The following is a 57,671-nucleotide window of genomic DNA, read 5'->3' on the forward strand; positions in this document are numbered from 1 at the left end:
TTTTCTTCTTTACTTAGTACTCAGCACTCCTCTAGTGCGGCACTTTACGTAAAGTTGCGATCGCTGTCAAAAGACAAGTTGTCAAACTTGACATTCACTATATAAAAAAAGTAAACAAGCCTGCGTGTAAACATTTATAAAATTAATTTTACAAATAAATAAAGTACATCATGCCCAGCTATCCTCAATGTATTGAGTAGAGTAAGAGAAAGTGTGAGTGGGATATTATTTTTACCTCACAAAGTTTAAATCTGCTGTATAAATTATTTTTACAAGCTTAATGGTAGTATAACTGTGAATCTTGTCCAACCTTGAGTACTGGTAAATTCTATTGTGCCTTGGAGATATTCTACAAGCTTCTTAACTAATGCCAAGCCCAATCCTGTGCCGCCATGTTTCCAGAAATCGTTGTCAGGAATCCGGTAAAAGGGATCAAAGATTCGAGATTGATCTTTTTGAGGAATTATTACGCCAGAATTGCTAATTTTAATTTCAAAGAAGGGGACTTGAGAATCGATTTCTATCCCAGATTGAGCATCTTCATTAATGAAATCTTTTGTAAGGTAGATGATCTGAGCAGTTAATTGAATCTCTTCATCGGGAGGGGAATATTTGCAAGCGTTGTTGAGTAACTCTGAGACAATTTTGGACAGAAGAGCTAAGTCGGTAACTATCGGTGGTAAGTTTTGAGGGATGCTAACCTGGAAAATCTGTTGCTGAGTTCGAGCGCATTCTCGAAAATACAAGGCTAAATGCGGAAGCCAGTCTTGAAGTTTAAATGAACTTATTTCTAAGGGATAGACATCTGTATCAATCATTTGCATAGACAGCAGATTGTTCACTAAATCTAGCCCCTCTTCACACTGTTGACGCAGAATAGTTAGGTAGTCAGCTACAGACTCAAATGGAGAAAGTAGCTCTGAATTGAAAATGCCTTCTCGCTGAAGAATATTTTCTAGCACGGAGATTGTCATTTTGATATTCTTTAATGGCATTCTCATTTCATGAGAGGTGGTTGCTAAAAAATCCTCTTTAAACTGGTTTAGCCGTTGCAATTGTGATAATTGCTCCCGTTGATAGCAATTGAGTGCCGTTTGAATGGCAACATAAAGTTGTTGTTCTTTGATAGGTTTGAGAATGTAACCAAAAGCAAATGTCAATTTAGCGCGATCCACCGTGCTTTTGTCAGAATGTCCAGTTATGTAGACAATAGGGATTTGAAAACGATTCCAGATTAATTCCGCCGCATGAATACCGTCCATCTCACCCTGCAACTGGATATCCATCAAAACCAGGTTTGGGAGTAATTCAGAAGTTTTTTCAATTGCTGTTTCTGCGGAATCAGCAATATCTAAAACAGTGTATCCTAGCAATTCTAAAGTTTCTTGTAAATTCATAGCTAAGATATACTCATCCTCAACAACCAGAATTCGAACTGTCTCTATTGTCTGAGTGTTTGATAAAATACTGTTCATGTTCATAAGCTGCTTTTTCTCAAATAAATTTTGAAGTATATAAAAATAATAAAATGCTATGAGCTAGCTTTCGCACTCCGGGCGAAAACGCAAAAATATCGGAGTTTGGTTAAAAATTTTTTGAAACATCTGGGTATTTTATTTTTTCGACATCCCTGAACTTTGTTCGATACTGATAAACAATATGGAGGGAATTCAATAATCGATGTAGGTACTTACTTACCTTCGCACAGGGAATATAAGTTTTAATTATTAAAGATTTTATGTGAGGCTAGGCTTTGTTTATGTAGGGGCAATTTATGAATTGCCTCTATAGCTTGTAGTTTTGCATCAGTCTTATAGGCGTATCTTCAAACAGAAATGATATTAATACAACTTGGATGAGCAAAGGATAAATCACATGAAAAAATGGATTTGGCTAATGCTGTTGCTGCTAGTGACTGTTGCTGTGTTGGGTAGCAGAGGTAACACGCTTTTTAAACAGCGTCCCTCGCCAGGAATTGTTGAAAGCATTCCTGTGGAAACGTCGCAACCACAACTAGAGTTAAAAAAAGTTGATGATACCCTACAAGTGTCTACCGATCAGCTATTAAACCATATCCAAAAGTTAAATTTCCAGCGCTACACCACAAAAGAGCGATCGCTCACTCGCACTTATATCACAACTGAACTGAAAAAATTCGGCTGGAAGCCCAAATTAGAAAAGTTCTCTGAGGGTGTAAATATTTTTGCTGAACGTATAGGAACTAACAAAGGCGCTAAAGCAATTCTCGTCGCAGCGCATTACGATACTGTTGCTTTATCCCCCGGTGCTGATGATAACGCTAGTGGTGTAGCTGTAGTGCTAGAAGTTGCGCGGTTGCTTGGTTCTCGCCCCACACCACGGACATTACAACTAGCTTTTTTTGACCAAGAAGAAGCAGGACTTTTGGGTAGTCAAGCTTTTGTGAGTAAGACAGCACGCTTGCAAAACTTAGACGGAGCGATCGTTATGGATATGGTTGGTTATGCTTGTTACACTGTTGGGTGTCAGAAATACCCGGCGGGTTTGCCCGTTACCCCACCTAGTGACAAGGGCGACTTTTTGGCAGTGGTTGGTGATACAGAACATTTGCCTTTGCTGAATGCCTTTACAAGCTCACAGTTTCTCCCCTCAAGCGCCCTAAATAAACAGGAATCAAATCTGCCACCAGTCCTAATACTACCAATTCCTTTTAAAGGTTTACTGACACCGGACACTTTACGTAGCGATCATGCACCATTTTGGTATCAGGGTGTGGGTGCTGTGCTAGTGACAGATACAGCAAATTTACGGACTCCGCACTATCATCAACCTAGTGATGTTCCAGCGACTATCGAGCGATCGTTTTTTACAGGAGCAGCGCAGATTGTGGTAAATGCTACTAGTAACTTGTTAAATAAGAATAAGGTTTTGCAAAGTCAATCACCAAGCCAAGTGAATAATTCCTAATTAAATAGGACTTACGCAACAGTACAGGCGGTAGGGACAATAAGCTACTTTGCGTCTAAAATCAGGGTTTTGACTATTTAAAGAACAAATCACTAATTAGGCGTAGCGGTAGTAGTATTTGGTTCAGGTAAAGTCAACGTCCAGTTCTGTTTATCATTGATTTGGAAGTACAAACCTTGGAAAATGAGCCGCAAAGCCGTTCGAGTTCTAACAAACTTCTGCACCAAATAAGTTCCTGGTTCAGCAAAGATACCATTAAAGTTTTTTTTATAACCAAATTGTTTTGAACAGTAACTACCAGCACCTTGGACTGTTACTACAAAAAATGGAGCTTGTTTGTATTCATTAGGAATCATAAAGATTCCATATACATGGTGACGACCACGCCACGGCTGAACAATAACCTTAGTAGCATTTACTTGAAATTTTTTAGTTTTTGATACTAAAAGATCCCCGATATTACAATCAGAATCATTCACAGGCCACCACAGTGTAATAATACTCAAGGAGAGTAACAAAATTAAAATATAGCGGAGTCTGCGACGCATAAAGCCAAGAAAAATTGTTGATGCGGCTAGTAGAATTTAATGAGTAATGATAGTGCAGCTACAGCAGTAAGACTATCGACCTGCAACACCTCTGCAACACCTTCTAAAAGGCAAAGACAAAACATTAAGCGGCCGTTTAAAATGTGCTGTCAAAAAGATTGCATTCACTCAATTTTGAACTTTAGTTTCTAGATGACCACATACATGAATCTAGTTGCTCTGTATAAATGATTTTTGATTGTTGCTAACAAAATTTTGACATTACTGAAACTGAGAGAAATGCTGAAACTTTTGTAACTAAGAGAATTTTGTATTTAATAATTCAAAATCCAAAATCTAAAATTTGATGAGGATATCAGCCGACAAAAAGTGCAAATTGGAGATGCGTAGTTTTCCGCCGCAGGCATCGCTTCGCCTGTTCTATAGTTTAGTTACAGTATTAAACCTAGCGGAGAAACAATCAGACTTTTGTGGCTGTTAACACTGATTCATGCCCAAATTTTTAGCTGTGATGAATTCTACAATTCGTTACTTTTGATGAGCTTTGATTGCTTTGAGCAGATTGGGGCTATTTCTATCGAGTTCAGAGAAAAATCTGCTTTGATTTCTGGGCGATTAAAGGGGTAGTCAAATACACAAATATTCGTTATATTCCCCTAAGTAGGAGTTGGTATAAATATTTATGGTAAGAAGTTGGAGAAGTCTTAAGACAGTTGCAGGTTTCTTTAGTGCAATTGTACTTACACAGTTTGGGGTAAATACTTCGGCTATTGCGGCTGAAACCGTTGTTGTGCGTTTGGGTTTATTTACAGAATCCATCTCCCTTACTGAGTTGCAAAACGCTGCCAAAACAGGAGAATTGCCTAGGAGCTTGCAGTCTTACGCTAAAGGATTATCTGAACAACAACGCCGCTTCCTATTAGGGGCACTAGGTATGAATATACCGATGAACGTTGTCACCATTAATAAGTTGCTTAATACTCAGATTGGCACAACTATTCTCAATGACTTCGCTACAGCCTTAGCCCGAAAGGACAATGCTGGGGCACAAGCACTGAGAGGAGGATTGGTATTAGGCTCTACTGCGCCAGGAGGTCTTTCTATATTGAGTTTTATCGCTGCTTATCCGAGTAAACGCTTAGAAATTGATTTACCAAAAGCTTTGATAGTTGCAGGGAATTTGAATACAGCTTTTTGGCGCACGCAGCAATTTATGCTAGCTATTGCTCCCCAACTCGACCCTAAAACACCGCAGATTGCTTTTCCTTTTGATCCCAGCCAACCAGGAACGGCTCAAGTAAAAATACTCAACTTAAGCCTGAATGACCAAAAGCACAATCGCAAAATTCCAGTTGATATTTACTGGTCAAATGATGCAACTGCCAATAAACCCTTAATTGTCTTTTCTCACGGCTTAGGATCAGTCCGCACGGACTTGCGTTACCTGGCAGAACATTTAGCATCACACGGTTATGTAGTAGCTGCTTTAGAACATCCTGGTAGTAATGAGGATAATATTAATTCTGCATTACAGGGCAAAACCAGACCTGTGAAGCCTCAAGAGTTTTTAAATCGCCCTCAAGATGTTAGTTTTATTCTCGACGAATTAGAAAAGCTCAACCAAACAACTAATCATCCCCTACAAGGGAAACTTGCGACCATGAACGCGATGATTGTTGGTTATTCTTTTGGTGGTGGTACAGCTTTAGCACTGGCGGGAGGGGAGTTACAACTAGAACGGCTCAAACAACGCTGCAAAAAGAACTTGGCTATCTTAAGTCTAGGAGAAGCTATGCAGTGCATCGCCCAAGAACTGCCAGAAAATACCTATCAATTACGGGATACGAGAATAAAACAGGCGATCGCTCTCAATCCTACAACTTCTCTGATTTATGGCGAAACTGGGTTAACTAAGGTGCAAATTCCGACTCTAGTGTTAGCAGGTTCCGCAGATAAAACCACCCCAGCTTTAACTGAACAGATTGTGGGTTTTGACAAAATTCCATCCCCCAAATGGCTAGTTGGTATAGTTGGGGGTACTCATCTGAGTGTAAAAGACCCCAGTAAGACTATGGATCAGATCGGACAACCAAATACACCCATTAGTGGCGGTGAAGTTGTAGGCGAACAAGCAGCAGATATTCGCAAGTACCTTAAAGCTATAACTTTAGCGTTTGCTGCACAGATGACCCCAGAAGCTAAAAACTACGCCGTGTTTCTGACACCAGATTATGCTCAGTTTGCTTCGACTAAAGCATTTCCATTTCGCCTAATTACGCAGATTCCTTCTGATGCTATGGCAGTGGTGAAAGAATTTGCTGATAAATAAGGAACTGGCAATTAAACCAATATTTAATTCTGTAAGACAAGGGCCAGTTACTACAACCTTGGCTCCCAAACTTGTAGTAACTGGCCTTGTCTTACTCTTTAATCTCTAGATTTTTACTGAATATTTCTTAAATCCTCTCTTCCTTTGCGTCCTTCTCTGAAAGATGCAGCGCGTTGGCACAAGCCTCTCGTAGAAATGAGGGTTCATTCAAATTAAGCGCATCTTCATGAAGAATAGCAGGACTTACGCATTGACAGGAAAGACCAAATATAGATCAATACGCTTCAGCTATTGTCAAAAAGCATAAACTGTGTATGGGCAATTCATGTAGACACAAAGCAGCTGTTCTATGATTTCTCCAATCGAGTACCCGAAGGATATTGCCCCTACAGCACAAGTCTATTTACCATCAGAAAATGATTAATAAAAATCTGAAATGACATATTTAAGTTGATACAGAACATGATTCTTGTGTACAGTGCGTAAGTACTAATTCTGTATGATATAGCATCAATATAATGCCTTCTTCTAGCGAAGACACCAAGGAGGAACGGCAAAAATAAGTATTTAGACAAAAATTTCTGTGTATAAAAAAGATCAACACGATGTTAGGATGTTCAGTAAAAACTAAACTTTTACAGTAAAAATAACTATTTGGATATAAACTTTATAATATCTTTGTTGAAAATCATGGAAGCTTAAGAGTGTAAAAAAGTAAGAGCATCTACTGGATAATATATGATGTATGTCTTTTGGCTCAAGTACCAAAAAGCAATAAGCACAACTTGCTTTGTGTGAAAATATCTTTGTGTATTGATTAGTGTAATTTTTTGGACTCGCAAAAATGCCTTAGCATTTTTATTTCCTACAAACTATAAATAAACCAAAAATAAAAAAGTCAAGGCTTGTTTTGTTTACTTAGATAATAGTTAGTTTTGGCACATAATTTGGATTCAGATTTCAAAAATTCTTCTATTTCACCTAAGCTGATGCAACTATATACAATTCTTGAAATCGAACAACTCCAGGAATACGAAGACCGTCCTTACTTACTTGAAACTATAGAGTGGGTGAAAAGTTTTTTAGCAAGACCTCATCCTAACTTAGGAAGACCCGGCGCAGTGTGCCCTTTTGTACCTTACTCTCTCAAGTCAAACAGTATTCGTCTAGCAGTTATTCGTACCAAGTATTTGTATCCAGAACAACTAGAAGAGATTGTTGGACGCTATAAAGATATCTTTTTGAAAATGGAAGTTAAAGAGCAGGAATTAGAAATAAACAAAGCTTTTTTACTTATTTTTCCTGATGTTCATATAGAGGACGCTTGTAAATTAATAGATAGTGTCCAACAAAAACTTAAACCTTTGTTTGTTGAGTCAGGACTGATGATAGGAGAATTTCATAAACGTAATGAAACTCCCGGTATGCACAATCCAAACTTTCGTCCACTTCGTAGCCCTATACCCTTATTGGCTATACGGTTTATGGTTGAGGCTGACCTCCCCTTTCTTCTGAATCCGGCTGATCCACGCTTACGTATTAGATATTTGGAAGCTTATTTAAAGTGTTTTGATAGCAAATTTACGGATGAAACAAAGTTTAGAAATGCTCATCAAGCATTGGCTTTAGCGAAAGAGCAACTTAAACAAGAAAATTTGGTGCATTAGTCAAAATTCAGGATTATGAATACCTACCCATGAAGGGATAGAGATTTATAAATGAAAGGTGTGTTGCACTGTTGCTAACACACCCTACTTGTGTAGCAAGGCTAAAATAGTGTATTAGACGTAGGTTGGGTGAAGCGGAGCGCAACTCAACCTAAAATGTTGTATTAGATTTTGTAGTTTAGTTCGAAGTATGAGACCCAACACCCCGATTAATGTTGGGTTTCGTTCCTCAACCCAACCTACATTTAATACCCTATTTTAGATTTGAAATAACCCTTAACTTAATTACCTTCCCCGATCGCTATAAAATTAAAAGACGATTTTTCTTTCTTAACTTCCAGTTGTGCAGAAGTTGAGCCAGACTGTTGTTTAACTTCCAGATCCCATATAGAAACTTGGAATTTGTTGAGGTCTGTATCCTTAACAACAATTTGATTATCTGCTCCCCAACCATTGAGAGTGGTAACTACGACTGGAGTAGTCACAAAAGGTTGTGAAAACGTAATTACATACAATCCTGGTTCAGATGATTGAACTTCAAATCCTTCACCGACCTGTTTTGTTCCATCATCACTAACTGTTCCGTAAATAATTTTTTGTGCCATATTTTTCTCGACTTTTTCATCTGGGAATTTCTCTGTATAGTATACCTGTCATAGGGTACACGTGTGTTGAGACCAGACTAACCCATGCTGTTGTGCTTGTGAATAGTTCAGGATTTGCAGCAATTGGTACATGGAGCGATCGCAGTTTAGCTTGGATTTAGCGAACAAAAATATTCCCGAACCCATACCCCACAAAAAAGAATTAATTATCTCAAAGCCTTATCTAATCAATACTTGGGTTATTGAGTACATGATTAAGACATATTAATAGATGCGCTATTTCAGATGAGATATTCATATATGCAGTATTTATTTAAAGTTAACTGAAAAGCGCATAATAAACTGCTTGCTTGGCGCTGCCTAACTAACTCTGGCTATTTTTAATTTTTCTATTTACGTGTTCTGATAATGCAGTTGAGAGACGGGGACAAAAATCATATTATGAACAAAACATTTGCAACCATTGATGGAAATGAAGCTGTCGCCCGTGTTGCTTACAAACTAAATGAAGTAATTGCCATTTATCCCATTACCCCCTCTTCAGCAATGGGTGAATGGGCAGATGCTTGGTCAGCAGAAGGTCGTCCCAACCTCTGGGGTACTATTCCCAGTGTCGTGCAGATGCAAAGCGAAGGGGGAGCGGCTGGTGCTGTGCATGGGGCATTGCAAACAGGTTCCCTGAGTACTACCTTCACGGCATCTCAGGGATTATTGTTGATGATCCCTAACTTCTACAAAATTGCTGGTGAGTTGACTAGTGCTGTAGTTCATGTTGCTGCGCGTTCCCTGGCTACCCACGCTTTATCAATTTTTGGCGACCATAGCGATGTCATGGCAGCTCGTGCTACTGGTTTTGCCCTACTGTGTTCCGCTTCGGTGCAGGAAAGTCAAGATTTTGCTCTCATTGCCCATGCTGCGACTTTAGAGACGCGAGTCTCGTTTATGCACTTCTTTGACGGCTTCCGTACTTCCCATGAAGTGCAGAAAGTTAAACTGCTTGCAGATGATGATTTGCGATCGCTCATCCCCGATCATCTCATACTTACCCACCGCAGCCGCGCCCTCACTCCAGATCGTCCAGTCTTGCGGGGGACTGCCCAAAACCCCGATGTCTACTTCCAAGGACGGGAAGGTGCTAATCCTTACTACAACGCCTGTCCAGAAATTGTCCAGCGCATCATGGATGAATTTGAAGAACGCACGGGAAGGCATTACAAAATCTATCAATATTACGGCGACAAGGATGCCGAACGGGTCATTGTTCTCATGGGTTCCGGCTGTGAAACCGTCCATGAAACGGTAGATTATCTTAACGCCCGTGGGGAAAAACTTGGTGTGCTAAAAGTCCGGCTTTATCGCCCCTTTGATGTGCAAAGGTTTGTTGCAGCATTGCCAAATAGCGTAAAAGCGATCGCAGTTCTCGACCGCACCAAAGAAGCAGGTAGCGCCGGAGAACCTTTGTATTTGGATGTTGTGGCTGCTATCCATGAGGCGTGGGGAGATAAGAGAGCAGGGGGGGCAGGGGGAGCAGGGGAGGCAGGGGGAGAAAATACTTTCTCATACCCTAAAATTATTGGTGGTCGTTATGGTCTTTCTTCTAAGGAATTTACGCCGGCAATGGTGAAGGGGATTTTTGATAACCTTGCCGAAGCTAAATCGAAGAATCATTTTACTATTGGGATTAATGATGATGTTAGTCATACTTCCTTGAGCTTTGACCCTAAGTTTTCTACAGAATCGGATAATGTTGTTCGGGCAATGTTTTATGGGTTGGGTTCAGATGGGACTGTTGGGGCTAACAAAAACTCTATCAAGATTATTGGTGAAGAAACCGATAATTACGCCCAAGGCTACTTTGTCTTTGATTCCAAGAAATCTGGCTCAATGACAGTTTCTCACCTCCGTTTTGGCAAAGAGCCAATTCGCTCCACCTACTTGATTGACCAAGCCAATTTTATTGGTTGTCATCATTGGGGATTTCTAGAACGCATAGATATTTTGAAAGCTGCTATTCCTGGGGCAACTTTGCTGCTTAACAGTCCATATAATGCAGATACCGTCTGGGAGAATTTGCCGTTGAAGGTACAGCAGCAAATTATCGATAAGCATTTGAAGTTATACGTAATCAATGCTAGCCAGGTTGCCCGTGAAAGTGGCATGGGTGGCAGAATTAACACCATTATGCAGGTCTGTTTCTTTGCCTTAGCGGGAGTCTTGCCGCAAGAAGAAGCGATCACTAAAATCAAACAAGCAATTGAGAAGACTTATGGTAAAAAAGGCCCAGAAGTTGTCCGTATGAACTTGCAAGCTGTAGACAACACTCTAGACAACTTGCATAAAGTAGATGTACCACAGACAATCAACAATCAACAATCAACAATTAACAACCCAAGATTGCTGGACTCCGCTCCCGAATTTGTGCGGGAAGTTCTGGGGAAAATCATGGTGTGGGAAGGTGATGATTTACCTGTTAGCACACTACCTGTTGATGGCACATTCCCTGTAGGTACTGCCAAGTGGGAAAAACGTAACGTTGCCGAAGAAATACCTGTGTGGGAGCCGGATGTCTGCGTTCAATGTGGGAAGTGCGTCATGGTTTGTCCCCACAGTGCCATCCGTGCCAAAGCTTATCAAGCTGATGAGTTAGTCAATGCACCAGAAACCTTTAAGTCAACTGGTGCAAAAGATAAAGACTTTGCCAATCAAAAATTTACCATTCAGGTAGCTCCAGAAGATTGCACAGGATGTACGATTTGTGTAAATATTTGCCCTGCTAAAGATAAATCTGAGCCATTGCGGAAAGCGATTAACATGGCGCAGCAGTTGCCTTTACAAGAGCAAGAGCGGAAAAACTGGGATTTCTTTTTGAGTTTACCTAATCCTGACAGGCGATCGCTAAAATTAAACCAGATTCGCCAACAACAACTGCAAGAACCTTTATTTGAATTCTCTGGTGCTTGTGCAGGTTGTGGTGAAACACCTTATTTAAAATTATTAACACAATTGTTTGGCGATCGCGCCGTCATCGCCAATGCAACAGGTTGTTCCTCAATTTATGGTGGCAATCTCCCCACAACTCCTTGGACAACCAACGCCCAAGGACGCGGCCCCGCATGGTCAAATAATTTATTTGAAGATAACGCCGAATTTGGTTTCGGCTTCCGCCTCTCCCTCGACAAACAAGCTGAGTTTGCAGCGGAATTGTTGCAAAATTTGGGGAGTGAAATAGATGAAAACCTTGTCTATTCCATCCTCAAAGCTGAACAAAAATCTGAGGCTGACATTTGGGAACAGCGCGAAAGAATAGAACTGTTGCAGCAGAAGTTAGATGAAATCGTAACTTTCGATCCTAATCTAAAATCCAAAATCCAAAATCTCAAATCCCTTGCAGATTACTTAGTGAGAAAAAGCGTCTGGATTGTTGGCGGTGATGGTTGGGCTTATGACATTGATTTTGGCGGTATAGATCATGTAATTGCTAGTGGTCGCAATGTCAACATCTTGGTGATGGATACAGAAGTGTATTCTAATACAGGCGGTCAATCTTCTAAAGCTACGCCACGAGCCGCAGTTGCTAAATATGCCGCCAGTGGTAAGCCAGGAGGGAAGAAAGACTTAGGGATGATTGCCATGACCTACGGAAATGTCTACGTAGCGAGTGTAGCCCTTGGTGCTAGAGATGAACATACTCTCAAAGCATTTTTGGAAGCAGAGGCTTATGATGGGCCATCAATAATTATTGCTTACAGCCATTGCATCGCCCACGGCATTAACATGACTACCGGGATGAATCACCAAAAAACTCTGGTAGAATCAGGCCGTTGGTTGCTGTATCGGCATAATCCAGAGTTGCTTAAACAGGGTAAAAATCCTTTGCAACTGGATATGCGATCGCCTACGCAATCTGTAGAACATTCGATGTATCAAGAAAATCGCTTCAAAATGCTCACTAAGAGCAAACCAGACGTAGCCAAGCACTTGTTAGAACAAGCGCAAGCTGAGGTAGATGCACGTTGGCAGATGTACCAATATCTGGCAAAGCGTGATATTCCCACAGCATAAGAGGCAAGGGGGCAGGGAGCAGGGGAGCAGAAGGGAAAGAAGTAATTTTTCATTAGTCCCATTCCCCATTTCCCATTCCCCATTCCCAATTCATTCTGGGATAAAACCAATGTTTACGACGGGCAACTTTACGCACTCACCAGAAAGTATCGATCAATTTCTGCCGTAAGTATTTCAAAGTCCACGGGTTTGGTTAAGTGGCATTTAAAACCAGACTTAAGCGCAAGTTCCTTATCCTCCTGGCCACCGTAGCCAGTGAGCGCAATCAGAATTGAGCGACTAAATTTAGAGTCTTTACTCAGTTCCTGTGCAACGGCGAATCCATCCATTTCGGGAAGTCCGATGTCACAAATAATCACATGAGGCTCCAACTCTTTTGCAGTTTGTACACCTGAAATTCCATTCTTGGCAATGGAAACTTCATGCCCGAAATGCTCAAGTACTGCTTTTAATGTTGTAGCAGAATCGTCATTATCTTCAATCACTAAAATCTTCAACGATTTTTTAGCCGCCTCCATAGTCTCCAGGTCGTTGTCCAAGGTTTTAAGCTCTTCGCATACAGGGAGAGTAACTTTGAATTCTGCTCCCAAATTGATCCCTCTACTTGAGGCTTCAACATTCCCACCATGAAGTTCGACAAGACTTTTGACTACCGAGAGTCCCAAACCTAGCCCACCCCTCGAACGGTCTAAACTGCGATCGGCCTGGGTAAACGGCTCGAAGAGTTCTGGTAAGATTGTCGGTTCTATCCCTATACCTGAGTCTCTTACAGATAAAGCTGCTAAACTGCCTGAGCCATTTTCACCTGGAATATATGAGAGATCCACCCAGATCGTCCCATCTGGTTTTGAAAACTTTAAGGCGTTATCAAGAAGGTTCCCAAATATTTGGAAGAATCGCGTTGGGTCAACATAAGCCCATACGGGCGTGCTTGGCAAGTCTTCTACTACGGTAAGATTCGATCTCTTTATTGTTTGTGTATGGTCATTGAGACTCTGGCGAACCAAATCTACAAGATTCAACTTCTCAAGGTTTAATGAAATCTTCCCGTAAGTGATGGACGATACATCTAGTAGCTCATCGATCAATTTCGAGAGGTGCTTAATCTGGTGCTGCATCATTAAAACTGTTTCTCCGACTCCACCAGTCACGCCCAGCTTCAATTTGAGAAGCTGAACCCCGTTCGAGATGGGGGCAACAGGATTCCTCAACTCGTGAGCTAGCATCGCAATGAATTTGTCTTTCAGGGCGTTTTGGTTCGTAAGTTTCTGGAAAAGTTGAACGTTCGCGATCGCTACTGCTGTAGTGTCGGTCAAAATCTCAAGCAGTTCTATTTCTTGAGATGTGGCTAGGTGTGGTGTACTCCAGTAGGCTCCGATCGCACCCAGTGGATCGGCAATCCGTATAGGAACCATCACTAAACTTTTGACAAAAGTCACTTTATAGGCATCAATAGGAATTCTTGCATCCTGATAAATGTCCTCAATCACGGCTGCTTGTTTATTGAGCATTGCCCAACCGGAGATACAAGACTTGAGCGGAAAACGCATCCCTTTCCAAAGTGGGCCGATGGCGTTTTCATCAACATAGTGGCAGCATTCACCATCCCGCAGTACAAAAGTTACTCCATCAGCATTTGTGAGATCCCTCGCAGCCAAACGCACAATCTCAATAATTTCCTCAATAGTCCGCACACAAGCCAAATCTTTAACGACTAAAAGCAGTCGATTGTAAGATGAAATACTATACCTCTGATGTGAATTGTGTTCTTTAGATATGGAGGTTTGTAATATATTTTTCATAAATAACTCCGAACAAAAAGGATGTTTGGTAAAAACTTAGTTAAAGCGGTAGGTTTTAGTAGACACCTACTCTTAATCGTAATCTTAACTTTGATGTTAAAAACTAAGAGATATTACGGCATTTTTTGTTCTCCTGTTTTCTATTTAGGAGTATAAAATATCTTTAAAAGCTAAGTAAATATTCTAGTTAAAGCTCGGTACTAATGGATTTTATGGTGTTTAATGAGACTGAGTGAGCGTGGCTAGCAAACTCGCTATTTAGGGGTAACAGAATGGAAGATGCGGATATTATTTACTCAAGGCAGACAAATTATTTGGCGATCGCCAAATAATACTCAAATCGCTCCCGGAGTTTTTCAACCGTTAGATTCTGAGTCCAGTACTCGACTAGAGCGTGACCAAATGCCCAGGCGTTGCGATCGGGTGAAGTGGAATTTTCTAGCAGTAGCGGCCAGAGGGATAGTAATTCAAAGTTGAGCGGGTTAGAGTTAGCTGTATTCAAGAGTGAGAAAAGCTCATAAGCCATTTGGAGTTTGCCAATCACAATTGGCAACTGTTCCACAGGAATTTGCTCTGCCAGAACATAGGCTAGGGTTGGAGATCCAGTTGATAGCGTAGAAACAAACTGGAGGACGGGACTTTTGAGCAATGCCGTTAGTCCCTGTGTTGTTGCCATCTGGAAGGTATAGTGGTCAATGATTTTGGCGGCGGCAACAGTACGGGCTTCGAGATTACGCAAAAAGCGGGCGAGACGGAGTTGTTTTGTAGGTGCGATCGCATCTACTAATCCTAGTGAAAGCGCCTCCACTCCCCAAGCAACTCGACCTGTTTTGCTGTCACCCGTAACCACTGGTAGAACTAGATTACAGAAGTTTCCCAATAATTTGGCGCGATACTCAGTAGCTTCCCGAATGGCAACTTCTTTTGGACGATCGCCCCATTCCCAATCATAAGGCGGTTGCCATTCACGGATGGGACGCAGCCGATCTACTTGAGTGACGATCGCGATTGCAGGTAAATCTGCAACTTCTGCTTTGATGTCTTGCAGAAAGTCTACATCCATTTGCAGAGCAGGATCGAGGGCAGGGGTGACTAACAGCAGCAAATCTGCATCGATAGCATAATCAAGCACCAGGTTTCGCAGATCGGCATGGTTGACTTGTTCGTAGCCGGGTGTGTCCAAAAGCGTCAAGGTTTCACCACTTTGAGTTTGCCATTGATAATTTTGAATGCGATCCGTACTGGGCAAAACATCAACGGCTGCTAAATCTGCCTGAAATAGCGTGTTAATCAAGCTACTTTTTCCTGAACCTGTGCGCCCCACCAGCAGAATATTCACGGGTTTTTGCTCAACTACCTCGGCTGGTTGAGCTTGAGTCAGTATTTCTCGCAGTGTTTGGGTTTTTACCTTGGGTAAAGTTGGTGTGGAGACTACGGTTGCTGAAACTGGTAATTTGCTACGTCCATAGAGGGCAATCGCTTGCCGACACAAGTTTTTCAGGGCAGCTTCCCGAAATAACTGGTTCAAATTTCCCAATAATTGCTGAGTTGCCTGGTTACTAGAACCCTGGCTGGCTTGTTTTGCCACCGCCGCCACCGGATTTAAAAGCCACTGTGCCCAGTTCCAAGCTTTCCAAAATTTTCGAGCCGATGGTTCCAACTTCCGGTAAACCTCATATCCTTGGTATGCTTGTCCAACCGTCACCTGATTAAGAACTGGGGATAATTTTTGCATCCACTGATCCATATCGTCCACCGTTCCCCGAATCAGTCCGTAAGCCTGGGGGACGTAAATATTCAGCAGGGGATATTGAATTTGAGGATTGTAGATATGAGCGATCGCTACAACTAAATCCTGGCATCGTGTCCAAAAGGTTTGCCAGTCTTCCCAAATGGGGCGATCGCTTTGTGACGCTTGTAGAATCTCTTGGAGTGCGGTTTCTGCAAGCTTTGTGACATCACTTCCTGCTGGTGGTCTAACTGTATCCTCTACTGCCGATTCTAATTCTTCTTGAACTTGAGCTAATACAGCTTCTACTTGATTAACAGCTGGTTGAGTCCATTTTACGAGTAGCCAGCGCCAACCAACGAATAAAAGGGTAAACACACCCCAAATCCAACTAATACCCCACGCATGAATTTGCGAACCGGCGGCTACCAGTAAGAAAATAATGATAAACGCGATCGGGATTGCCAAAACGACCCACTGCCACGGTTTTAATCGCACCATTACCCTATACCTGCTTTGGTTAGACTGCTTATATTCCCATTGTCGATCTAAATCTGGTGGTGAGTTGTGGATTAATGGGTGTATTAAAGTGTAGTAATAGCTTACACTAGCTGCGAGTTCATGTGATTTGTTGTGGTAGAAGTGGAGATTTGCCTACCTTTAAGATAATATTTACGTGAATAAATCACAAAAAAGTGCCTTGTGCGCCTTGAATTATGCTTGTAGATTTTACAGTCGAAAACTACCGATCAATTAAAGAACCTGTAACACTAAGTGCGGTTGCTCAAAAACAAAGCGATCGTCAGACAAGCCAAAACAGCAAACGCAAACGAGTGAAGTCAGATCATGAAATTACACCTGGATATCATGTTGAAGGGTGGGATATTGAGCTTTTACCTGTTCTGGCAATTTTTGGAGCTAACGCATCAGGCAAGAGTAATGTTATCCAAGCTCTCGATTATTTATTGCTTATTATGGTTCACGGCACACAGGAAGCGATGCAATTCCAGAGTATTTTAAAATATGCAAGACTAGATACTTTTAAATTAGATAATATCTCTGCTCAAAAACCTACAAAATTTGAATTAAGAACTTTATTTAAAAATAATATCTACACCTATTCTCTGGTAATTAATCAAAATCATATTATCTCAGAAAAATTAGACTATTCTTTAAATACAACTAAGCGTCTGCGTCGTTTGTTTTCACGTCAATGGGATGAGAATAGCAAAAAATTTATATGGAAAACTGGTGAAGATTTTGCTGGGCCTCATAATCAACTTCAGTCTAATATTAAAGAAACTGAGTTATTTATTAGCACATTAGCAAAACTAAAAGTTGATATAATTCAACCTCTCTTATATTGGCTATTAGGTAGCTGGCGTGGAGTTAATTTAGGAAGTGGAAATTTCACTCTTGAATTGATTACGGCACTACAAGCTCAAGAGTCTTCTCTAATTAACGATATACTCAAACACGCACTAGAGATTGTACAAAAATTTGACACAGGACTATCTGGAATCAAGATGAATAAATCTGAGAAAGGATTAGAATATAAAATATATGCTTTACATAAAACCATTGATGGTAAAGACATTATTTGGTCTTTTGAAGAAGAATCTCTAGGAACCCAAAGATTATTTGGTTTAGCATTTCAGATAGTAGTAGCTCTGGCGAAAGATGGTCTAATAATTGTCGATGAATTAGGTACAAATATTCATCCTAATATTGTAAGAAGTATTATTAGAAGATTTCAAAATGTCAAAACAAATCCAAAACACGCTCAACTGATTTTAACTAGTCATGATAATACCTTACAAAGAAACAACTTATTACGCCGTGATCAAATTTGGTTTACACAAAAGCGCCCTGATCAAAGCACTGAGTTGTATCCTTTGACTGATTTCCATGTGCGAAATGATTTGGCAATTGATAAAGCTTATTTAGATGGTCGTTTTGGAGCCGTTCCGTTTCTCCCATCTGAAGAGGAAATGATTTTACAGGGTGATGAGCAGTGCCAAGAAAGTTAAATCGTCACGCACCTAGCAGGAATATTGCTCAGAAAATACTAATTGCTTGTGAAGGAAGTAAAACAGAACCAATTTATTTCAATAGTATCCGCAATGAATTACGTTCATCAACTTTAGATATTATTGTATTGCCTCATCAAAACAAAACTGATCCACGTAGCATTATTGAAAGACTCATCGAAGAACGACAGCAGAGGAAAGATAACCAGCAATGGAGTAAAGAAGATGAGGCTTGGGCTGTTTTTGATGGAGATGAGCATATTGAAAAGAGTCTGGAAAATTGGCAAAGTGCAATAAATCGGGCTACAAGCCAAAAGATTAATCTCGCAATTACAAATCCTTGTTTTGAACTCTGGTATCTAATTCACTTTCAAGACCATTTTGCACAAATCAATCGTGACAGGTTAGTTAATTTACTCGGCAAGCATATACCCAACTATGACAAATCAATGTGCTTGTATCCAAAACCATTGAAATCATTAACTGAACAAGCGATTCAACGTGCTGAGAAGATGGCAAAGCAGATAGAACGGAATGAATTATCTGAGCATTCAAATCCCTGCTGTAGAGGCTTGCCTAAACTGATTAGTAGTTTATTAAGCTTAGATAATAGTTAGAAAAGTTTATCTATATTACTTAATTGTACAGAATAAACGCTAGTTAAATTCAGCTTAAAAAACTAAAATTAACAGGCTTATGATAAATATTGTTTAAGTTGAAGCACAATCTAGATAAAATTTTCTCGCTTTTGATCAAAAAATTTTTTTTCGATGAAGCTTACTTCACAAACTTGGGAATAATAAACTGTGCCTGAGAAAAATTTTAAATAAATCTCAGCGCATTAGGTGTGTTTTTATCGGCGCTTCAAGGAGCAAGTTGTTAATGAAAGTAAGTTCATCAGGGATTAAGCTAGGTTGTGCAATTCTTAGTGGCAGTTGTTTAGCAGCAGTGACGATCGCTTTAAGTGGAGCAAGTGCTTTTGCTGCTCAATTCATCATAATTGAAAGCACTGGCACATTATCAGGAACAATCGAACTTCCCAGAAATAATCCGAATTTCAATAACAGTATTACTCGTATTGATACGGATGACACTGGAACTTATTACCGGAACTTAGGTACTAACAATAATCCTAACTATGTTCCTGTATACCAGTCAGACTATTTGCAGGTAGAAACGCGCTCTGATGGAAGTCTGCATTACTTTGTTGACTTTAAAGGTATTCCCTTTGTCTCGTTCGATGGTGTTCTCACATCGCCGGTTCTCTCTGATGGTCAGTTGACACCCTATAAATACCAAGGACAATTAGCAGGAACCAAATTTCAAGGAGTAGTTCAGGATGAATTTAATTTCATAAAAGCCTTATACGCTGGTACTGTCACCGATCCAGACACCGGAAAGCAGTATCAGGGCACTTTTGAAGTAAGTGGATATGGAGTGCGATATAGCGATCGCAATGGTAACTCAACTCCCACAGTCTTTGATTTCCAGTCTGATATCCCAGGTTCGCCAACTGTAACATCCTTGAACATCACTAACGCTACCCTGGCCAATTTAAGAATCAAAGTACCTATTTATGAAACTTCTATTCCAGAACCCGCTAGCGTTATGGGCACTTTTTTGGTAGCTGGTTTTGGTATGGTTTTGAAAAGAAAAAAACACATCTACCCTAAGAAGATGTTTTGAAAGTATTGTATGACTAAGAGTTATTACTACACAAAGCTGAGTCCATCTCCTGAAATAACCAAAACCAAGGTTTTTCTAACTTATAGAGTTGGGTAAGTAAGGTTTCATGTAGCTGTGACTTAATAGTTGCCCAGGTGAGTAATAAATTAAACTTTAAAAACATCTTCTATGAAGATGTTTTTAAGGTGAAAAGCTGGTAAGTTTTATAATCACACAGGATAGTTTTAAAAACGAGCCGAACTAGCAAAAGTCCGGCTCGTTTTTAATCAATCATCTATACGCAGTAGCTTGCGGTAAAATGGTTGTGAAAAATCGGTCAAGCGATGGCGTTTATAGTTGTCCATAACTTCAATTAAAAAATTAATAAACTCGAAACTAGCCATCATTAGTTCGTAACTCAAGTCAGCATTGCCATCAAACTGAATTCGGCAACGGGTTAAGTCAGAGGGTAAAGTAGCAACATTCCAAGATGCGACAAAGGGGACATGTTCACTAGCTTCTATCTTCCGGTGTCCCTCCAAAACCCCTTTTTGATAAAGACTGATGGCATAGGGTAAAAAATTGCGCTTAGTGCCTTGGACGTAAGGTAAGTAAACACTGGCTTGTTGTTGATTAGCAGGCTGGAGTTGCTCAATAGACATGGTTAAATATTCCTCAAGTTAGTTGGCAACTAGGGATATTAGTGGATGTTAGTAGTGTTCCCAAAAGATGTGTCTAAAGCACATGGTAGAAAGAGAGTGGGAATTGGAAATTGGGCATAAGTTATTCTCCTTGCCTCCTCTGCCTCCCCTGCTCCCCTGCCTCCCCGCGCCCTACCCCTCTGCCTCTTCTCATATTCCATAAATGAAGTTACTGCTAAGAAATATTAAAATTTCGGTTACAATAAGGCTGCATTAACTTTGATCGCAGCTGGGCGCAATAACATAACATGAAAAACCCACACTATAAATTTGTGGGTGTTATTATTGCTTTTTCTTCCAACAATAAGCTGCTGTCACCTTGGTATCACTTTGCCTAAACCGGAATTCTCATTAGAGAAAGTCTGGCTCTACAAGCTTCCTGCCCAAGTGGGTATAAAAGGAATCAAGCCTCTGTCTAAGAGTAGCAAACGTGGTTAATGCTAAGTAATTACCCAGAGTGACAGTGACAACAAAAGTAGTCCCGGCGGCTTTTGGCTTAGGGATAGCGGGTATTGCAGTTTGCCCATTCCGATTAAAATCGGGAAAAGTAGCTTAGGGATATTTGTCCGTAAAATTACTAACTGTAGACAAATACTGGTTTTTGAATCAAGCAACCTAACCTATGCCAGCGAATTCCTGGCCCGAAGAAGATTCTTATCAAGAGCTTGATCCGCTCAACTCCTTGTTGTCTGACCTATCAGTAGATGAGGAGTCAGTGTTAGAGACAGATCCTATGTCTCTACCATCCCGGTTTCAAGGTCGTAGAGGCAAAGCAGCTCTAGTCTTGACTATCGTCTGGAGTGGCACGATCGCTCTACATTTAGTTTCTTGGGCTTCCATATTTATTCTAGGACTGACCACCATTCTAGGATTTCATGCCTTGGTGGTCGTGTTTACTAAATCCCGTCGCTATCCAAAAGAAATACAGGGAGATTTGCCCTTTGTATCTGTATTAGTGGCTGCGAAAAATGAAGAAGCAGTAATTGCAAAATTAGTCAAAAATCTTTGTAACCTGGAATATCCAGGTGGGCAGTATGAAGTATGGATTATTGACGATCACAGCAGTGATAGCACGCCACATTTATTAGCAGAACTAGAACAGAAACACGAGCAACTGAAAGTATTAAGGCGTTCAGCAGAAGCTAGTGGCGGCAAATCAGGGGCGTTAAATCAGGTGTTGCCTCTGACAAAGGGCGACATCATAGCAGTATTTGATGCTGATGCCCAAGTGACACCAGATTTGCTGCAACAGGTAATACCTTTATTTCAGAGAGAAAAGGTGGGGGCGGTGCAGGTGCGAAAAGCGATCGCCAACGCTAAAGATAATTTTTGGACTAAGGGGCAAATGGCCGAAATGGCCCTTGATACCTGGTTTCAGCAACAGCGCACTGCCCTTGGTGGTATTGGCGAACTGCGGGGTAATGGTCAATTTGTCCGGCGTTCAGCCTTGGAAAGCTGCGGTGGCTGGAATGAGGAAACTATTACCGATGATTTGGATTTGACAATCCGCTTGCATTTGGATAAATGGGATATTGAGTGTGTTTTCCATCCAGCAGTGCAAGAAGAAGGTGTGACAAATGCGATCGCACTTTGGCATCAACGCAATCGTTGGGCAGAAGGCGGTTATCAACGCTATCTGGATTATTGGGATTTAATTCTCAAAAACCGGATGGGAACGCGCAAAAGCTGGGATTTGCTGATTTTTATGCTGATTATGTATATCTTACCTACAGCAGCAGTACCAGATTTGTTAATGGCGATCGCGCGTCATCGTCCACCAATGTTAAGTCCCATTACAGGCTTGTCCGTTACCATGTCGATGGTAGGGATGTACACAGGTCTAACGCGCATACGTCAAGATCAGAAATTCTCACTTTCAACATATCTTCTGATGCTAGTGCAAACCCTGCGTGGCAGTTTATATATGTTGCACTGGTTAGTTGTCATGAGCAGTACTACTGCCCGGATGTCGGTAAGACCAAAGCGCCTAAAATGGGTGAAAACTTTGCATACGGGGCATGTGGAATAGCCCCTTTGGGGAATTAAAAATTAAAAATTAAAAATGCAAAATTACCAAAAATAATTTTGCATTTTTTTATTCATCATCAACTTCTGATTCTTCTACCCACTCAGGTGTAGTTATGGAATCGGAGAATTCTGTTGAATCCTCAGTAAAACGGATAATTTGTCCGTTGAAGAATTCTGCTAGACGTTGAGCTGCGATCGCAACTTCATCAATTTCCCAATCAGGTGCGGGTGTTCGCTGTGGCGGTGGAGGCAAAGTTTGCGCCCCATTTCTATTTGCCCCATTTCCATTTACTCCATTTCCATTTACTCCATTTCCATTTACTCCATTTCCATTTACTCCATTTCCATTTTTTGCTAGCGGCTCGGTTCTTAGTGGCGCTGGCGTTGCTGGCTGTGGTACTGGCGCTGGAGAAATTTGCTGGTTGTAACTAGGAGTAGCTGGTTGCTGAACGCGACTAGAGTCTTTTGGCGGAGGATTTTTTTTAGCTGAAGTGGAGTTTGAAGAAATTCCCTTTTCTATATTTATCTGGATTTCACGCTGGAAAGTCTGCTGGAAAGCTTCCGTAATCATCGGTAGATAAGATTTACCCTTGTCATACCATGCCTGTTTGATAGCAATTCGAGCCATAACACCGTCGAATTCTATAAGTTGGCTCATTTGACGCAGCATTTCTTGCCTTGATTTTGGCTGGAGGTTAGCCAGCACCTGTTGCCAAACCTGAGTTAAATCATATTGTGCTTCTCCAACAACTTCTGATGTTACTGCTTCAACGCTCGCAGGCAATACGGTTACAGGTTCTGGGGTTGGTGGTGAAACTGAGTTAGGAGCAGAATTGTGATTTGTTTGCTGTTCAACTGCGCCAGATGAAGTGACAGGCTGATTTTGGGCAATCGCTACATGATGGTTTGTAGTCACTGAGCCTTGTCGAAGTGTAGAATTATGATTTGTTTGCGGTTCCGCTACCGGTAAAGAAGAGACTGCATGATTTTGGGTAACTGCTGGAGGATAGCTTGGAGATACAGCAGGTGGGTTAACTCGCGGCGCGATATTTGGAACTTGTGGTTGAATATTTGCCGTCGCACTGGGTAACAATCCTAGTAATGTTACTTCCAACCATAAACGCGGCTGGGTGCTGTTTTTAATTTGTACTTCAGCTTTTCGTAGGTGTTCCTGTCCCGCCAAAATCATGGTCATATCGAAGTATTGAGCAAACTCAACCAACGCCGTCCAGGTTTGCTGAGTACAAGCAACCAAATCGTGGCGGTTGGGTGCTGTTTTGGCTATGAGTAAATCGCGGTAGAATGCAGCGAGATTTTGCAGAAGAGTTAGGGGTTCTCGACCACGATCAAGAATTTTGTGGGTACTGTCAAGAACTGCTTCGGGTTTATCTTGAGCGATCGCATTTAGAAGTTCCAGCAAGTCCTGTTCGCTTACCGTCCCGACCAAATCCCAAACTCTATCTGGTGTCACTTCACCCGCTAACAAACCCAATTGATCGAGCAAACTTTCGGCATCTCGCAACCCTCCCTGAGAAAGTTGGGCTACCAGGGTTACAGCTTCGGGTGAAATATAAATGCTTTCTTTAAAGGCGATCGCACTTAAATGCTTAACCATCACCTCTAATTGAATACGTCTAAAATCAAACCTTTGACAGCGCGAAATAATCGTTGGTAACACCCGTTGCGGGTCTGTTGTCGCCAATACAAAAACTACGTGTCTCGGTGGTTCTTCTAGGGTCTTAAGTAGCGCGTTGAATGCCTGAGTACTGAGCATGTGGCAATTATGTACCAAAAGCCCGTTTGCTACAAAGTTATGATTATCTGCTACTTCAATGTCATAAACTCGCTCAACCCCAGCGAGGTGAACAGATTCGACTGTCTCCAAACTTGTAATCCATCGAGGGAATGGAATATTGTTTAAGGTCTGCGAGCCATTTTCTACTGGTGCTTGCGCCCATCTGAATGTAGTGGTATATTTTGCCTGTACTACTTCTGGTATAAAACTTTGTTGCGGCTGAATATCCCATTGCTGTAAGCCAACTGGCGATAAGTTGATTTTCTGCGCCGGAGAATCCTTCTGTATGCAATTGAATTTGTGGACTTCCTTGTGGACTGAGACTGAGTGAGCCATCATCCATGTACCACCAAGCAAGTCCTTCTGGGGTAATTCGATTAAGCCAGTCCATAGAGACGAGCTTTTTATCCCCATTTGGTTTAACGATTTCCAAGACATCTTTGAGTTGGGGATGACAAGCGGTGTTACAGGTAACTGATATGTTTCCGTATCCTTTGTTACCTGTAATTCGCAGTTTTGGACGCAATTCTTCAAGGCGATAAGCTTTGTATTCCAACCATTCTTGCTGCTTTTCTGAGTGTGTCCAACACAATCTGGGGAATCTGCTGTATTTATTGGGATAACTGATAGAGCAATCTCCAAGTAAGGTTCCGTAGATAAGTCCAAGTGCGTTTGGCTGGATAACTGCCGCATCCGCAAGGAATTTTTCTGTTCTAAGTTCCCAGATTCCGTGTCCTTTTTTATATGGATGTTTTTCCCAACGAGACTGGATGCTGATGATTCCTCGTCCTTTTTTTTGTAAAAAGGTTGGGATATCGAGCTTTTCTCTGCACCCGCAAGCACAGAAGGGTCGGAGTAATTCGGCTTGTTTAAGGATAGATTCCAAGTCGTATGATTTTTGCCCAGATGTATTGCCTTTAAATTGGTGTCCCCTAACAAATCTTCGGGTGCGTCCATCGATACCAAATTTGTAAATGAGGATGCCGCATCCACATTCACAGGGGATAGTATCTTCACTCCTTCTTTTACGTCCTTTGCTTGTAGCCATCCCTGATTTGTCCTAATTAAATGATTACCCGTACATCTAATTTCTCGATTAGTTGTTTTGATAACCAGGGTTTGTCTTTCCCCTTGATCTAACCACCTGACAACTTTCTTGAATTCCCACTTACCTAATGAGTCGTTGTAACTCAGAACCTTCTTGTCTTTAATTTTGGGATCATCAATTCTTTGAAGTCCCTCATCAGTCAAAACCAGAGAATCTCCAGTTAGGCATTCATCTATTACATAAACCTTGTAACGACACTGCACAGGGGCAAACTGGGCTTTTTCAATCAACTCGCGGATATTATCGACACCAGTGTTACTAGCAGCATCGATTTCAATTACATCTAAGGCGTAACCCTTGGTGATTCCTTGACAAACATCACACACGCCGCAGGGTTCAGCAGTGGGCCGATCGCTTTTGAGACAATTGAGAGATTTAGCTAAAATCCGGGCACTAGAAGTTTTCCCCGTACCTCTTGGCCCTGTAAATAAATAGGCGGGGGCAATTTTGGATGTGCCGATCGCATTCGTGAGGGTGGTAGCGATCGCCTCTTGTCCCACCAGTTCAGCAAAACTTTTGGGGCGATATTTGTGGTGCAGGGGTTCGTAAGACATGGAAAAATAGACTTCAATGCCTTTCAACGTTAATTAGTAGCACCGAGTCGAGTTTGGGATTCAATTATTTTAAACTCTCGTACCTGCTTTGTTTATCGATGTTGCCATAGCGCTTACACTCAACTAATGCCGTCAATTTTGGCACTCAGGAAAGCAAGCAACTAGATCATAATTCTTTACTATGATTTCAACATCAATGTATCGGAATTATAGCATAGCATTTAGTACATTTGTTCTCATCAAAAGTAGGAAGTAGGGAAAAAAGAACTAATGACAAATGACAAAGAACTAACGCTATAGTCCAGTGCGATCGCTACAATTTTAGGATAAGCAAAACTCGATGGTGCAGCAGATGCTCAAGCGGCTATTTCAATGGCTCAAAAAGCTTTTTCAGAGCTTGTTCGGTGGAAAACAGAATGTCTCAAAATCTAGGGGGAATATCCCAAAAGAACCAGCCCCACCCCTAAGCGATACGGATCTTGAATTTCTCTTCACCGAGCTGTTGCAAGGAGTACATCAAGCACGAGGGGAAGCCTGGGCGCAAAAGTGGCTGCATAATATTGAACATCGGATTACAACTGAAGATTGGGTTCAGTGGTTAGGGCGCTTTAGTGAAAAATTGCTAGCATCACCGACACCGAATAACGAAATAGCCGCACGGTTAGTACAACTCGGTGAGTTGGACATTGGAGAAATCGGAGATGTTGCCCATAGTATTGGAATGCAGTTGTTGACGCGCAATCAAGGCGAACCAATTTGGGAATATGAAGGGCCAGACGCTTTTAGCACGACTTTACAATCTGAGACGACCGCCCCCATATCAGAGTCAGCAGATGCGCCAGAGAATCTCCCAGAGGGAGAATATCAAACTGTCACCCTAGAAGAGTTGTTTGTAATGTTGCAAGAGGATGAAAACTTACGCCAGCAGATTGCCCAACAGCTTGCCGTTGAGACAGACGATCCACAACTGCTTGTCCAGGCATTGATCAATCAATTGTATCCTGCCGGTCAATCGACTACAGAGCAAACAGAAAATTAGTCGAATCGGGAATTGTAACGTTGTAATGCTTTACTCTTGAATTTTGGTATATTTTTTGCTAACCTGCGACGGAAGCGCTGTCCTAATCTAATGGATTTTTACGTAATTGATGATTTTTTTAACACAACGATGGCTACAATCTAGAAAAACAAAATCCAATAGTGTGGCAGATGCTCAGGCGGATATCGCAGTCGCTTAAAAGGCTTTTAAAGCGCCTCATTGAAAGTAAGCAGGCTAGTTCTCTCAAGGGTGCGAGAGGACACAATCTGGTGGAGGTACTACCAGAACTAACCAATGCTGATCTGGAACAATTGTTTATCCAATTGTTAGAAGGCGTGCATCAAGCACGAGGACGACAGTGGGCATTGAGGTATCTGCAACGGGTTGAAAATCGGATTCCGGCTGAACGCTGGATAGATTGGTTGGTGATGTTTGGCGAAAGCTTACTAGCTTCACCTGCACCGAATCCTCTTTTAGCATCACAAATGGTGCAATTGGGGGAACTTGGTGTTGGCAGAATTGGAGATGTTGCTTATGACATTGGCATCCGCATGATGCAAAACTCACCTACACACATAGAGGATGAGGAGAATTATCCAGAAGCGGACTTAGAAATTACTCCTGAACAATATGGGGTAGAAATCGCTCCTGGGGAAGAACTGATCGGCAATTTAGACGAGCAGTTATGGGAGCATGATGAGCCAGATGTCATAGAAACTACTCCTGGGGAAGAACTGATCCGTAATTTAGGCGAGCAGTTATGGGAGTATGATGAGCCGGATGTCGTAGAAATAACTCCTGGGGAAGAACTGATCCGCAATTTAGGCGAGCAGTTATGGGAGTATGATGAGCCAGATGTTGTAGAAATCACAACCGATGAAGAAATTATCCCAATTTCGCCTGGGCAAGAGCTAATTCGTAGCTTAGGTGAGCAGTTATGGGAATATGATGTGCCAGCTGTTGAACCAATCACCTCAGCATCTGAAAATGTCTCTTTTGAGGAAAGATTCACCGAAAATTTAGAGGAACTGGTATTGGAGTATGAAAGGGAAGAAGCCCAAGCCACAATACTCGAAAATCTCCCTCTCCCCGCAAAGGAAGATTCAATCACCTCATTAGCCCAACTGAGGTTCGATGATGAAGAAGTTGTTCAAAGTACAACAGGAGTAAATCTCCTTTCTACTAGGCCAAGAAGTGAATTAACAACTTCTCCCTCAGTGGAAAACTGGGATAGCGCTTTGACAAATTTAGAGCCAAATGTAGCTAATACATTAGATGAGTTGTGGGTGAAATTGGATCAAAGTACCAATTTAGTCCAGCAACTTGCTTCTAACTTGGCAGTTCAAAGCAGTAATTCTCCCGGCATTATTGAGCGACATAGCGATAATCCGATTACCAACGCTCAAGGATGGTTTTACCAAGGTCTAAGCCAAGCGAAAACAGGTGATTTGTTAGGCGCGATCGCATCTTACGATCAAGCTATTGAACTTCAACCAGAAGTCTCAGAGTATTGGTTTAATCGAGGCTTGACACTGTTCCATTTAGAACGTTTTGAAGAAGCGATCGCATCTTACGAAACCGCCATCGAACTAAAACCCGACTTCTACAAAGCTTGGCACAACCGGGGTGGAACTCTCGGAGAATTGGGATATTTTGAAGAAGCGATCGCTTCTTTTGACAAAGCTATAGAAGTCAAGCCAGACTACCAAGAAGCTTGGTCTAGCAAGGGTTTGGCGCTACTGAAGTTAGGTTGGCTACCAGAAGCTATTTATAGTTACGATCAAGCACTGCATTTGGAACCAGAAGACCAGGAAAATTGGTATCACCGAGGGATAGCCCTAGCTGTAGGCGAACAATTTGCAGAGGCGATTATATCCTACGACAAAGCCTTAGAAATTAACCCAGAGTACCACGAAGTTTGGATAGACCGGGGTGTAGTGCTGTTTAATTTAGGAAGGTGGTCAGAAGCGATCGCCTCCTGGGATAAAGCCCTTTCAGTTCAAGCCGACTTCTACTTAGCTTGGTACAACCGAGGTATAGCATTAGACAACTTAGGTCGTCGCCAAGAAGCGATCGCTTCCTATCGCCAAGCGATTGCCATCAAACCCGACTTCCACCTAGCTTGGTATAATCAGGCAGTAGCGCTGTTTTATTTAGAACAATTTGCCGAAGCGATCGCTTGTTATGATCACGCTTTGGAAATTAAACAAGATTATTGGGAAGCTTGGATTGGTCGGGGAACTGCGATCGGTAATTTAGTAAATTCTGACGCATTGCTGAATTTGTCGAGTAATATAACGGCGGCAAATCCCGCCCTACAACAGGGCGGCTACGAAGGAAAATTAGCCAGCTACGAAGAAGGGTTAAAACATCTACGGACAGATACCCATCCAGAAGGTTGGGGTAGATTGCATTTAGCGATCGCTAATACTTATTACGATCAAGGCAAAAAACATCCCAATCCTCGCGATTATTGGCGCAAAGCTGCATCTGAGTACCATCAGGCTCTGTTAACCCTGACACTAGAATATTTTCCCCTGTTCCACCTAGAGGTTTTGCAATCTCTCAGCAAAGTACTGATGGGTTTGGGACAAACAACACAAGTTCAAGAATTGCTGCAACGCGGTACAGATTTATTGCGACAATTGCTGAGTGAAGAAACTCGCTCAGACGAAAGTAAAAAACAGCTAGCTTTGAAATTTGCAGGCTTTGATCAATTGGCAGTTGATTTAGCAGTAGAGTCTGGTGATTTAGTTGAGGCTTGGGAAATTGCTGAACAAGGCAAAAATGCTTGTTTGAACTGGCTACTTTCGGGCTGGAATAATAATATTTACTCGCCCTATTATGGTGCAATTCAACAACTATTTAATCCTACAACAGCAATTATTTACTGGCATATTAGTCCAGTCGCCCTACATACTTTCATTCTCAAAGACCAAGCGCCATCACCGATTCTCCTGTTTACACCCATGCAAGATACAGGGGCAATACCTTTAGGAGAAGACGCTATTCGTCTCAATGAATTGCCGCTACCTGAAGCAGTGCAACGCCTAATTGAATTTGAAACTTGGCTAGAAGATTGGCATCAACAATACCAAGAATATCGCACCACAGCCCAAGACAAAGAAAGTAAAAGCCAGCATTCTTGGCGAGTGGATATGGAACAGAAGCTAGTGCAGTTGTATGGCATCTTGAATATTTCCACAATTGCCCAAGAACTCGAAGGCATCACCCAACTGGTTTTAATTCCTCACCGCGACTTGTACAGATTGCCCATTCATACCCTTTTCCATCTTTCTTCCCCATCCCAGGAAGAGTTGCCGAATGTGGAGTCTAATTTCACCGTCACCTATTTACCTAGTGCCCAAATAGGTTTATCAATAAGAACTGAAGATATTTGGCAATGGCAAAATCAGTTATTGCTCAGTGTTGAACATCCTGAAAGTGCAGGTTATCCTCCACTAAAATTTGCCAAACTCGAATCTGAAGTTGTGAGCCAGATGTTCAATAATATCCAACGAATTCAGGGAGCAGAAGCTACAAAAAATATTGTTGAAAATGCCTTGTTTGATAATTACAACATTTTTCATTTTACAGGTCATGTCACTAATAATTTAGCTGAACCCAAAAAGTCAGAATTAGCATTAGCAGGTGAAGAAAAACTGACTCTAGATGAAATCTATCACCAAAATCTATCAACTTACAACCTGATTACTCTCTCTGCGTGTGAAAATTTAAGTACTAGTAACCACACTATCAGCAGTGAATATGTGAGTTTAGCCAGTGGTTTTGTAAGTCAGGGTGTGCCTCATATAGTTAGTACTCTCTGGAGTGTAGAATCTTCAGCTAGTGCCTTGGTAATGATAGAGTTTTATCGGAGATTACAGTCTAATAAATCAGCAGTTACTGCCTTAGCGGAAGCAACACGGTGGCTGAAAGAACTAACTGCTGGAGAACTAACAAAATGGTATGAAGATATTTTGAATAATCTGCATCCTGAAGAATTACGCATTCAAACTTATTTAGCGACGCAACTATATAGAAATAGTAAAATGGCATCAGATAAAAATCTTTATAATCATCCTTACTACTGGGCAGCATTTACGATTACGGGTAAGCCTAATTAATACTTTGAGGTAGGGGCAATTCATGAATTGACCCTACCTCAAAATTTTTACTTTTAGTTTATAAACCTTTGAATTAACCTCAATCTAACTCTCTGCGTCCTTCCAATGCCCTTGCCAGGGTCACTTCGTCGGCGTATTCCAAATCACCACCTACAGGCAAACCAAAGGCAATCCGCGTCACCTTGGTAAACGGTTTCAGTAGCTGACCTATATATAGTGTTGTTGTTTCCCCTTCTACACTCGGACTAATTGCCAAAATCACTTCTTGAGGTTTTTGCTGATTTACCCGTCGCTGCAAAGCCAGTATATTCAACTGTTCTGGCCCAATTCCATCAATTGGAGAAATTACCCCACCTAAAACGTGATATTTGCCTTTGTATTCGCGGGTTTTTTCCAGCGCAATTACATCGCGGGGATCTGCTACGACACAGATAGTATTGTTGTCACGGTTAGCATTGCGGCAGATTTCACAGACAGGTTCAGCAGATAAGTGGAAGCAAACAGAACACAAGCCTATCTGTTTTTTGGCTTCAATTAAAGCTTGTGCCAAAGCTTCTACTTCTGCTTCTGGACGCTTCAAAATATGCAAAGCCAGTCTTTGGGCAGATTTAGGGCCAACTCCCGGCAGGCGTTGCAATTGCTCAATTAACCGTGCTAAAGGGCGTGCGTAAACCGTTGTCTTATCTCCAGAATGTTTTACTTTAACTATGATGACATTTTTCAGGTACTTCCATCTGTCTGGTATGGCGTTTATTATGGAAGCTTTTGAGCCTATCAAGTTGGCGAGGTTAACTGTGAAGTGCGATCGCTTACTTTAATCAATGTAAAATTTAGTCTGTAATTTAGTTGCCTAGTAAATACACGCACATACAAATATTTATGTGTATATTTTATTTACATCTGAATAATTTTTATTTATTGGGGTGATAGCTATTTTGTAGAAGTGGCTCACATTCAACAAAACAATACGTTTGATTTTAGACAATTAATCTAGCAATGACACCTTAGCGTAGCGAGGCAAAGTCCAGCCAAATTAAATTTTGCATCTTCCGAAATAGCCTATTTCAGAATTGTATTTAAAATGTGTAACCTCAATTAATTCAAACAAAATAGATGAATTGTTGATTGAGTATTCTCAGGAGTTTATGTTAGAAAGAACACTTGTACTTACTTTGATCGGTATGATTAGTCTGCAATATTCATCCAATTTATTCAGATAATCATCCAAAAAATAGATTAGTACATCTTTTAAGTTGCACGAATCTAACAAACAAGCACGATTTTATACATTAATCTATCTCCTATGATTGCCCTAACAAAGACATTATTAAAAACAGTATCAGAACCAGAACAGCTAGAGAATATTGATTTACTTAACTCAAAGCGAGCTAATTTTTTACAAGAAGTAATTGAAGGCTTAGAAGACGGTATATTAATTTTAAGCCAAACTGGTGAATTAGTACATAGTAATGCGTCTGCTAATCGCCTTTGTTGCCAATTCAATCAAGACAATTTTAACCCGAATTTTGTACCGCCAGCTATCTGGAATCTTTGTGAATCTTTACTCAGTAGCCGATATTTGTTTTCTGATAAACTTCTGATTTTGTCGGATGAAATTGTACTTGATAAATCAAATATTTTTCGGATTAGGGTGAGACTGCTAGATTTAGATGGGTTTGAAGTGCCTTGCTTATTAGTTACTATAGAAAACCAATATGAATCTGTAAAAAATGTAGCACTCACTGAAGTTAAAAAATTTGACCTTACGCCACGAGAAGCGGAAATTTGGTTTCTCTATAGAAGTAACTACAGCTACAAAGAAATTGCTATGAAGCTTTACATCACCATAAACACCGTGAAGAAGCACATGAAAAACATTCACACTAAGCGACAAGCAAGCTTTTCTGATAATTGAATGATAGGACGGTAATAAAAATCGATTCGTAAAATTCAATAGATTATTAAATTATTAACCTATTATCCACAAACAAGTATTTTATGAATCAATCTTTGATTGTTCTTTAAATAAAAAATACTAGCCCTTGCTTTCATACAAGGGTAGTTATTTTAACCTCTATCCTGCCTAATTTTAGTGTTGATGCAGATTTTAACTAAGGAGAATCAGGGGTTTTTTGCAGACGTAATAAGGTATTGTAAACCTGCTGTTTTAAAAGATCGTTATTTTGTAGTTCTATAGTGATTTTGTTAAACTGATCAATGCTCAAACCATTATCTTGAACAATTTTTTGAGAGTTATTACAGTAATTTACTGCGATATCTTGAGCCTTTCTCGGAAGACCGTTTATGCTGTTAGAATCGTTACAAACAATTTTGGGAACTTCTCCATTGCCAATCAGGTTTTTAATAGTTTCAAAAGCCTTTTGACGTGCTGGTTCCATTGCTAGCACTGCTTGAGCGTAGCTGTCAATTTGAGTATTGTTAGCTATTGGTGATGCAGTTTGACCATAAGCTTTTGAATTAACTGAAAAAGCGTTGGAAATGACACTCGCAGTAGCGATCGCGCCGAAAAAGAATGATTGGCAAAGGATTCGCTTTCGGCTGGATCGGGAAAAGAAATTGGAAATTTTATTCATATAGTGTGTGACACAAAACTACATCAGGGATATTATAAGAACTTTGAATTATTTTCGGAGTTGGAAGTTCCAGCAACTGTTCAATACATCAAGTTTTTATATTTGATTGTCAACTTCCTTGGCATACTTGACAAAGTTCGATGACTTTAGTCTGAAAGGTTGACATTTCTGATGCTCCTTGCTTAAGGCTCACTTCTAATTCCAATAGTAGAGGTAAGCAGGAGATTAACTGTTGCACAGAAAGCAGTTTGATTTCTTGTTGTAAGAAGTAGATCCGCTTGGGATTACCGATATCAGCAGCACTAGCGATCGCTTGTTGGTTGCGCTCACCACTTTCTATCATAATCTTGACCCATAGCCAGGTGCGAAATTGTCCAATCAATGTGGCCACTATCCGTAATCCCGGCTCGGAAGCATTGATCATATCTGCCAAGGTTGTCAAAGCTTTCGCTGTATCTCCTATTCTGATTGCTGCTGCTAATTGTAAACTATTTTGAGTAGTATTTCTTACTAACTTTGTAACGGTATCTACGTCTAAAGGCTTATTGCTACCGTGGGCATATAACCGTAATTTCTCTATTTCATTGTAGAGCAATCGCGTATCATTTCCGACGGATTCTGCCAACAGTTGGGCAGTATTGGCAGTCAGTTTTACGCCCACAGTCTGGGCTACTTGATTAACAGATTGCACTAGTAATTCGGTTTTCCAAGGGGGGATGAGGGGAAATTCTCGGAATTCGGTAGCAAATTGTTTTAACAATTTCGTGGATTTGAGGCGTTCATCTGGCTTGTTGCGGCTGCTGAGTAATAAAAATGAGTTTTCGGGAATGACAGATAGCGATCGCACCAGTTCCGCTAAGACATTCTCTGGACAGTGCTGACACAGGGTTGTATTTATCAGCCATACCAAGCGCCCACCAGCGCCGAAAGTGGGTGTCATCACCTGATTTAACCCCTGGATAGCAGCATCAGCTTGATCTGGGGTGAATGCAGTGTAATTAAAACTTATCCAATTGGGATCGAGAACGCGATCGCGCAAAACAGCGATCGCCTTTTCCATCGCAAAATCATCTTCACCCCAGTAAACATAGATTGGCATAGATAAACCCCTCACCGATGGGCATTGGAGAAGAATTCTTAAAACTTTTAACTCCTAACTACTAACTTCCTCAGCCCCAAAAACTAAATACTTTTAAAATCATTCTCTTATTCGGGGTAATTTTCCCTAAAATCTATCAAGTGAGAGCGTGAGGCTATGAAGATTGGACGACAACTATCAAACTTACTTAAATCGGTTAGCACGACTGACGCTGCCAGAAGCCTACAGATCCCAAGCCCAGCATATTCAGGAATCTTCTAAATTTCAGCCAAATTCTGGCTTGAGAGAAGCAGCGTCTTTTCCTGGGTATACGCTAATTACAACGCCTGCGGCAGAAGAAGAATCAGAAAATTCTGCTTTCTATGCCAAATTACAGACTTACCAACAGGAACTTTTGCAGTTGCCTGTAAACCGTAATTTGATTATACCTGTACCTCCTGCTAGCTTCCATGTAACTTTAGCGGATTTAATCTGGGATCATGCTTACCTTGATGCCCGCGAAAAGAATCCCAAATTTGACGAGGAGTTACCCTCTTGTTTGGCCGAAATATTTCAGCAATATCAACAATTGATGACAAATAGGAGTCATCCAATTAAATGGCAAATGCTGGGACTGATACTGATGCCAAGAGCTATAGCCGTTTGTTTAGTACCTCAAGATGAAAGCTGCTATGAGGAAATTATTAAATTCCGCCGAACAATTTATCAAAATCCCAAGTTGATTGCCTTGGGTATTGAGCAGCATTATCATTTCACTGCCCATGTTACATTAGCCTATTTTGGGGAGGTTTCATCTGACTTAGACCGCACAAGTTTCAGCACAAATCTTTCGGAATTGAACGAAAAATGGCTGTTTAATTTGCCAGAATTTTTGATCAATCGCGTCGAATTACGAAAATTTGACAACATGACACACTATTATCGTGAACCAGACTGGCCGATTTTAGATTTTTAAGTCATTAATTAGTAGTTAGTAGTCAGTAGTTTCCACTCACTGACCACTAACTACTGATTATGATTTTGTTTTTTAGGTAAATAAAATTTCTCGCCTAAAATTTAGGCTCTTGATATACGAGATAAACAGCTTCTAAAAATACATCGGGTGTAACAGCTTCTGGCAAGCTTTCTAAATTAATAATAGCTACTACTTGCTCGGCTAACTTTAGAGATAGTGAGGCTCTTGCCTTTAATGACATTGCAGCCCGTCGCTGCAAATATTCACGAATAACTGCAAAATCATCGGGCAATAATTTCGATAAATCGGCGATTTGGATTAACTGTTCATGAAGTTCCTTTGCTTGTTCTGAAATGGTCAATGTCGCAGATGCAATGGTTGTTTCAGCTTGAATTACAATTGTACCGGCAGCCAAATCACCTAAACGCTTTTCACGACTACCCAACATAATTAAAAAAGCGCCAATAAATAAAGTTTCATCAAAGGGTCGCAATAGGGCACGGAGAGTTGCTTGTTGTAACCCAATTAGTCTGCCATCATCTCGAACTACGCGAATTTTAGCAACCCGTTTCCCAGGGGTTTGCCCAAACCATAATGTTTCAAAAAATACAAAATAGCTGATGTAAATTGCAAAGGCAATAATGAAGAAAATTGCTAACAACCAAATATCTAAATTTGGTAAACTCGTAAAAAAGTCTTCAAGGAAATTTACCAGTTGCGTTGAAAAGACAGTCCAGGTAAAGACAAACAAAAGCAAAGTTATACCCAACACTGTATAGTCAATCAGCAGCGCTAAAGCTCGATTACCAATTCCCGCTAAAGTAAATTCCAACTCTACACTTTCTGGAGTCTGGAATGTGATGCGATTAAAAAAGCGCATATTTTAACCAATTGAAAATTAATAGAGTTGAATTAAGGCGTTAAGTTAACGAAAATCTTGTGTAGGAGGTTGTCTTAACTGCAAACCCAAACCCTCACGCCGAGTCCGCAAGTCCAAGTATAAAACAGCTTTTAGTGCTTGCCAGAACGGCATGATCAAAACTCCACCTACTAAGCTGCCAATCACAGAAATAAAATACACAATTCCGTAGATGACAGTACCAGGCTCAAGCTTGATGAGGAATAAGCTAGGTACATAGTTTAATACAAACACTAATGGCAGTGTAACGAAAAAAGCAACTAAAACAACGCCCTGAATGCGAAGTACCGAGGCTTTAGTTAACTCCCAACTTCTAGCAACACTTTCGCCACCATTAACATTTTCTTCAACTGCTAGCGGTACCTCAGCTACTATCCAACGAGAGTAGAACCAGGTTAGTCCCAACAGTAAAATAATTACCATTAAAATTATTGTCAATGTGGTTGTGACTATAACACCCGCAGTACCTAATATCCCTCCCAATAACGCTACTAGCAAAGCAGACAGAATACCACCTACGATCGCCAATCCTAAATAAACTACCAGCAAAGATAATCCTACCTGAAACCCAACTCTTAAAAATGACCAGAGACGCGGATTAACATGGCTGCTGGCGGCTTGGACACTTTCAGGTTGGTAAATCAATTCTCCAAAAGCCAAGCGTGAAATTAGTCCAGAGATGGCTGCATATTTTGCCCAGCCATAAATCGGAAGGAGAACCCACAAGTGAGCGATCGCAGCCAGTTTCAGATAAGTCTTAAGATGAGAACGATACAATCGCACCGCAGCACTGACAACATTTCCTACACTCAGTGGTTGTATCTGGCCGGAAGATCCAAAATTTTCAGACATAATGGCAAATTTCCCTTGAAACTACGGAGATCAATTTGAGGCTATCTTAAGCTAAGTTAAACTCAGTGTTCCCAAAATTCATGAATATTCAACGTTGGATTGCGCGACGAGAACCAAATTGGCAACGTCTGGATGCCTTATTAAAGCAGATAGAAAAAAAAGGGCTAAAGTCTCTAAGGGCAGCAGAAATTAGAGAGTTAGCGAGTTTATATCGTTCAGTAGCGGCAGATTTGGCTCGTGCCCGTACCCAGCAAATCGGCAATACTTTGATACAAAGTTTACAATCTTTAACAACTCGTGCCTATACGCAGATTTACCAAGGTTCGCGGCGACAGGAATGGCAGGCAATCCTAGAATTTTACAAATGGGGATTACCCGATGTAGTCCAGAAAACATTTGCATATATTGCTGTAGCCACGGCACTGTTCCTACTGGGGGCACTAGTGGCTTGGTGGTATTCTTGGCAAAACCCCAGCTTTATGGCTTTGATCGTACCTGAAAGTTTGATTACCAAGGTGCGAGATGATCATAAATTATGGATGGGGTCAATTGTCGGTGTTGAACCTCTGGCATCCAGCAGTATCACAATCAATAATCTCTCAGTATCCTTTGGTGCTGTTGCCGGTGGCATCACTGTCGGACTATATACAGCGTATTTGATGATTTTTAATGGCTTATTAATTGGTGCTGTTGGCACTTTAGTTGGTCAAAATAATCTGGCTTATCCTTTTTGGGCCTTTGTGTTTCCGCATGGTTCCTTAGAATTACCCGCAATCTTTTTTGCTGGGGGTGCAGGATTTTTATTAGCAAGAGCAATTTTATTTCCTGGTAAATATCGCCGTGGAGATGCACTGAAATTTTATGGTTCTCAGGCGGTGCAGCTAGTATTTGGCATTGTACCAATGTTGATTATTGCTGGTACGATCGAAGGCTTTTTTTCACCTAATCCGAGCATACCTGATGTAATTAAATATTTTGCAGGAACGGGATTATTTATACTTTTGGTAATGTATTGTAAACGCAAAAAAGCATGAAATAATTTAGATGTTGACGGATTGGAAAATTGAAAAATATTTTAGAATAAGGTAAATACTAACGATGCCAAAAAGTATTATAAGTTGAAGCTAGGATAATCATGGTACAAATATCAAATAAAATATTGACACTAGAAGAGTTTCTCGCACTACCAGAAACTAAACCGTACTGTGAATACATTGACGGTCAAATCATTCCAAAACCTATGCCTCAAGGAAAACATAGCACTATTCAAGGAGAACTATGTCCCACAATCAATTCTGTTATCAAAGTCCAAAAAATGGGTTGGGCTTTTCCAGAATTGCGTTGCACTTTTGCAGGACGTTCTATAGTTCCCGATGTCGCTGTATTTTCTTGGGCAAGGCTTCCCGTAGATGAAAATGGTGATATTGCCAATACATTTACTGTAGCACCCGACTGGATAATTGAAATTCTCTCCCCCGAACAAAGCCATACAAAAGTTACAAAAAAAATCTTACACGCTCTCAATCATGGGACTCAAATGGGTTGGTTAATTGACCCTGATGAGCGATTCATTGCTGTTTATCCTGCGGGACAACAACCTTTACCTTTTGAGGAAATTGAGTCTGTTTTACCAGTGCCAGAATTCTGTCAGGGTTTACAGTTGACGGTAGGTGATATTTTTGGATGGTTAAAGGTGACTGCGTAACAAATATTTCGTTTAAGCCAACTTATTATTTTTATACTGAAAATATATATGCCAAAACACATCATCATCGAACTATCTGATGAACAAGAGGCAATGCTACCTATATAGACATAAGTGGCGATCGATACAAATATCAACTGAATCAATTAAGCAAGAAAAAGTCGCAGCAGTAATCAAAGCTGCTTATGTGGTGAGTGATTATCCTGAACCTGAGATATTATTCTATAGCAGTCCGATGACCGCAATTGAGAAGACTCTTACTATAGAGAACTTTAAGGCATATCTAGGGCGCGATATCCACATGAAATTCGGTAAAAGAGTAATAGATCACCTTCTACATGGAATAACGCAACAACTTGACGAACATCTCTGTATCAGATTGCGGAACCAAGTTCAACACCCTGAATTTCCGTACTACTCAACTCATAGTCATCCACTAATTTCATACTTTACCTACACAGGAAGATGTTTGGAACATCAACTAACTGCCGATCTTGAGAAACTTGAACTTGAATTTACTGATATTTTATACTTTAGAAATAACTTGACTAGACCAGCAGAATGGGCAATTTGGGGTTGTATGTTGGATTTTTGTATCTCAGTTCTTAACCTTCAACACGACAAGAAAAAATGGAATGTACTTAAAGATTTAATGCAACATTGTGGTTTTATGTTCCAATTTGAAAAGGTTTGTATAGTCTGCGATCGCCCTTGTAAGTTATCTTTTGACGAAGAAAATATACTTCATGCTGAAGGATTACCTGCTCTTCAATTTGCTGATGGCTATAGTGTTTATGCTTGCCACGGAAGACATCCTTCTCAAGAAGAGCGCTATTATCAAGAACAAGATCCTGATTCCGTGTAGATGCACAGTCTAACAACGAATAATTTGGAATTGCTACTTAATTTTAGGCACTCACTGAGCAACACAGATTTTTATCCATTTTCTAGCAAAGTTATATTTTTTAAATTTAGTTATTTACTCATTTTTAATTATTTAAATTAAACTTAAGTTTTTATTGGCATCTTTTTACTAACTAATCTAATCAATCAAATATCAACAAGTAAAAAATATTTTAAATTAAGATTTAAACGCATCTTAATTTGTTATTTATCAAGTGTTAAAGAAAGTTTAACCCTAACAAATGTAACTTGATTAAGGCTGGAATTACAGCAGGAAGATATTCCTTTAATCAGAGGTAATATGATTTTTTCGACCACCACCTTGAATCGTGTCGTTGCTACTTCATTGGTGACAACTTCTGTTGCTCTTAGTCCATTTTTTAGTGCGATCGCACAAGCTGAAACTCTCAATGGTGCAGGAGCAACTTTTCCGGCTCCGCTTTACGAACGGTATGCTCGTGAAGTGAAGAAGAAATATCCAGACTTGAAAATTAACTATCAAGCAATTGGTAGTGGCGGCGGTATTCGTCAAGTCATCGCTGGAACCGTTGACTTTGGTGGTAGTGATGCTGCAATGAAAGATGATGAAATTGCTAAAGTCAAGAATGGTGCAATCTTAGTGCCTACAGCAGGCGGTGCTGTTTCTGTTGTTTACAATCTTCCGGGCGTTAATAACCTCAAATTGTCCCGCGCTACACTACCAGCAATTTATTCAGGTCAAATTACCAAATGGGATGACGCGAAAATTAAAGCTGATAATCCAGGTGCTAATCTACCAAATCAAATAATTAAATTTGCTGTTCGTGCCGATGGTAGCGGTACAACTTTCATTTTTACTAATCACTTGAGTGCCATCAGTGGCTATTTCAAAGGCAGAGTTGGAGCTAACACAGCTCCAAAATGGAATTTGCCAAATGTCCTCAAAGGCAAAGGGAATCCAGGCGTAGCTGCTATAGTAGCTCGGACTCCTGGTTCTATCGGTTATGTAGAATATAGCTACGCTGTCCAAAACAACCTCAAATCAGCACTGGTACAAAATAAGAAAGGAGAATTTGTTGCTCCTTCTTTACAATCTGCAAATGCAGCTTTAGCAACTGTTACTTTCCCAGACAATTACCGTGTTTTTGTAGGAGATCCAGGACAAGGTTATCCCATTGTTGGTCTTACTTGGATGATGGTTTACAAACAGTATACTAATGCTGCTAAAGCTGATGCAATTAAGAAATGGATTAATTGGGTATTGAAGGACGGTCAACAGTATAACGATGACCTCAACTACACCAAAATTCCATCTGATGTAGCAAATCGAGTACTTCAAACAGTAAATAGCTCTGTCAAACCTTAATTTGCAATCTTTAGGAATTACGTAGAAAATTTCCCCAAACCCACTTAAAAAGCAATACGTTTCGGTTAATAAAAATTGTAGGTTGGGTGAAGCAAAGCGCAACCCAACAAAGCTATGAAAATGTTGGGTTTCGTTCCTCAACCCAACCTACACAACTACACAACTTTAGGACTTACGTAGAAAATATCCCCCAACCCACTTAAAAAGGGGGATTTTAATGTTCTCCCTTAAAAAGAGGGAATAGGGGGATTATCTTAATAATTTCCTCTCCTAAGAGAGTAAGTTAATAACTCGTTCTAGTAATCAAAAATCTATTTTATTGATTTGTAATGGCAAATTCATCAGATGATTCAAATCTAGGCGATGAAAGTTTCAACCTAACAGGTGTCAGTGGTGCAAATTTCTGGTTTGACCAAGGTTTTACACGGCTAGTATACTTTTTTGCCGTGATTACTGTTGCAGTGTTATTTTTGATGAGTTGGGTAATTTTCTCAGAGGCTCTACCAGCCATCAAACAATTTGGACTGGGGTTTTTGTGGGGAAAAGATTGGGATACAGGTAATCAGATTTTTGGTGCATTCCCCTATATTTATGGAACTCTGGTAAGTAGTGCGATCGCTATTTTATTTGCTGTCCCGGTGGGAATAGCAGTAGCCTTAGTCACAAGTGAAAATTTCTTACCTACATCGCTGCGAACTATCCTAGCATTTGTTGTGGAATTAATTGCAGCAATTCCCAGTGTAATTATTGGTCTATGGGGGATTTTTGTCTTTATTCCAGTTTTAGAACCTCTACAAAAGTGGCTAGCCAGCACTTTTAAATGGATACCACTGTTTAATACAGAAGATCCTTCTGGAACTAATATGTTGACTGCTGGAGTTATTCTAGCCATCATGATTTTGCCCACAATGGCAGCAATTAGTCGTGATGTCTTAATGGCTATCCCTAAAGAATTACGTAGTGCATCTATGGCTTTGGGTGGCACTCGTTGGGAAACAATTTTTCGAGTCTTGCTACCATCGGGATTTTCTGGAATTGTGAGTGCAGCCATGCTTGCTTTGGGACGTGCTTTGGGTGAAACAATGGCTGTCACTATGGTGATTGGTAACTCTGCTCAAATCAGCGCTTCTTTACTCGATCCAGCTTATACAATTCCCTCTGTATTAGCTAATGAATTTGCTGAAGCTGAACCAGGATTACATATAGGTGCTTTAAGCTATTTGGGATTGATTTTGTTTGGATTGACACTAGCTGTAAATATTGGCGCTGTGCTATTGGTGAAGTGGGTTGGCAGGAAAAATAAATGATACTTTCTTATCAATTTAGCAAGACATTTATCAATCAAAATTTGTAAAAATTATGAGTGGTTACATCCAGTCAGAAAGGGATGAATCTTTGGTAGGAGAATTATGCAGTCCTCTGCCAACAGAGCGGTTAATATTTACATACTCAATGAATGCGATCGCCTTTGGTTTTACAGGTCTAGCACTCATTCCTTTGTTATCAATTTTGTGGGAAATTTTCATCCGGGGAATATCTGGACTCAAATCGGAAATGTTTGTCAAAGCAGTGATTGATAATGGCTTTGGCAATGCCATCCTAGGAACCATAATCATGGTGATAATTGGTACTATTTTAAGCATTCCCACAGGGATTATGACAGGAATTTTCTTAGCAGAATTTGGACAAAGCAACATAATTGCTAGTCTTGTTCGTTTTATCACCAGCATTCTTACAGGCGTGCCTTCAATTGTTGTAGGTGTATTCGCTTATGGTGTGATAGTTTTAGTAACTAAAGGATTTAGTGCGATCGCAGGTGGTTTTGCTTTAGCCGTGATTATGCTACCTGTGATTATACTGACAACAGAAGAATCCTTAAAACTGATTCCTGCATCTCAACGCCTCGCCTCTGCTGCTTTAGGTGGAACTCGCTTCCAGACTACTTTTCGCATTGTTTTAACTACTGCAATCCCCGGAATTACTACAGGTATTTTATTAGCTGTAGCTCGTGCTGCTGGTGAAACAGCACCCTTAATTTTTACCGCTTTATTTAGTCTAGATTGGTCAGAAGGATTGTTAAGTCCAACAGCTTCTTTACCAGTATTGATTTTTAACCTCTACAACGACCCCGACCCAGAAAAAAGCCAATTGGTATGGACTACTTCTATAGTTTTACTCGGCTTAATTTTATGTGTCAGCATTCTTTCTCGCTTAGTTATTAGACAGAGAAGAATAAAATGAGCAGAATACAGAATTCAGAAGTCAGAATTAATTAGTAAATGATTACCATTGACTACTAATTTAAAACTATTAAATACTAATAGTATAAAAGTAAAATATGTTTGATTGTTTTCTATTACTATTATATAATTTCGCCTTAATCCTGACTCCTGAATTCTGTTTTTATAATTTTTATTTCGCACCTTAATCAAGCATGAGTAACCTAATTCCAGCTATCAAAGTTAAAAATATCAGCTTTTACTATGGCACCACAAAAGCAATTCAAAAGGTATCAATAGATATTTATCAAAAACAAGTAACCGCAATTATTGGCCCTAGTGGCTGTGGTAAATCTACCTTCATTAAAATTCTTAATCGCATTAGCGAATTAGAAGGGCCTGTGAAAGTTGAAGGAGATGTAGAATTTTTTGGCCAGAATATTTACGCTCCTCGTGTCAACATCAACCGATTACGCCGCCAAATTGGTATGGTGTTTCAAAAACCGAATCCTTTTCCGATAAGCATTTACGAAAATGTTGCTTACGGTATGAGAATAGCAGGTAGGAATTCAAAATTAGAATTAGATGAAATTGTTGAATCTGCCCTTAAAAGCGCTGCTCTTTGGGATGAAGTGAAAGATAAGCTCGATAAATCAGCTTTGGGGCTTTCTGGCGGTCAGCAACAAAGATTGTGTATTGCTCGCGCTTTAGCAGTCAAACCGAAAGTTCTGCTGATGGATGAGCCTTGCTCCGCTCTTGACCCCATTGCCACCATGAAAGTTGAGGAACTCCTTCATAGCTTACAGTCTGAGTTGACAATTGCGATCGTTACCCACAATATGCAGCAAGCCGCCCGCGTTTCTGATTTTACGGCTTTCTTTAGCACCGACGAAACTCGCATTGGTCAAATGGTTGAATTTGGCGCTACAGAGCAAATCTTTAACAATCCACTAGACCCTCGCACTCGCGACTACATTTCAGGGCGTTTCGGTTAAGGTATGTTCTAGCGTGACTTATTGATTTTTGTCGAACTATCTCGCGCTAGAAGATACTCATAAAATGTAGTTTAAAAAAGTTACTAATTTATCTTGATAAATAAACTAACTCTTCACTATACATGAAGGGTATGTGATATTGATATAGAACTCATATTTGATTTTTGAAAAAACTTTATACAACTCAAAAAGCCTTTTTTCCTATTGCCTCTTGCAAACCCACACAAGTAAGTATGGCTACACCACGCCGCGCGAACAAAAATCAAAGCGGATTTCTATATAGCTATTTTAAATCGAACCAGACCAAATCCTTTCTCATAACAAAGGATGATACGTCAATTAAGGGGGAAAAGATAGGCATAAAAAGTCTATAAAAGATAATTTTTGGAACACAGTCTTAAGATGAATATCTAATAACAGTTTATCTGCTGGGTGACTACAGCATAACTACGTAATTTCCATGTATATCTCCTTTTAGGAGTAACATAGTGAAACAGCTGTGCTAATTTGTACTGTTTTACTTAGTTAAGTTTTGTTTTACACGTTTTGGCAATATGAGTAAACTAATTCCAGCCATCAGAGTCAAAAACTTCAGCTTCTCTTACGACACTCAAAAGATAGTTGAAGGCGTGTCAATGGATATTTACCAAAACCAAATCACGGCAATTATTGGTTCTAGCGGTTGTGGCAAGTCTACTTTTATTAAATCGTTAAATCGCATGAGTGAATTAGAAGGAGAAGTGAAGGTTGAAGGAAAAGTAGAATTTTTTGGCCAGAGTATTTATGAGCGTCGGGTTAATATCAATCGCTTACGTCGCCAAGTTAGTATGGTTTTTCCCAAGCCAAATCTTTTTCCTATGAGTGTTTACGATAATGTTGCTTATGGAGTGAAATTGATTGGATGGCATCCGAAAGTAGAATTAGATGGGATTGTTGAATCTGCCATCAAAGCTGCTGAGCTTTGGGATGAAGTGAAGAATAAGTTGCACAAGTCTGCTTTAGAACTTTCTGGTGGTCAACAACAAAGATTATGTATTGCTCGGGCTTTAGCAGTCAAACCAAATGTTTTGTTGATGGATGAGCCTTGTTCAGGTCTTGATCCTGCCGCTAGCATGAAAATTGAGCATTTGATCCATAACTTGCGCTCTGAGTTAACAATTGTGATCGTTACTCACAATATGCATCAAGTTACTCGCCTATCTGATTTTACGGCTTTCTTTCATAGTAATGAAAATCGTATTACTCAAATGGTTGAATTTGGTACTACAAATAAAATTTTTACTAATCCCGTAGATTCTCGCACCCGTGACTATGTTTTCGCCCGCGTTAATTGAAGCGTTTCTTAAAATCTAACTATTCATAGGGCTATGACATAGTGCAGGCGGAAATTAAGGTTGAATTTAATTTTTGCTTATTTTGAGTTCTTCTTGTGTTAGGCGATGCAGACTGATATTGACAGTCTTTTTTTATACTATATACTTAAAGAAAAGTATCTGCCTAGACCACCTGAATCATTAAGATGAAATGTCCTCTGTGCGAATCTACTTCATATTATAAAAATGGTCGTAGCAATGACCAGCAGAATTACCTCTGCAAAAATTGTGGTAAACAATTCTTTGAGCCTTCATTACCTTGTTCCCTGGAAATGGACTTGCTTGCTAACAGCAATGGACATACTAAAGTATCTATGGCTGATGCGTCGGAACTTTCTTTAGTAAAAAACCTACCAGAAGAAAAAATCATAGAGCAAGGTCTTGGCTCTTTTAATTTTATATTAGCTGAAGAACTGCTGCAAACTATATTATCGCCTGATTGCTTAGAATCTGCTGTGTTCAGCCAATTGCTCTTAAGAATTCAGCAAGAAAATGAAATTAGAAATAAGTTAGAAACAGGAATCTCTCTTCTCCTTTTGGATGCAGAAAACTTAAAATTAGATATTAATTCAGAATTATTTTTAGCCAGTATTTGTAAATCTCCTCTTCAAGTTAAAATTGCATTTGCTAACTGGAAAAATCTCAATATTGGGAAGCAAGATATTGAACTATATAACCGTGGCTACCAACTTGTCCATGTGCCTGAAGGTAAAAATAGTGCTGATGCAAAAATGATTGCATTCGGTGCTTCTATTTTACGCTCTTATCCAACAGTTAAAGAAATATTAGTCTGTTCTAGCGATGGAATTTTAAACCATCTTTGTAACGAACTCCAAAATCAAGGATTAATTGTCTATTGGGTACGTAGACAAGGGCAAGATTTGCATATAGACAACCGAAATACTGGCAAAATAACTTATTATTCTTTGTTAATGGCAACAGAAGTTCCATCTTTTGAAAAAGTGATTGAGCCAATTCAAGATTTAATTAAAACTGAAGAGGAATCAATCAATGCTAAATTAAACAGTTTAGTGGATGTTGCAACTTCATTTCAAGAAAGATGCGAGATAAATATTAAACATAATTTAAATCAGCCAGAAAAAGATAAACTAATATATGTTGTAGATAACTCATTTACTGAATGTATTAAAGGCCAAGAGAAACAAGAAGAATTTACGGAAATTTCTAATCGAGAAATATTAGATAAATTACTATTTAAAATTATTCAAGATATACATATAAATTCTCCCCAAACTAAGTTATCTGTGTCTAAGCTAGGTACAGAGCTACGGAAAATAACCGGAGAATCTCCTAATTCAATTATTAAAAAATTAAAGTTAGGTTCCAATTTTACTAAATATCTAGAATCGTCTCCCACATTTACATTAAAAGCTAGTGGCAAAGAATATGAGGTAACAGCACTATTGCGTGAGTAGATACTTTCTGGATGTTTACGTACAACCTGAGCCTGTAATTCAGTATTATGTAAACAGATGTAAAGAAATATAAATATTGCAATGCAGGATAAAGTTGTCGTTATTGTCGGTGCTACTGGTGGTATTGGTTCAGCTTTAACACATAAACTTGCACCCACCGGAGTCCGGTTGGTATTGGCTGCGAGGGATGCAGTTCGTTTAACAACTCTAGCTACTGATTTACCAGGGGAAGTTTTGACCGTTCCCACTGATATTACTGACCCCCAACAAGTAGATATTTTGATAGAAAAGACCATCGCTAAGTTTGGTCAAATCGATATTTTAGTGAATGCGGCTGGTGTAGGTATACTCAAGCCTTACAACAGCCTGGAACCTGCTGATTTAGACAAGATGCTGGATGTCAACTTAAAAGGCAGCTTTTATACTACTCAGGCGGCTGCTGAAGAGATGCAAAAGCGCAAGTCTGGTCACATCTGTAATGTGGTAGGAATTCTTGGCAAGCATTCGATGGGGATGGCAGCAGCTTATTCTGCTTCTAAGTTTGGTGTTGTGGGTTTTAGCAAGTGCATGGCAGAGGAACTCAAGCGTTTTGGTATCAAGTTCACGCTATTCTACTTTGGTGGGGTAGATTCTCCTTTCTGGGATAATGTCAACCTAAAAGTAGACCGGAAAAAAATGCTCAGTCCTGAAACTGCTGCCAATGCTATTTTCTTTGCCCTTTCTGCCGAACCGCAAGCTGTGCCAATGGAAATTAATATTCAACCTGATAGTCATCTATTCTTTTAAAGTAGGAGTACGTATATATAATTCTTGCTTAGGTAAGAAGTGAAAATCTAGCAAAAGAGGCAAAATTCACAGATATATAAGCTGTTATGCTGGATTTTCAATATCTATGAAAATTGATCACGTTCATTTCTATGTAGAAGATGCCAAAATGTGGCGGGATTGGTTTGTACACCATCTTGGTTTTCAATCAGTAGCCGATCGCAACAGTTCGTTTCACACTTGTACAGAAGTGGTGAAAAGTGGTGCTGTTTGCTTTTTTCTATCTTCACCACTGTTACCTACAAGTCCAGTAGCGGAGTTTTTGCGTAAATATCCACCTGGTGTAGCAGATGTCGCTTTTGCTGTGGAAGATGTAGAAGCTGCGATCGCACAAGCTCAAAAACATGGTGCTACAATCCTACAACCCATCCAAGAACGCCAGGTAGGTACGGCATTCCTCAAGTGTGGCAAAATTGCCGCCTGGGGTGGACTGACTCATACATTAATAGAAAGGTCATTTGTCAGCAGTCATTCGTCATTGGTTTTTGACAAAGGACAAATGACAAATGACAACACTTTTGCTGCTATAGATCACATTGTGTTAAACGTGGCAGTTGGTGAATTGGATCGTGCTGTCGCTTGGTACGAAAATATCTTAGATTTTCAACCCCAGCAAGCATTTAAAATTAAAACCAATCGTTCTGCTTTACACAGCCAGGTGATGGTTTCGCATAACGGCAGCGTCCAACTGCCAATTAATGAACCAGCTTCCAAAAATTCCCAAATTCAGGAATTTTTAGATGTCAATCGGGGGGCAGGTATTCAACATATTGCCTTACGGACAACTAATCTGGTGAGTGCGATCGCTAAATTTCGTGCCAGTGGTTTACCTTTGCTCTCAGTTCCCCAAACCTACTATTCACAACTAAAACAGCGTTCAGGACTCACCCTATCACCTCTAGAACTAGAAGCGATCGCTCAACAGGAAATTCTGGTGGACTGGCAAGAATATACTCCCGTAGGTACACAACAAACTGCACCCCTACTACTGCAAATTTTCACCCAGCCTATTTTTGAACAGCCAACATTTTTCTTTGAGTTTATTGAACGCCGTTTCCAAGCTCAAGGTTTTGGCGAAGGTAACTTTCGCGCCTTATTTGAAGCCATTGAAAGCGAACAAATCAAACGTGGTACCCTGCAATAATGGCTGAGTACAAAATATCAATTGAAATTCAGCCAGACTTGATACCCTCAAAAAATAGCCATACATCTGAGATAATTTTAATAAAAATTAACTTTTTCCGCCGATGCTAAGACTGATTACTGACTTCGACGGCCCAATTATTGATGTTTCCGAACGATACTACCGTGTTTATCAATTTTGTTTAGAGAAAACCCGTCGCCCAGATCAAGTAGTGCAAGAACTTCCGAAAGCTGAATTTTGGCAGTTAAAGCGATCGCGCGTTCCCGAAAAACAAATTGCCTTAAATTCCGGTTTAGACGAAGCCCAAGCCCAAGAATTTGCCCAGTTGCGGCGGCAAACTGTGCATACAGAAGCTTATTTCAACTATGACACTCTCGCGCCTGGTGCTGTGGATGCACTGTTAAAAATTCAAGAAGCTGGAATTGATTTGGCAGTTATGACGATGCGCCGAGTTCGAGAACTAGATTATGCTTTTAAAAAACACGATTTAGGGAGATTCTTCCCGGAAAATCGTTGTTATTGCCTGAGTAACGACTACGTTAAAACTCGTGATATTGAAGATAAGCCCTTGTTAATGGCTAGGGCATTGAAAGAACTGCCTTCGGTTACTGATACCTGGATGGTGGGAGATACGGAAGCCGACATCACCGCAGCTAAAAATTATGATATCAAGGTGATGGCTGTGGAATGTGGTATTCGCGATCGCACCCAATTGGAACTTTACCACCCCGACTTAATCGTTAAAGATTTCAGCGCTGCTGTAGATTTAGTCTTAAAACCCAAACACCTTGTCTAGAAAGGCTCTGTAGCTCTCACAGATTGAATTAATCGTACAAATTAAAGCAGGAGTCAGAATACATATTCTGACTCCTAACTCTAGATATTTGAGAAGAACACACATAAACCATGTATTCTTTATGGAAATTTGCTTGCAGCTAGTGGTTTACCGTAGAAAACTACTAACCAACCACAACAATATAAACGTTACTACAGTAGAGAACTGATTCGTTCCCAGATTGGTGAATGATGATATTTGTGGTAAGAGCCAGCTAGCAACTAGTCCCCCAGCGATTAAGCCAATGATTAAACTTATCAGGGTAAACAAAACTGCTCGGCCAAATTTGCCTTCCTTGCGATTGAGAAAGTAAATACTGGTGCCTACCCCAACCACCAATGCTAACTGCAAAATCTGCTCGCCTCCCTCTGGGTAAAACAAGCTGATAGAACTCAAACCAAGAAACCAAGCTCCTGGTAAAAGTATATCCGCAGGTGTTGGCTGATCCAGCATCCGTTGCAGCCATGCAGGTGACTGCTCACGAGGCGTTGGACTTTCTTTAGGAGGTGATTGCACTCGCAACTCTGGAAAACGGATGCGCTCAGGAACTTTAATTTTACCTTCCTGGCGCATCCGTAAGCGATCCATTAAAATCGCATCGTAAGCCGCTTCAATTACTTCTAAATGCTTGGAATCGCCACTATGTTGCTCGAATAGGCGATTACGAGCATCCTGAATTTCATCGAAGCTAGCCTCTTCTGATACCCCAAGTTTTTCGTAGGGATTTTGATCGCTCATGGGAGTTTGTTACTTCAGCCTCAGTCAGCGGCAGTCTTTTGTCGAATAAAAAACAGTTTTAGGTTTTGTTTTAATCGAAACTAAAGTCTCGACCTACTTTTATGCCCTACCAGGATAGTAGCACGGGTTAGTTTGATTGACTTTGTAATTTCAACTATAGTCACTTTAACATATCGCTATAACTCCGTGTATACCCTCATGTCGTTGCTTAATTCTGGCTTTAATCTAGAATTTGAACGGAGAGTACCTAAAATCCAGAGTTTTTATGAAAAAATTCACTTTACTGCTTTCAATTTGGCAAAATTACTGTGCCCTAATAGAATTTTTTTAATTATACTGAATAATCGCTTGTGGTATATATCCGCATATCGATTTAAAATTGAAACGTTTTAAGTTGCCATCTAACTAGAAGTATTACGGCTAAAGTCAGAGCGCCTATCTACTGTGGCTAACAGAAGTTTCGCGTTTTCATCGCCCACATTTCTGATTACAGTATTTATTTGTGAATGATCGGGATTCCCATACCGTAGCCATGTAGATTCTTAGTTAGTCCCAAAGTGGTAACTGCGTTTTTACGCAACCCTCTTGTTAATCTTACGAATTTTTGTGCAAAGTAATGGTCATGGCTCCTGCCAAGATTCTTGTAGTTGACGACGATCCTGCGGTTCGGAATTTAATCCAACGCTTTTTGATTAAACAGAACTATCAGGTGGAGGCTGCCGAAGATGGAAAGACAGCCTTAGCTCTATTTGAGCAATTTAACCCTGATTTGGTGATTCTAGACGTGAATCTACCAGATGTAACGGGGTTTAACCTTTGCCAAGAGATGCAAAGTCGTAATGGTGTTTTTGTTCTGATGTTGACTAGCCGTGCTGACGAAGCTGACAAAATTCGCGGCTTTGCCAAAGGTGCTGACGACTATCTCACCAAGCCTTTTGGGTTGGGAGAGCTAGAAGTCAGAGTCGGAGCGATTTTGAGACGGCAGCGAGTGATAACCACTGCCGAGCAGAAACGCTTGGTATTTGAAAAACTGATGATTGATCCGGTGCGACGGGAGGTAGCACTTAATAACCAAGCAGTACCCTTAACTGCGCTGGAATTTGACTTGTTGCATTTTTTAGCAAGTCATCCAGGTCGAGTTTGGCGACGGGCAGAACTAATCCAAGAGGTGTGGGACTATGAATATGTCGGCGACCAACGGGTTGTAGATGTACATATTGGTCAAATTCGCAAGAAGATTGAAATTGATGCTAGTCAGCCAGCATTAATTCAAACTGTACGTGGCGTAGGGTATAAGTTTGAATCTCCTGCTCACCCCCAACATTTGGAAGCCAAGTCCTGAGTCTATAGTCTAGAGTTTTTTAACTCTTGACTGTTGACTCTTGGAGTAGTGATTAGTGAATTTGTTTAGCTTTAGTAAAAGACAAATTTAGACAATTAAACATAGATAAAATTGCTCAAATACTGGCCAGACAGTTATTTGAAATGTTGGTTGATCAATTTAAGGAAGTGGACAGTAAAGAAAGTCCACTGAAAAATATTTCTTTGGATCTGACTGTTTTAGCAGATATGTGCTTAGGTGAAGTTTTTAGGGGCGCATAGCTTGTCAATTTAACCTGAAATCGGCGCTTAGAAATCGCATCTACACGGGACTTTACCTGCCTTTGCAGGTTTCATCACAAGGAGCTTAAGCCCCTTGTTTTTTCTTGCCCAGGCTCTAAGTTGACACTAATGTAAAAATACGTATACGCAGTAGGAGCAATTCATGAATCGGCCTTGCTGTGTATAGTTTTGAGCAAATTACAGAGCAGAATTTACTGATCCTTTTTATTGTAATATTGCCCCGATATGCTTAATTGCTATTGGATCAAATCCCATTTATGGGGCACGGTTTGCCGTGCCCACATTAGAGTATGAGCGAGAATAACGCCCGTACTTATGGAGTATCTAATAGATTAGCTGTTGCGGGTGAATCGGTACTGGGCGTTTCTACTGAGGAGTGGTGGAATAAAGTTTCCAGATAGACTCGGGCAGCCCGGCGATCGCTATCTCCGTTTTGGAGTAAAAACAATGATAGTGCCGCCGTTAATACCCTATTTTCATCCCAATCAGGATGGGTTTCTAAGTAGTTTTTTAAGGATTCGTGGAGTGTTTCGGGAATTTCTGTAAAGATGCTAACCGTTGATTTCATGAGATTTTCCTCCTATGAGGATAATCAAGAGGGACAAGTTGCTTGCGGTGAAGCGGCTTATGGCTTCCTCACCCTTACGGGTGATGCCTCCGGCACGCCAAGGGCGAACGGTAGTAACTCAAGAGGGGAAACCCCCTTGGCGCTAGCCTCTCCCTTTGGGAGAAGACCGAACTACCTCACCACTCTTTTGCCATCCCGACAATCTACGCCCACATCTCAGGTATATTTTACACATTTGATGCCAACGGTTGAAGGAATTACAAAAGCAAGCCGAATCATTGTGCGCCAAGAGGGGGTGGGTTTGTCAATGCTGCGAAATGTTAAAAACTAATGTATAAAAAATAAATACGAACGAAAGAATAAGCATTAGAGCCTATTTTTCGTTACTTTACTTTATAAAAACTCAGTCCTTGAGGTTCTTCGCCACTGTTAATTAACAATCCCCAGTCAGAGGGTAAGAAGCCCATTAGTTCGTAGTCAACCTGTGGAAAACTGCTAAAATCCCTGTGGAAACCCTGTGGAATGAGTGAGAAAAATAGCAGCCAATGATAAGAATTACAAAAATGTCACCAAACTATGACATCTAAACTCATGAAATTAGCTTCTCAATCTCAGCTATCATCGTGGCTGTCCTCAATACATCCTCAAGTCTGGATTTTTGCCATAGGTAGATTTCTCTCGGAAGTTGGAACCGGCTGTACCCTGTTTTACGCCCCCATTTTTTTTGTGAATGAAGTTGGTTTATCTGCAACCAGTGTTGGGGTAGCCTTGGGTAGCGCCTCGATTTCCGGCATTGTCGGGAGGATTGTAGGTGGTTCTTTGGCTGATTCTGAACACTGGGGTCGCCGCCGCACTTTGTTGTTAGCGACGGCGATTTCAGCAATTGCTTCTCTGGTTTTAGCTACAACCAATGATTTTACTATTTTGGTAATTGGTAGCTTGATTAGCGGTTTAGGTATAGGTTTCTATTGGCCGGCGGCTGAAGCTGTTGTTGCTGACGCTAGCGAGATTGACAATCGCCGCGAAACTTTTGCGATCGCACGACTGGCTGATAATCTGGGGTTAGCGATCGGAATTATGCTTGCGGGGTTTTTGATCGCGATAATTGGGAGTTATCGATGGCTATTTATCATTGATGCCATCTCTTTTCTGATGTTTTTTGGGGTTGTCTATGCGGGAATTAGTAAAACCGAACAACAGCAGATAGGGGAATCTGAAAAGACAGCACATTTTGCTTCTTGGATGGCAGTATTAAGCGATCGCCGTTTCCTGGTCTACATCGCAGTTAATATATTCTTTACAATCTATATTTCTCAAATCCATAGTACCCTGCCGCTTTACTTCAAAAACTTTGTTATCAAAAGTACTACCGAAGGATTTGCTCAAACTACTATTAGCGTTCTATTTGCTTGGCATCTGGTGCTAGCTATCATTTGTCAGTTGCCTGTCACCAGTTTCTTAAAACGTTGTTCTCACACACTGGCACTCACCGTTTCCGCCATTCTTTGGGGAGTTGGGTTTGGACTCATTTGGGTAAGCGGTACTGCCTCATCTGATAATTTAGCTTGGGTAGCATTGGCATTGGGAGTATTTGCAGTTGCAATTGTTTCTTATACCCCATCTGCCGCCTCTTTAGTCACTGAGTTAGCCCCGGAAAATCAACGTGGCGTTTATTTCTCCGTCAATGCTGTGTGCTGGGCTATTGGGTCTTTTATTGGTCATCCCTTGGGTGGATGGGCATTAGATCAACCACCAATTATTACCAATACTTTCTGGTTAGGATTCCCTTTGAGTGTGCTGATTGTCGTGGTGATTTTACAGTATCTCAATCGGATTTTGCCTGAATAGGGGCGCACATTTGTACGCTTATTTAGGCAGGGGAGCAGGGGAGAAAGAAGACTGGATATTTTCCTGGAAAAAGGGTTTCATATCAAGTCCTGCTAATCACTTAATGATTACCGCATCTGTGCAAAAATCGGAAAAGCCTCTTTCTCCCTGCCCCCTTTCCTCCTCATTGACGACGTTCTTGCAACTTACGATACACAGATTTCAAATCAACTTGATGATGAGCTAAGGCAACCAAGGTATGATATAGCAAATCAGCCACTTCACCTGCGATCGCATCTGCTTCATCATCCTTAAAGGCCATTACCACTTCGGCGGTTTCCTCACCAATCTTTTTCAAAATTTTGTTATCGCCACCAGCGAATAACTTACAGGTATAAGAACTTTCTGTCGGATTGTCGCGGCGATCGCATATTATTTGAAACAATTGCGACAACGTATCTCCTGGTGGTGGGACAATATTCCCTTCTATTTGGTGAAAGCAACTGCGTTCTCCAGTATGGCAAGCAACATCTCCTAATTGCTCTACACCTATGAGTAGCGCATCACTATCACAGTCATAACGAATGCTTTGCACTTTTTGAATATGTCCAGAAGTCGCCCCCTTGTGCCATAATTCTTGCCGGGAACGGCTCCAAAACCAAGTTTCTTCAGTTTCTAAAGTTTTTTGTAACGACTCCTGATTCATCCACGCCATCATTAGGACAGTACCATCCAAATAATCTTGGACAATTGCAGGCACTAAACCCCGTTCATCGTAGTGAATTTTTTCAACAGGGATGGCGTAATGTAGCGATCGCAAATCGTTAGAAGACATACCAGCTAGTTTGCTCTAATGAGAATAACTTATGGATTCACGATACCATTCTGAATAGAGCAACTGGTATGTTTTTTTGAATTTAACTATCTTATCTAGCTCTAAACAAGAGCATTGTGTTCCATTGCAGACTGCATTTTTACAGCACTTAAAGCAACTTTATGAGCTTTTGATGCCTCACCATACCAATGGATGGCCGAGTTAAAAGCTGCTCGGTAAAGATCCTGGTATGCTTCAGATAATCGAGTTTGAATATCTAGAGGCAAGTCTTTGTTGGACTTGTATAACATATTGTTATTTTTTTGGTTCAGTTAATTCTATAGGATAGAAATTCTAAGCAATTTTTAACCCTATCCTGAGATAGAGCTTTTTATTGTCCACTGTTAGGAGAGAACCTTGGTAAATACCACAATTAAAACAACAAAATCACAAGAGGTCTTCGCCGCTGCTCAAAACCTCATGCCCGGAGGAGTCAGTTCTCCAGTTCGTGCCTTTAAATCTGTAGGTGGACAACCCATCGTTTTTGATCGTGTTAAAGGCGCATATATTTGGGATGTAGATGGCAACCAATATATAGACTATGTAGGTACTTGGGGCCCAGCTATTTGCGGTCATGCTCATCCAGAAGTAATTGCAGCGTTGCATGAAGCTTTAGAAAAAGGCACCAGTTTCGGCGCTCCCTCAACTCTAGAAAATGTTTTAGCAGAAATGGTCATCGATGCCGTTCCCAGCATCGAAATGGTCAGATTTGTTAACTCTGGAACTGAAGCCTGTATGGGAGTTTTGCGGCTGATGCGGGCTTTCACCAAGCGAGACAAAATCATTAAGTTTGAAGGCTGTTACCACGGACACGCCGATACCTTTCTCGTGAAGGCAGGTTCTGGTGTTGCCACACTTGGCTTACCAGACTCACCAGGAGTTCCAAAAGCGGCAACTAGCACTACTCTAACCGCACCTTACAATGACCTAGAATCCGTCAAAGCCTTGTTTGAAGAAAACCGCGACGAGATTGCTGGCGTTATTCTTGAGCCAGTTGTTGGTAATGCTGGATTTATTGCACCCGACGCAGGTTTCTTAGAAGGATTACGGGAACTCACTCACGAGTATGGAGCCTTATTGGTATTTGACGAAGTGATGACAGGCTTCCGCATTGCTTACGGTGGCGCTCAAGAAAAATTTGGCGTTACCCCCGATTTAACAACCTTGGGCAAGGTTATTGGTGGTGGTTTGCCAGTAGGAGCTTATGGCGGTCGCCGAGATATTATGTCAATGGTTGCCCCTGCTGGCCCCGTATATCAAGCTGGGACTCTTTCTGGTAATCCCTTGGCGATGACTGCTGGTATTAAGACTTTAGAATTGCTGCAAAAGCCAGGTACTTACGATTATCTTGAGCGGATTACTAAAAAGCTAGCAGATGGTTTGCTACAAATTGCTCAAGAAACTGGTCATGCAGCTTGCGGCGGTCAAATAAGCGCCATGTTTGGCTTATTCTTTACCTCTGGCCCAGTTCATAACTACGAAGATGCGAAAAAGTCTGATACAGCCAAATTCGGACGCTTCCATCGGGGTATGTTAGAACGTGGTGTTTACCTAGCACCCTCTCAATTTGAAGCTGGGTTTACGTCTTTTGCTCACACTGAAGAAGACATTGATCAAACTTTAGCAATTGCACGGGATGTAATGTCTAGTCTGTAAGTTGTTAAGGGATTCCCAAATAAACAAGTATCCAGTTACCTCTTGTGGGGTGGGGATATTGTCTACCATTTTGCGGGGTAGGTAATCTTGCCCGCCCCACAAAAATGAATCCTTACTTTAATACCCTTGTTTTGCCCTCTTGGTCATTCAAGAGTGCTGAATCTAAAGCCTTATTTGCAGAACTTTCATCAGCCAATGCTGTTGACTCATCTTGTATAGTAGGGGAGCAAAGAAATTTTTTAACGGGTCTGTACTGTACCGTTATCACTCAAATAAGGTCACACCTTTGTCATAATTTCGTAATAGCTTTGTCAATGTAGTATGTAATATTTAAACTGCATTAAGTATATTCATGTTAACAAGGCAAATTAATTGCCTTTTATAGTTATCTAAATTCCCTTCACATCTCGTAGTCTACGAAAATTAAGGCACAATAAGGCTCTCACCTTCC

The 57,671-nt window shown here is 40.6% G+C and carries 43 protein-coding genes and 1 pseudogene; 28 read left to right on the plus strand and 16 right to left on the minus strand.

The features are described from left to right. Nucleotides 1-269: 269 nt before the first annotated feature. Complete coding sequence (locus IQ274_RS05175; protein WP_228058044.1) at nucleotides 270-1,481, minus strand: response regulator; 1,212 nt, start codon at nucleotides 1,479-1,481, stop codon at nucleotides 270-272. 394 nt (nucleotides 1,482-1,875) lie between these two features. Here IQ274_RS05175 and IQ274_RS05180 point away from each other — a divergent pair, with 394 nt between their 5' ends. Then, nucleotides 1,876-2,946, plus strand: coding sequence for a M28 family peptidase (locus tag IQ274_RS05180; RefSeq protein WP_194141618.1), 1,071 nt, complete (start codon nucleotides 1,876-1,878; stop codon nucleotides 2,944-2,946). Between the two features lie 92 nt (nucleotides 2,947-3,038). Here IQ274_RS05180 and IQ274_RS05185 read toward each other — a convergent pair whose 3' ends face one another. Further along, nucleotides 3,039-3,494 (minus strand): hypothetical protein, encoded by a 456-nt coding sequence (locus tag IQ274_RS05185; protein WP_194141619.1) that lies wholly within the window; start codon nucleotides 3,492-3,494, stop codon nucleotides 3,039-3,041. Between the two features lie 682 nt (nucleotides 3,495-4,176). Between IQ274_RS05185 and IQ274_RS05190 the strand changes: the two genes are divergently transcribed. Together IQ274_RS05190 and IQ274_RS05195 are read left to right on the plus strand one after the other, a co-directional pair. After that, on the plus strand, nucleotides 4,177-5,823 hold the full coding sequence (locus IQ274_RS05190; protein ID WP_194141620.1) for an alpha/beta hydrolase: 1,647 nt from the start codon (nucleotides 4,177-4,179) through the stop codon (nucleotides 5,821-5,823). Between the two features lie 935 nt (nucleotides 5,824-6,758). Beyond that, complete coding sequence (locus IQ274_RS05195; protein WP_322745182.1) at nucleotides 6,759-7,490, plus strand: DUF6875 domain-containing protein; 732 nt, start codon at nucleotides 6,759-6,761, stop codon at nucleotides 7,488-7,490. Between the two features lie 281 nt (nucleotides 7,491-7,771). Here the strand turns inward: IQ274_RS05195 and IQ274_RS05200 are convergent, their stop codons facing one another. Beyond that, a complete protein-coding gene (locus IQ274_RS05200; protein ID WP_163933797.1) occupies nucleotides 7,772-8,095 on the minus strand; it encodes a hypothetical protein in 324 nt (107 codons plus the stop codon). Between the two features lie 441 nt (nucleotides 8,096-8,536). Here IQ274_RS05200 and nifJ point away from each other — a divergent pair, with 441 nt between their 5' ends. Continuing rightward, on the plus strand, nucleotides 8,537-12,157 hold the full coding sequence (gene nifJ / locus IQ274_RS05205) for a pyruvate:ferredoxin (flavodoxin) oxidoreductase (RefSeq protein ID WP_194141621.1): 3,621 nt from the start codon (nucleotides 8,537-8,539) through the stop codon (nucleotides 12,155-12,157). A 128-nt stretch (nucleotides 12,158-12,285) separates the two neighbouring features. On the opposite strand, the gene IQ274_RS05210 is transcribed toward nifJ, so the two are convergent. Together IQ274_RS05210 and IQ274_RS05215 are read right to left on the minus strand one after the other, a co-directional pair. Further along, entirely contained in the window at nucleotides 12,286-13,959 is a 1,674-nt protein-coding gene (locus IQ274_RS05210; RefSeq protein WP_194141622.1) for an ATP-binding protein, read from the minus strand. Between the two features lie 310 nt (nucleotides 13,960-14,269). Further along, entirely contained in the window at nucleotides 14,270-16,189 is a 1,920-nt protein-coding gene (locus tag IQ274_RS05215) for a GTPase family protein (RefSeq protein ID WP_194141623.1), read from the minus strand. Between the two features lie 215 nt (nucleotides 16,190-16,404). On the opposite strand from IQ274_RS05215, the gene IQ274_RS05220 reads away from it, so the two are divergent. The 3 genes from IQ274_RS05220 to IQ274_RS05230 all read left to right on the plus strand — a co-directional run bounded on the left by IQ274_RS05220 (nucleotide 16,405) and on the right by IQ274_RS05230 (nucleotide 19,404). Beyond that, on the plus strand, nucleotides 16,405-17,718 hold the full coding sequence (locus IQ274_RS05220) for an AAA family ATPase (protein ID WP_194141624.1): 1,314 nt from the start codon (nucleotides 16,405-16,407) through the stop codon (nucleotides 17,716-17,718). Beyond that, nucleotides 17,703-18,335, plus strand: a complete 633-nt coding sequence (locus tag IQ274_RS05225; RefSeq protein ID WP_194141625.1) for an RloB family protein — start codon at nucleotides 17,703-17,705, stop codon at nucleotides 18,333-18,335. Before IQ274_RS05220 ends, IQ274_RS05225 begins: the two co-directional genes overlap by 16 nt. A gap of 265 nt (nucleotides 18,336-18,600) precedes the next feature. Continuing rightward, on the plus strand, nucleotides 18,601-19,404 hold the full coding sequence (locus tag IQ274_RS05230; protein ID WP_194141626.1) for a PEP-CTERM sorting domain-containing protein: 804 nt from the start codon (nucleotides 18,601-18,603) through the stop codon (nucleotides 19,402-19,404). A gap of 266 nt (nucleotides 19,405-19,670) precedes the next feature. Here the strand turns inward: IQ274_RS05230 and ebsA are convergent, their stop codons facing one another. Then, on the minus strand, nucleotides 19,671-20,045 hold the full coding sequence (gene ebsA / locus IQ274_RS05235) for a type IV pilus biogenesis protein EbsA (RefSeq protein ID WP_012410470.1): 375 nt from the start codon (nucleotides 20,043-20,045) through the stop codon (nucleotides 19,671-19,673). 661 nt (nucleotides 20,046-20,706) lie between these two features. Between ebsA and IQ274_RS05240 the strand changes: the two genes are divergently transcribed. Continuing rightward, on the plus strand, nucleotides 20,707-22,113 hold the full coding sequence (locus IQ274_RS05240; protein WP_163927566.1) for a glycosyltransferase: 1,407 nt from the start codon (nucleotides 20,707-20,709) through the stop codon (nucleotides 22,111-22,113). 66 nt (nucleotides 22,114-22,179) lie between these two features. Here the strand turns inward: IQ274_RS05240 and dnaX are convergent, their stop codons facing one another. Next, on the minus strand, nucleotides 22,180-25,569 hold the full coding sequence (dnaX, locus tag IQ274_RS05245) for a DNA polymerase III subunit gamma/tau (protein ID WP_194141627.1): 3,390 nt from the start codon (nucleotides 25,567-25,569) through the stop codon (nucleotides 22,180-22,182). Between the two features lie 352 nt (nucleotides 25,570-25,921). Here dnaX and IQ274_RS05250 point away from each other — a divergent pair, with 352 nt between their 5' ends. Both IQ274_RS05250 and IQ274_RS05255 read left to right on the plus strand, forming a co-directional pair. After that, on the plus strand, nucleotides 25,922-26,608 hold the full coding sequence (locus tag IQ274_RS05250) for a hypothetical protein (RefSeq protein WP_194141766.1): 687 nt from the start codon (nucleotides 25,922-25,924) through the stop codon (nucleotides 26,606-26,608). 170 nt (nucleotides 26,609-26,778) lie between these two features. After that, nucleotides 26,779-30,735 carry a CHAT domain-containing protein gene (locus IQ274_RS05255; protein WP_194141628.1) on the plus strand — a complete coding sequence of 1,319 codons (3,957 nt, stop codon included), beginning with the start codon at nucleotides 26,779-26,781 and terminating at the stop codon, nucleotides 30,733-30,735. Nucleotides 30,736-30,814: 79 nt separating this feature from the next. Here the strand turns inward: IQ274_RS05255 and recR are convergent, their stop codons facing one another. After that, nucleotides 30,815-31,444, minus strand: coding sequence for a recombination mediator RecR (gene recR, locus IQ274_RS05260; protein WP_148220441.1), 630 nt, complete (start codon nucleotides 31,442-31,444; stop codon nucleotides 30,815-30,817). Between the two features lie 594 nt (nucleotides 31,445-32,038). On the opposite strand from recR, the gene IQ274_RS05265 reads away from it, so the two are divergent. Beyond that, a complete protein-coding gene (locus IQ274_RS05265) occupies nucleotides 32,039-32,650 on the plus strand; it encodes a LuxR C-terminal-related transcriptional regulator (RefSeq protein ID WP_163927562.1) in 612 nt (203 codons plus the stop codon). Nucleotides 32,651-32,846: 196 nt separating this feature from the next. Here the strand turns inward: IQ274_RS05265 and IQ274_RS05270 are convergent, their stop codons facing one another. Both IQ274_RS05270 and holA read right to left on the minus strand, forming a co-directional pair. Then, entirely contained in the window at nucleotides 32,847-33,329 is a 483-nt protein-coding gene (locus IQ274_RS05270) for a DUF4168 domain-containing protein (protein ID WP_163927561.1), read from the minus strand. A gap of 109 nt (nucleotides 33,330-33,438) precedes the next feature. Further along, complete coding sequence (holA, locus tag IQ274_RS05275; protein ID WP_163927560.1) at nucleotides 33,439-34,428, minus strand: DNA polymerase III subunit delta; 990 nt, start codon at nucleotides 34,426-34,428, stop codon at nucleotides 33,439-33,441. Nucleotides 34,429-34,591: 163 nt separating this feature from the next. Between holA and IQ274_RS05280 the strand changes: the two genes are divergently transcribed. Beyond that, nucleotides 34,592-35,383: a DUF1868 domain-containing protein gene (locus IQ274_RS05280; RefSeq protein ID WP_167306179.1), complete on the plus strand. Its 792-nt coding sequence runs from the start codon at nucleotides 34,592-34,594 to the stop codon at nucleotides 35,381-35,383. Nucleotides 35,384-35,477: 94 nt separating this feature from the next. On the opposite strand, the gene IQ274_RS05285 is transcribed toward IQ274_RS05280, so the two are convergent. After that, nucleotides 35,478-36,263 carry an RDD family protein gene (locus IQ274_RS05285; RefSeq protein ID WP_163927559.1) on the minus strand — a complete coding sequence of 262 codons (786 nt, stop codon included), beginning with the start codon at nucleotides 36,261-36,263 and terminating at the stop codon, nucleotides 35,478-35,480. A 45-nt stretch (nucleotides 36,264-36,308) separates the two neighbouring features. Continuing rightward, on the minus strand, nucleotides 36,309-37,154 hold the full coding sequence (locus tag IQ274_RS05290; protein ID WP_163927558.1) for a hypothetical protein: 846 nt from the start codon (nucleotides 37,152-37,154) through the stop codon (nucleotides 36,309-36,311). Between the two features lie 80 nt (nucleotides 37,155-37,234). Here IQ274_RS05290 and IQ274_RS05295 point away from each other — a divergent pair, with 80 nt between their 5' ends. The 12 genes from IQ274_RS05295 to IQ274_RS05350 all read left to right on the plus strand — a co-directional run bounded on the left by IQ274_RS05295 (nucleotide 37,235) and on the right by IQ274_RS05350 (nucleotide 49,895). After that, the gene (locus IQ274_RS05295) at nucleotides 37,235-38,188 is read left to right on the plus strand and encodes a stage II sporulation protein M (protein WP_194141629.1); all 954 of its coding nucleotides are present in this window, start codon (nucleotides 37,235-37,237) and stop codon (nucleotides 38,186-38,188) included. Nucleotides 38,189-38,289: 101 nt separating this feature from the next. Then, on the plus strand, nucleotides 38,290-38,859 hold the full coding sequence (locus tag IQ274_RS05300; RefSeq protein ID WP_194141630.1) for a Uma2 family endonuclease: 570 nt from the start codon (nucleotides 38,290-38,292) through the stop codon (nucleotides 38,857-38,859). Between the two features lie 79 nt (nucleotides 38,860-38,938). Further along, nucleotides 38,939-39,724, plus strand: coding sequence for a DUF6745 domain-containing protein (locus IQ274_RS05305; RefSeq protein WP_194141631.1), 786 nt, complete (start codon nucleotides 38,939-38,941; stop codon nucleotides 39,722-39,724). 339 nt (nucleotides 39,725-40,063) lie between these two features. Further along, nucleotides 40,064-41,107, plus strand: coding sequence for a phosphate ABC transporter substrate-binding protein PstS (pstS, locus tag IQ274_RS05310; RefSeq protein WP_194141632.1), 1,044 nt, complete (start codon nucleotides 40,064-40,066; stop codon nucleotides 41,105-41,107). A gap of 329 nt (nucleotides 41,108-41,436) precedes the next feature. Continuing rightward, entirely contained in the window at nucleotides 41,437-42,414 is a 978-nt protein-coding gene (pstC, locus tag IQ274_RS05315; RefSeq protein ID WP_194141633.1) for a phosphate ABC transporter permease subunit PstC, read from the plus strand. A gap of 52 nt (nucleotides 42,415-42,466) precedes the next feature. Beyond that, nucleotides 42,467-43,348: a phosphate ABC transporter permease PstA gene (pstA, locus tag IQ274_RS05320; protein WP_194141634.1), complete on the plus strand. Its 882-nt coding sequence runs from the start codon at nucleotides 42,467-42,469 to the stop codon at nucleotides 43,346-43,348. Between the two features lie 193 nt (nucleotides 43,349-43,541). Then, nucleotides 43,542-44,321: a phosphate ABC transporter ATP-binding protein PstB gene (gene pstB / locus IQ274_RS05325; RefSeq protein ID WP_194141635.1), complete on the plus strand. Its 780-nt coding sequence runs from the start codon at nucleotides 43,542-43,544 to the stop codon at nucleotides 44,319-44,321. Between the two features lie 554 nt (nucleotides 44,322-44,875). Continuing rightward, nucleotides 44,876-45,655 (plus strand): phosphate ABC transporter ATP-binding protein, encoded by a 780-nt coding sequence (locus IQ274_RS05330; RefSeq protein WP_163927552.1) that lies wholly within the window; start codon nucleotides 44,876-44,878, stop codon nucleotides 45,653-45,655. Nucleotides 45,656-45,840: 185 nt separating this feature from the next. After that, on the plus strand, nucleotides 45,841-47,130 hold the full coding sequence (locus IQ274_RS05335) for a transposase-like zinc-binding domain-containing protein (RefSeq protein ID WP_194141636.1): 1,290 nt from the start codon (nucleotides 45,841-45,843) through the stop codon (nucleotides 47,128-47,130). Between the two features lie 81 nt (nucleotides 47,131-47,211). Next, a complete protein-coding gene (locus tag IQ274_RS05340) occupies nucleotides 47,212-47,916 on the plus strand; it encodes an SDR family oxidoreductase (RefSeq protein ID WP_163927550.1) in 705 nt (234 codons plus the stop codon). A 106-nt stretch (nucleotides 47,917-48,022) separates the two neighbouring features. Next, entirely contained in the window at nucleotides 48,023-49,099 is a 1,077-nt protein-coding gene (gene hppD, locus IQ274_RS05345; protein WP_194141637.1) for a 4-hydroxyphenylpyruvate dioxygenase, read from the plus strand. 103 nt (nucleotides 49,100-49,202) lie between these two features. After that, nucleotides 49,203-49,895, plus strand: a complete 693-nt coding sequence (locus tag IQ274_RS05350) for an HAD family hydrolase (protein ID WP_163927548.1) — start codon at nucleotides 49,203-49,205, stop codon at nucleotides 49,893-49,895. A 147-nt stretch (nucleotides 49,896-50,042) separates the two neighbouring features. On the opposite strand, the gene IQ274_RS05355 is transcribed toward IQ274_RS05350, so the two are convergent. After that, nucleotides 50,043-50,672, minus strand: coding sequence for a CPP1-like family protein (locus IQ274_RS05355; protein WP_163927547.1), 630 nt, complete (start codon nucleotides 50,670-50,672; stop codon nucleotides 50,043-50,045). A gap of 622 nt (nucleotides 50,673-51,294) precedes the next feature. Here IQ274_RS05355 and IQ274_RS05360 point away from each other — a divergent pair. Continuing rightward, nucleotides 51,295-52,014 (plus strand): response regulator transcription factor, encoded by a 720-nt coding sequence (locus IQ274_RS05360; RefSeq protein ID WP_041565535.1) that lies wholly within the window; start codon nucleotides 51,295-51,297, stop codon nucleotides 52,012-52,014. Nucleotides 52,015-52,671: 657 nt separating this feature from the next. Here the strand turns inward: IQ274_RS05360 and IQ274_RS05365 are convergent. Next, nucleotides 52,672-52,863, minus strand: a pseudogene (locus tag IQ274_RS05365) (DUF2811 domain-containing protein); the annotation flags it as partial. On the opposite strand from IQ274_RS05365, the gene IQ274_RS05370 reads away from it, so the two are divergent. Both IQ274_RS05370 and IQ274_RS05375 read left to right on the plus strand, forming a co-directional pair. Next, entirely contained in the window at nucleotides 52,862-53,194 is a 333-nt protein-coding gene (locus IQ274_RS05370) for a hypothetical protein (RefSeq protein ID WP_194141639.1), read from the plus strand. The pseudogene IQ274_RS05365 and the gene IQ274_RS05370 sit on opposite strands and share 2 nt — an antisense overlap. A 245-nt stretch (nucleotides 53,195-53,439) precedes the next feature. Further along, nucleotides 53,440-54,711, plus strand: coding sequence for an MDR family MFS transporter (locus IQ274_RS05375; protein WP_194141640.1), 1,272 nt, complete (start codon nucleotides 53,440-53,442; stop codon nucleotides 54,709-54,711). 163 nt (nucleotides 54,712-54,874) lie between these two features. Here the strand turns inward: IQ274_RS05375 and hisIE are convergent, their stop codons facing one another. Both hisIE and IQ274_RS05385 read right to left on the minus strand, forming a co-directional pair. Beyond that, nucleotides 54,875-55,525: a bifunctional phosphoribosyl-AMP cyclohydrolase/phosphoribosyl-ATP diphosphatase HisIE gene (hisIE, locus tag IQ274_RS05380; RefSeq protein WP_114081825.1), complete on the minus strand. Its 651-nt coding sequence runs from the start codon at nucleotides 55,523-55,525 to the stop codon at nucleotides 54,875-54,877. Nucleotides 55,526-55,626: 101 nt separating this feature from the next. Then, nucleotides 55,627-55,815 (minus strand): ChaB family protein, encoded by a 189-nt coding sequence (locus IQ274_RS05385; protein ID WP_012410442.1) that lies wholly within the window; start codon nucleotides 55,813-55,815, stop codon nucleotides 55,627-55,629. 106 nt (nucleotides 55,816-55,921) lie between these two features. Between IQ274_RS05385 and hemL the strand changes: the two genes are divergently transcribed. Further along, a complete protein-coding gene (hemL, locus tag IQ274_RS05390; protein WP_194141641.1) occupies nucleotides 55,922-57,220 on the plus strand; it encodes a glutamate-1-semialdehyde 2,1-aminomutase in 1,299 nt (432 codons plus the stop codon). Nucleotides 57,221-57,671 lie beyond the last annotated feature (451 nt).

Source organism: Nostoc sp. LEGE 12447, from assembly GCF_015206985.1.
GTDB lineage: Bacteria > Cyanobacteriota > Cyanobacteriia > Cyanobacteriales > Nostocaceae > Nostoc.

What these genes read in the sequence shown, in the direction of transcription:
- IQ274_RS05175 (WP_228058044.1), bottom strand. Translation starts at nt 1,481, where the DNA reads ATGAACATGAACAGTATTTTATCAAACACTCAGACAATAGAGACAGTT.
- IQ274_RS05180 (WP_194141618.1), top strand. Translation starts at nt 1,876, where the DNA reads ATGAAAAAATGGATTTGGCTAATGCTGTTGCTGCTAGTGACTGTTGCT.
- IQ274_RS05185 (WP_194141619.1), bottom strand. Translation starts at nt 3,494, where the DNA reads ATGCGTCGCAGACTCCGCTATATTTTAATTTTGTTACTCTCCTTGAGT.
- IQ274_RS05190 (WP_194141620.1), top strand. Translation starts at nt 4,177, where the DNA reads ATGGTAAGAAGTTGGAGAAGTCTTAAGACAGTTGCAGGTTTCTTTAGT.
- IQ274_RS05200 (WP_163933797.1), bottom strand. Translation starts at nt 8,095, where the DNA reads ATGGCACAAAAAATTATTTACGGAACAGTTAGTGATGATGGAACAAAA.
- nifJ (WP_194141621.1), top strand. Translation starts at nt 8,537, where the DNA reads ATGAACAAAACATTTGCAACCATTGATGGAAATGAAGCTGTCGCCCGT.
- IQ274_RS05210 (WP_194141622.1), bottom strand. Translation starts at nt 13,959, where the DNA reads ATGAAAAATATATTACAAACCTCCATATCTAAAGAACACAATTCACAT.
- IQ274_RS05215 (WP_194141623.1), bottom strand. Translation starts at nt 16,189, where the DNA reads ATGGTGCGATTAAAACCGTGGCAGTGGGTCGTTTTGGCAATCCCGATC.
- IQ274_RS05220 (WP_194141624.1), top strand. Translation starts at nt 16,405, where the DNA reads ATGCTTGTAGATTTTACAGTCGAAAACTACCGATCAATTAAAGAACCT.
- IQ274_RS05230 (WP_194141626.1), top strand. Translation starts at nt 18,601, where the DNA reads ATGAAAGTAAGTTCATCAGGGATTAAGCTAGGTTGTGCAATTCTTAGT.
- ebsA (WP_012410470.1), bottom strand. Translation starts at nt 20,045, where the DNA reads ATGTCTATTGAGCAACTCCAGCCTGCTAATCAACAACAAGCCAGTGTT.
- IQ274_RS05240 (WP_163927566.1), top strand. Translation starts at nt 20,707, where the DNA reads ATGCCAGCGAATTCCTGGCCCGAAGAAGATTCTTATCAAGAGCTTGAT.
- dnaX (WP_194141627.1), bottom strand. Translation starts at nt 25,569, where the DNA reads ATGTCTTACGAACCCCTGCACCACAAATATCGCCCCAAAAGTTTTGCT.
- IQ274_RS05250 (WP_194141766.1), top strand. Translation starts at nt 25,922, where the DNA reads ATGCTCAAGCGGCTATTTCAATGGCTCAAAAAGCTTTTTCAGAGCTTG.
- IQ274_RS05255 (WP_194141628.1), top strand. Translation starts at nt 26,779, where the DNA reads ATGCTCAGGCGGATATCGCAGTCGCTTAAAAGGCTTTTAAAGCGCCTC.
- IQ274_RS05265 (WP_163927562.1), top strand. Translation starts at nt 32,039, where the DNA reads ATGATTGCCCTAACAAAGACATTATTAAAAACAGTATCAGAACCAGAA.
- IQ274_RS05270 (WP_163927561.1), bottom strand. Translation starts at nt 33,329, where the DNA reads ATGAATAAAATTTCCAATTTCTTTTCCCGATCCAGCCGAAAGCGAATC.
- holA (WP_163927560.1), bottom strand. Translation starts at nt 34,428, where the DNA reads ATGCCAATCTATGTTTACTGGGGTGAAGATGATTTTGCGATGGAAAAG.
- IQ274_RS05285 (WP_163927559.1), bottom strand. Translation starts at nt 36,263, where the DNA reads ATGCGCTTTTTTAATCGCATCACATTCCAGACTCCAGAAAGTGTAGAG.
- IQ274_RS05290 (WP_163927558.1), bottom strand. Translation starts at nt 37,154, where the DNA reads ATGTCTGAAAATTTTGGATCTTCCGGCCAGATACAACCACTGAGTGTA.
- IQ274_RS05295 (WP_194141629.1), top strand. Translation starts at nt 37,235, where the DNA reads ATGAATATTCAACGTTGGATTGCGCGACGAGAACCAAATTGGCAACGT.
- IQ274_RS05300 (WP_194141630.1), top strand. Translation starts at nt 38,290, where the DNA reads ATGGTACAAATATCAAATAAAATATTGACACTAGAAGAGTTTCTCGCA.
- IQ274_RS05305 (WP_194141631.1), top strand. Translation starts at nt 38,939, where the DNA reads ATGAACAAGAGGCAATGCTACCTATATAGACATAAGTGGCGATCGATA.
- pstS (WP_194141632.1), top strand. Translation starts at nt 40,064, where the DNA reads ATGATTTTTTCGACCACCACCTTGAATCGTGTCGTTGCTACTTCATTG.
- pstC (WP_194141633.1), top strand. Translation starts at nt 41,437, where the DNA reads ATGGCAAATTCATCAGATGATTCAAATCTAGGCGATGAAAGTTTCAAC.
- pstA (WP_194141634.1), top strand. Translation starts at nt 42,467, where the DNA reads ATGAGTGGTTACATCCAGTCAGAAAGGGATGAATCTTTGGTAGGAGAA.
- pstB (WP_194141635.1), top strand. Translation starts at nt 43,542, where the DNA reads ATGAGTAACCTAATTCCAGCTATCAAAGTTAAAAATATCAGCTTTTAC.
- IQ274_RS05330 (WP_163927552.1), top strand. Translation starts at nt 44,876, where the DNA reads ATGAGTAAACTAATTCCAGCCATCAGAGTCAAAAACTTCAGCTTCTCT.
- IQ274_RS05335 (WP_194141636.1), top strand. Translation starts at nt 45,841, where the DNA reads ATGAAATGTCCTCTGTGCGAATCTACTTCATATTATAAAAATGGTCGT.
- IQ274_RS05340 (WP_163927550.1), top strand. Translation starts at nt 47,212, where the DNA reads ATGCAGGATAAAGTTGTCGTTATTGTCGGTGCTACTGGTGGTATTGGT.
- hppD (WP_194141637.1), top strand. Translation starts at nt 48,023, where the DNA reads ATGAAAATTGATCACGTTCATTTCTATGTAGAAGATGCCAAAATGTGG.
- IQ274_RS05350 (WP_163927548.1), top strand. Translation starts at nt 49,203, where the DNA reads ATGCTAAGACTGATTACTGACTTCGACGGCCCAATTATTGATGTTTCC.
- IQ274_RS05355 (WP_163927547.1), bottom strand. Translation starts at nt 50,672, where the DNA reads ATGAGCGATCAAAATCCCTACGAAAAACTTGGGGTATCAGAAGAGGCT.
- IQ274_RS05360 (WP_041565535.1), top strand. Translation starts at nt 51,295, where the DNA reads ATGGCTCCTGCCAAGATTCTTGTAGTTGACGACGATCCTGCGGTTCGG.
- IQ274_RS05370 (WP_194141639.1), top strand. Translation starts at nt 52,862, where the DNA reads ATGAGATTTTCCTCCTATGAGGATAATCAAGAGGGACAAGTTGCTTGC.
- IQ274_RS05375 (WP_194141640.1), top strand. Translation starts at nt 53,440, where the DNA reads ATGACATCTAAACTCATGAAATTAGCTTCTCAATCTCAGCTATCATCG.
- hisIE (WP_114081825.1), bottom strand. Translation starts at nt 55,525, where the DNA reads ATGTCTTCTAACGATTTGCGATCGCTACATTACGCCATCCCTGTTGAA.
- IQ274_RS05385 (WP_012410442.1), bottom strand. Translation starts at nt 55,815, where the DNA reads ATGTTATACAAGTCCAACAAAGACTTGCCTCTAGATATTCAAACTCGA.